The sequence below is a fragment of the Proteus vulgaris genome (genome assembly GCF_023100685.1).
Lineage (GTDB): Bacteria > Pseudomonadota > Gammaproteobacteria > Enterobacterales > Enterobacteriaceae > Proteus.
This window is the reverse complement of sequence record NZ_CP090064.1, coordinates 57672-115342: the sequence shown is the minus strand read 5'-3', so window position 1 is coordinate 115342 and position 57671 is coordinate 57672. Positions and strand designations below refer to the sequence as shown.

Genomic DNA, 57671 nt, shown 5'->3' with positions numbered 1-57671 from the left:
AATACGTTGAACAAGAGAAAGGGGAATTTGGCTAATATCAGAGCTACCAGACACATTAGCCTGATTTAAACGCACACCATCCACTAAGATCAGTACATGTCGAGATTCAGTGCCACGTACATAAATAGAACTCATCTGCCCTATTCCACCATTTTGCCCCACATCAATACCCGGCATTCTGCGTAATACATCAATCACACTATTACTCTGCCAGCGATCAATCTGTTCACGTTCAACAACGGTGATAGGTGCTAAAATAGAAGAGTTCGGCTCTTGAAAGCGGTTTGCTGTCACACTTAATGTATCGCTGTTATTAGCAAACGCACCAAAACTGCTCACCATTACACTCAAAGCCACACTCGAAGCTATACTTGAAATAAAGAAAACTTTTTTATTATTCATGAAAATCTGCATCCAACAGAATAAGTAGCAGGATGCCGCCAAAATTAAATAAAGCGCGTATTTAATTTAAGATGCGACAGGTCTTCGGCAGGTCTTCGGACTCTAGGTTAAATAAACAATTTTGTGTATTTAAGATAATGACTTCCCACCGCACTTATATGGGTGCTTTGCAGTGTCTTTTATTATCCTTGATCCTATTACCGCTGCGCGTCAGTTCTGGCTTTGCACCAGATTCCCTTTTCACTCCTATAAGGAGGCCGAACAACTATGCTACGATTTCAACTCCACTGAGTCCAGAAATTGAACATGAAGAATACTGGACATCTTCATGAGGATCTCTACAATTTCGCTCGCTTAACTTTATTACGGCCAAAAAAAGGCGAGATACCATGCAGAATTCATTACCAACGCAAACATATCAGTCTCAACTGAATGAAAAAACACAACGTCTACAAACGATGATGGCTCCTTTTAATGCGCCTGATGCAGAGGTTTTTTCATCACCAGAACAGCATTATCGTATGCGTGCGGAATTCCGTATCTGGCATGAAGAAGATTCTCTCTATCATATTATGTTTGACCAAGAGACTAAGCAGCGTATTCGTGTTGACCAATTTCCCGTAGCCAGCCAGCTTATTAATAAAATGATGGTTGCTTTGTTGGCAGAAATAAAAGATAAGCCAACACTTAGAAAGAAACTATTTCAGATTGATTATCTTTCTACGTTGAGTAATAAAATTATTGTCTCTTTGCTGTATCACAAAAAAATTGATGAAACTTGGCAACAAGAAGCGCAAGCATTACGCCAGACCTTAATTGTCCAAGGCTTTGATGTACAGTTAATCGGTCGTGCATATAAAACAAAAATTATGCTCGATAACGATTTTATTGATGAAGTGTTACCTGTCGCGGGTAAAGAGATGATTTATCGCCAAGTTGAAAATAGCTTCACGCAACCTAATGCTCAGGTCAATATTAAAATGTTGGAATGGGCATTAAAGGCAACAGAAAACGCGAAAGGTGATCTGCTTGAATTGTATTGCGGTAATGGCAACTTTTCATTAGCGCTTGCACGTAATTTTGAGCGAGTGCTGGCAACAGAAATTGCAAAGCCATCTGTTCATGCGGCGCAATACAACATAGCAATGAACCACATTGATAATGTAAAAATTATTCGTATGTCTGCGGAAGATTTTACACAAGCAATGAATGGGGTAAGAGAATTTAAACGTCTTGAAGGGATTGATTTAAAAGATTATCAATGTGAAACCATTTTTGTCGATCCACCTCGTAGTGGTTTAGATGAGAAAACTGTAGAGCTGGTTAAAACTTACCCTAGTATTTTATACATTTCTTGTAACCCAGAAACATTGTGTCAAAATTTAGAAACCCTAATAAAAACACATAAAATCAGCAAATTAGCTTTATTCGATCAATTTCCATACACCCATCATATGGAATGTGGTGTGTTATTAGAAAAAAGATAACTGCTTATTTCTCTTCTTAGAGTAAAAAATCCTTTAATAACGCGAATAAAAACAAAAACACCAGCAAGATAACTTGCTGGTGTCAAAATTTCGCTGTGTTTACAACAAAGAGATAAGTACAGACTAGTACTGTTCTGCTTGTGATGCTCTTTCAGCTTCTTCAGCCTGTAGGCGTAAGCGTTGGCGCTGTTTAAATTGACGATAAATCCACAACGCAACAATAACAATACAAACAGAAGAGAAAAAGTTTGAACCCCATTCAGGGTTAACGGTTCTGGTGTAAGCGTTATAACCGAATAAGCCTAGTAAAAAGAATGAAAAAATCAGCTTAGGCATACCATCGGTCATAGGTTGATTTAAATAACGCTGATATAAACAGTAAACTGCCAAGATTAAACTGATTAGTGGGAAAACTGACCACGTCTCAATAAATGAATTAAAAAAACTCGAATAAGTACCATGTAAAGCGACACCAATGACTGTGGCAAGTAATAGCGTGCTTTTTTCACAGCGATTTTGTTCCATCATTTGTCTCCTTTCTGATGCGTTTTTTTCTTTATTTCTGGGTTATCTTGTAGAGGTGTTTGCGTCTCTTGCTCACGTCGATACCAATAATAAGCACCTTTAGCAATCATACGCAGTTGTAAAACTAATCTTTCTTCTAATTGTTGACGCTTTTCAATATCAATATCCAGTGCTTCTGCGCCTGCACTAAATACAATAGTGACCATTGCTTCAGATTGCATTTCTGTAAAATAACGTGGCATATGACTTTCTTGCTCAAGGTAGTCTGCCAGTTCTGCAATAAAATGTTGGATCTCTCGTGCGACTGCGGCACGAAATTCTGCTGAAGTCCCAGAACGTTCACGTAATAATAATCGAAACGCATTAGGGTTATTACCAATGAATTCCATAAAAGTAGCTACTGATGTTCTGATAACACTGCCACCTTTCGCAATGCGTTGACGTGCTTGTCGCATTAATTGACGTAACATCAATCCACTTTCATCAACCATTGTCAGCCCAAGCTCATCCACATCTTTAAAATGACGATAAAATGAGGTAGGCGCAATACCAGCTTCTCTAGCCACTTCTCGTAAGCTTAAGCTAGTAAAGCTACGCTCAGCACTCAGTTGGCTAAAAGCAGCTTCAATTAAAGAGCGACGGGTTTTTTCTTTTTGTTTAGCTCTGATGCCAATATTATTACTCACAGAAATCCTGATAATCCTAATTTGGTTTATGCTCAATATATCAAACTTTGTTAAAAAAGCAGTGCGTACAATCATCTCTAAAGACACATTCTCATAAAAACTCAACAAAGTGTGACTAATGCCCTTAATGTCAATTGGGCTATTATTCATTCTAATGTTAATATAGCGTTGTCGGTTTGTATAAAACAGGTCTCTTCCTATGCAACATTCTCATTTCGATGCCATTGTTATCGGTTCAGGTCCTGGCGGTGAAGGCGCGGCCATGGGGCTTGTTAAACAAGGAAAACGCGTCGCAGTTATAGAACGTTATAACAAAGTTGGTGGTGGCTGTACGCATTGGGGTACTATTCCCTCCAAAGCCCTACGCCATGCAGTAAGTCGCATTATCGAGTTTAATCAAAACCCACTTTATAGCGACCAATCTCGTCTTATTAACTCCTCTTTTTCTCAAATACTTCGTCAAGCCAGCACCGTGATTAGTCAGCAGACTAAAATGCGTCAAGGTTTCTACGAACGCAATAACTGTACAATGTATTCGGGTGAAGCGGCATTTATTGACGAACACAGGATCAGCGTACGTTACCCTGATGGTACTTGCGATATTCTCTCTGCTGATAGCTTTATTATTGCAACGGGCTCTCGCCCTTATTGCCCACCGGATGTCGATTTCTCTCATTCTCGTATTTATAACAGTGACACTATTCTCGATTTAGAGCATGAGCCTCACCATGTCATTATTTATGGCGCAGGTGTCATTGGTTGTGAATATGCCTCTATCTTTAGAGGATTAAGAGTAAAAGTAGACTTAATCAATACTCGTGATCACCTATTGTCTTTCCTTGATCAAGAGATGTCTGATGCACTTTCTTATCACTTCTGGAATAACGGTATTGTTATTCGTCATAATGAAGAATACGAAAGCATTGAAGGTGTCGATGATGGTGTTATTGTTCACCTAAAATCAGGTAAAAAAGTCAAAGCAGATTGCCTACTCTACGCAAACGGCCGAACAGGAAATACAGACACTCTAGGCTTAGAAAACGTCGGTATTAAAACCGATAGTCGTGGACTCGTTTCTGTTAATGCCCACTACCAAACCAGTTGTAAACACATTTATGCTGTAGGTGATGTCATTGGTTATCCAAGTCTAGCTTCAGCTGCTTATGATCAAGGTCGTATTGCGGCTTTGGCAATCACAACGGGAAAATCAGAAACACACTTGATTGAAGATATTCCAACTGGGATCTACACCATTCCTGAAATTAGTTCTGTAGGTAAAACAGAGCAACAACTCACTGCAATGAAGATCCCTTATGAAGTGGGTCGTTCTCAGTTTAAACATCTGGCAAGAGCACAAATAGCAGGTATGAATGTGGGGAGTTTAAAAATTCTCTTCCACCGTGAAACCAAGCAAATTTTAGGTATTCACTGCTTCGGTGAACGTGCTGCAGAAATTATTCATATCGGCCAAGCGATTATGGAACAAAAAGGTGAAGGTAATACTATCGAATATTTCGTTAATACGACCTTCAACTATCCAACAATGGCAGAAGCCTATCGTGTTGCTGCACTTAATGGTTTAAACCGCTTATTTTAATGCGTTTTGTTTTTCTGCATAAAATGCGGTCATATGTTCACGGATTGTCTCTGCTAACTGCTCATAACGATTACGCAAAGGCGATCCGGGACGATAGACTAAGATAATAGAACGTGATGGATTTGGATCTGTACATTCTAAGTAACAAACTCCATCACGTTTTTGCTCTTGAGGTACTGATAAATCAGGTAATAGGGTTATTCCACTACCAGCAGCGACCATATTACGTAATGTCTCTAAACTCGTTGCTCTAAAATGAGTATCTTCTTTTGCGCCCGCTTGAAAGCAGAATCCTAACGCTTGATCCCGTAAACAGTGCCCATCTTCTAGCATCAATAAACGTTGTCCCGCTAAGTCGCCCATTGGCACAGACTCACGTTCATGCCACGGATGCCCTTCATAAATCGCTAATTTCATTGGCTCTTCAAATAAAGGAACTTCAATAAACGGCGCACTCTCTTTAACCATTGCTAAAATTGCACAATCAAGCTTTCCACTATCTAATTGAGCTAATAAGCTATGAGTTTGTGCTTCATGAAGGTACATCTCTAACTTAGGATAGTTTTTATGTAACTCAGGGATAATATGAGGCAACAAATAAGGACCGACAGTAGGGATCAGCCCGATATGTAAAGGCCCTGCCATACTTTCGCCTTGCAATGAAGCCATTTCTTGTAGCACTTTGACTTCACGTAGAACAGTTTTCGCTTGATCCACCAGCAACAAACCTTGTTGCGTAAACAGAACCTTACGGCTAGTTCGTTCAAGCAACATTACACCCAATTCATCTTCAAGCTTACGAATTTGACCACTTAATGTTGGCTGACTCACATGGCAAGAATCTGCCGCACGACGAAAATGTTTATGCTCAGCTAGAGCCACCAGATATTCCAAGTCACGGATATTCATTGCAGATCCCACATTTATTGCTGATAGTTAATGTCTATAGATAATATAGTAACTGATAAATTTTTCTATCAGTCGAATGTTATTCTGTCTCTCTTTTTTGATATTTTCTTAATAAATAAATCTAATTACTTCATATTCTAAAGAATTCAAGATGAGCATAGATATTATCGGCAATTCAAAATAAAAAAACAGGGCAATAAATACCCTGTTCTTATGGAATAACAGTAAGTTGTCTTAAATAAACTCTTTTTTTTATTTATCCATACTGAGTGTTTCTTTTGCTTTTTCTATCGCACAAGCGACCTGTTTTTGAGAAACGCCCCCTTTTGCAAGACGTTTATCTAAACATGATTGAAGTGATAAAATATCGTACACATCAATCATGATTTTATCGTTAAACATCTGTAATTCAGAAAGAGGAAGTTCTTCAATTGCTTTACCTTGCTCAATGGCACAAACAACCACTTCACCCACAATATGGTGCGCTTCACGAAATGGCACGCCTTTAGCAACAAGATAATCTGCCAGTTCAGTAGCATTAGCATAACCTTGTTTAGCGGCTTCTTCACAGCGAGAACGACGAATTTGAATGCCATCAAGAACTAATGTTGCCATATGCAAACAATCAGACCATGTATCAATAGCGTCAAACAGCCCTTCTTTATCCTCTTGCATATCTTTATTGTAAGCTAAAGGCAGACCTTTTAAGGTCATCATCATGCCCGTTAATGCACCTTGTACTCGTCCACATTTTCCACGGATAAGCTCAAGTGCATCTGGATTTTTCTTTTGAGGCATTAACGATGAGCCTGAGGTCACTTTGTCTGATAATTCAATAAAGCCCGCTTCACCACTATTAAAGAAAATAAGATCTTCTGCAAAACGAGATAAATGCACCATCCCAATAGATGCGCAAGATAATAGCTCCAATACATGATCACGGTCAGATACACTGTCTAGACTATTGTTAGTTGCACTCGCAAAACCTAACCATCCCGCTAATTGTTCACGATCGATATCATAAGCTGTGCCTGCTAATGCACCGCATCCCAACGGACTGATATCCAAACGTTTCAAAGCATCAGCTAAACGGCTTTCATCTCTGGCTAACATTTCATTGTAGGCCAAACACCAGTGTGCGAATGTTACTGGTTGAGCGCGTTGTAAATGGGTATAACCCGGCATCACTGCATTTTGATTTTGTTCTGCGGTAATAACTAAAGCTTTTTGTAGCTCAACAATCGCTTGGCGAAGATGAATGACCTCTTCTTTGCACCATAGTTTTAAGTCTGTTGCGACCTGATCATTACGGCTACGACCTGTATGTAATTTTTTACCTAAATCACCGACTTTGGCAATAAGCTTACTTTCAACCCAACTATGAATATCTTCTGCATCACTTTGTAAAATAGATTGTGGGTTTGCTGTTACTTCTTCTGATAATTCATTTAAAGCTTGCTCAAGTTGAGCTTGTTCATCTTGCGATAATACACCCACTGTGACTAACGCTTTAGACCAAGCTACTGAGCCAAAGATATCCTGTTGTGCCAGTCGAAAATCAAACCGCAGTGAATCATTGAATTGTTTAAACCGTTGATCAGCTTCCTGACTAAAACGTCCACCCCAGAGTGCCATAATCGCTTCCTGTATTTATTCTGTGTAATAAAAGAGAGTAAGAGTGATGCGTGTTAGCACCACTCTATTGCCTTACGTTATTTCTTGCTCAGTGCACGAATACGTGATGGCAGGGAATACAAACGGATAAAACCTTCAGCATGACTGTGATCGTAAACTTCATCTTCACCAAAGGTTGCAAATTCCTCAGAGTACAGGCTATTTTCTGATTTTTTCTGAATGGCATTCACATGGCCTTTATAAAGCTCTAAAACCACTTCGCCATTCACATCTTTTGCCAGCGATTCCGCAGCCGCTTGTAGTGAAGCACGGATTGGCGTAAACCAACGACCGTCATAGGCTACATACGACATCTCTAAACCGAGTTGTTGACGCCATTTAAACGCATCCCTATCAAGAACTAGTTGCTCAACACCACGCAGAGCAGCCATCATGATAGTGCCCCCTGGAGTTTCATAGCAGCCACGAGATTTCATTCCCACTAAACGGTTTTCAACAATATCAATACGTCCGATACCGTGCTTAACACCTAATGTATTTAATGTATCTAAACACTCAAAAGGTGATTGTGTTTTACCGTTTACAGCGACAACTTCACCCGCTTTAACTGTAACAGTGACTAATTCTGGTGTTTCTGGTGCTTTCTTAGGATCGACAGTCCATGCCCAACAATCTTCATTTGATGCATTCCATGGGCTTTCTAATACACCACCTTCCGTTGAGATATGCCATGCGTTTTCATCGCGGCTATAAATTTTCTCAAGTGTAGCCGTAGTGGGAATATTACGGACTTTCAGATAATCCAGCAGTGCTTCACGAGAACGTAAATCCCACTCTCTCCAAGGCGCGACGACTTTTAGTTGCGGAGCAAGAGCTGCATAGGTGCTTTCAAAACGAACCTGATCGTTACCTTTACCCGTTGCGCCATGAGCAACAGCATCAGCACCTAATTTTAATGCCAATTCTACCTGAGCTTTAGCAATAACTGGACGTGCCATTGAAGTACCTAATAAATAGCTACCTTCATATAAAGCACCGGTTTTTAACACAGGATAAACATAGTCTTTGATAAACTCTTCACGTAAATCAACGACGTAACACTCAGATGCTCCTGACGCTAACGCTTTCTGTTCTACGCCAACTAAATCATCACGGCTTTGCCCAACATCAGCAACAAAAGCAACAACTTCACAGTTATCGTAATGCTCTTTTAACCAAGGAATGATCGCCGAAGTATCTAATCCGCCTGAGTACGCTAGTACGATTTTCTTAATACCTTTAGTCATAGTGATAACCTTCAATTCCTAATTTGTTTAAATTCAGCCAACTATCAAATAGTGATAAGATTTATAGAGTCATTTTTAAGCTAAAATACGGGTGCCTACTGCAACACCATTAAACAGTGCGGTTAGTTTTTCAGCATGGCGCCAACTGGCAATTTCAACGGGTCTACCAAGTGTTTTAGCCGCTTCTAACGCTGCATTTACTTTCACAATCATGCCGTCAGTGATAATGCCTTGATCAATTAATGTCTGTGCTTTTTCGGCTGACATCTCTGCTATCTTTTGACCTTTACCATCTAAAATGCCACTAACATCTGAAAGCAACACTAAATCAGCACCCAATGTTTCTGCGATAGCGGTTGCAGCTTGGTCTGCATTGACATTCATCAGCTCACCTTTCTCAGTCATACCGATAGAGCTGATAATAGGTAGATAGCCTGCCCCCAGTAATAAATTAAGTAAATCTGGAGAGCCGGGAGTTGCATTTCCTACATGGCCTAACTCTTCATTAATTTGAGTGACTTTTGCTAATTGCCCATCACCCAAAGAAAGCCCCACCCCATTAAGCCCAAACTGAGTTGCCCACGATAACAAGGTTTTATTGGCACTTCCGGCCAATGCTCCTGTGATGATATCTATCTGATCAGCGGGTGTAACACGCAGGCCTTGCTTTTTCACGACAGGTAATTGCAATTTACCCATCAATTCATCCACCAAACAGCCACCACCATGTACGATGACCAAAGGGCGAGAGTGTGTTGAACGATATTGTTGTAATGCGGTGAAAAAACGTGTTAGCGCTTCTTCGTTATCAAGGAGTACACCACCCAGTTTGATAATTAATGGTTCCATGAAACTTCCCTACTCATTATTTAAATAAGTGATTCGGTTTCAGCGAAACCAAACCGAATATTCATACATTGCACCGCCTGCGCTGCGGCCCCTTTTAACAAGTTATCTTCAACACCTACTACAATCAGATGTTCGCCTTGTTGAGCAAACCCGATATCACAAAATGCAGTTCCTACCACGGCTTTTAATGCAGGTAATCCTTTGTCATAAACACGCACTAATGGCTTGTCTTGATAAGCTTCATCAAAGACTTGTCTGATTTTCTCTTGTGTCACGCCTGCTTTTAACTTACAGGTGATAGTGGCTAAGATCCCTCTGGCAAAATTGCCTAAGTGGGGGGTGAAAATCACATCAATGCCCAGATGTGTTGCAATCTCAGGTTGATGACGATGAGTAAACACACCGTAAGGTTGCAAACTCACTTCACAAAAACTGCTGGTTAAAGAGGCTTTTCTACCCGCACCACTTACACCGCTGGTGGCATTAATGACTGGCCATTGCGCGGTATCTAACAGTCCCGCTTCCACTAAGGGTTTTAATGACAACTGAGATACCGTTGGATAACAACCCGGCACAGCAATTAATTGCGCCTGACTGATAATGTCAGCATTCCATTCAGCTAATCCATACACTGCCTGTGATAACCAATCTGTATTCTTATGCTCGAATCCATAGTATTGTTGATAAAAATGCTTGTTTTGTACTCGATAGGCACCCGATAAGTCGAACACCACACAACCTTGCTCTAAAAAAATCGGGGCAATATCATGGCTGACCTCATGGGCTGTTGCTAAAAAAACGATATCAATATTTTCAGCCGCTTTAACAACATCAACCATTGGCTCTAAAGGGAGATCCACTAAGCCACGATATTGAGGATGAAGTTCAGAAAAGCGTTTTCCTGCATCTGCACTTTGAGCTGATACCATCAGTCTGCTCAAATTCACATGAGGATGCTGCTGAAGATAGGCGGCTAATTCAGCGCCAGTGTAACCACTTGCTCCTACAATCAGAGTATTTAACATGTCATTCTTACCTTGTACTATGAACACAAACCGATTAATGTATTTTTATTCAAAAAAAGTGCATGAATATTGATACTATTATGAAGAAAGGCTGTCAACAGTGAATATTAAATTACCTACATTTATTGAGATTTATCGTCAATTAATTGCAACGCCCTCTATCAGTGCTACAGATGCTAAGAACGATCAAAGCAACGAATCGCTGATTAATTTGCTTGCTAATTGGTTGGAAACATTAGGTTTTTCAATTGAAATTCAACCTGTACCTGAAACTCGAGGAAAATTTAACCTTTTAGCAACATTAGGAACAGGAAAAGGCGGGTTATTACTCTGTGGTCATACTGACACGGTGCCATTTGATGAAGGTCGTTGGACACAAGATCCTTTTACACTGACAGAAAAAGAAAATAAGTTATACGGCTTAGGCACTGCAGATATGAAAGGCTTTTTTGCTTTTATTCTTGATGCATTACGAGATGTAGATACTAACACGTTAACTCACCCTCTTTATATTCTCGCCACGGCAGATGAAGAAACCTCTATGGCAGGTGCACGTTATTTTGCCGCCAATACAACAATCCGCCCTGATTTTGCCATTATTGGCGAACCAACATCCCTAAAGCCGATTCGTGCTCATAAAGGGCATTTATCAAATGCAATACGCATTACAGGGCAATCAGGACATTCTAGCGATCCAGAAAAAGGGGTGAATGCGATTGAGCTAATGCATGAATCCATTACTCACCTTAGTACACTGCGCGATACGCTAAAAACACGCTATAACAACCCTGCATTTGTTATCCCTTATCCGACCATGAACTTTGGTTATATTAATGGTGGTGATGCAGCAAATCGGATTTGTGCTTGCTGTGAATTACATATGGATATTCGCCCATTGCCCGGGCTTACATTGCAAGATTTAGATGATTTACTACACGAAACATTAGCGCCCGTAAAAGCACGTTGGCCGGGTCGCTTAAATGTTGAAGCGCTACATGATCCTATTCCCGGTTATGAGTGCCCGACCGATCATAAAATGGTTGCAGTCATTGAAAAGTTATTAGGTGAGAAAGCACAAACAGTGAACTACTGTACTGAAGCGCCATTTATTCAAGATCTCTGTCCTACCTTAGTATTAGGCCCAGGTTCAATTGAACAAGCCCACCAGCCTGATGAATTTATTGATATGGCATTTATTGAACCAACTCGTGAATTGATGGGACAATTAATTGAAAACTTCTGTTTAACAGAAAAAACGCAATAATAAAAAACCCTATCGGCTTATGAACTGACCCCAGTTGATAGGGTTTTTATCTTCAATTAATACTCTAAATAATTCGAGTTACGGGTAGGCGATTAGCGTAACCAATTAGTTTTGGCTAGTTGAACAATTTCATCACCTCGACCATTAATAATCGCTTTCATCATATACAAGCTAAAACCTTTTGCCTGTTCAAACTTAATTTCAGGAGGCATAGAAAGCTCTTGTTTTGCAGTTACCACATCCACAATCACGGGGCCATCATGTTCAAAAGCCTCTTTCAGTGCCTTATCCAGATCTTCACCTTTTTCAACGCGAATACCTTTGATACCAGATGCATTAGCAATGGCAGCAAAATCAGGGTTATGCAAATCTGTTCCATCAGTTAAATAACCACCAGCTTTCATCTCCATCGCCACAAAACCTAATACGCTGTTATTAAAAATAATCACTTTCACTGGCAAATTCATTTGCGCTAACGAGATAAAATCGCCCATTAACATGGTGAATCCACCATCACCACACATTGCAACAACTTGGCGTTTTCTATCTAATGCTTGTGCACCAATAGCTTGAGCCATCGCATTTGCCATAGAGCCATGATTAAACGAGCCCAGCAAACGGCGTTTTCCATTCATTCCTACATAACGAGCCGCCCACACTGTTGGTGTTCCGACATCACAGGTAAAAATGGCATCATCATTTGCCAACTCACTCAATTTGCGTGCTAGATATTGTGGATGAATAAGTTCTCGTTCACTTGGTTGTGCAAGTGCATCCAAATCTTGTCGTGCTTTTGCGTAATGTTTCAACGAGGCATCAAGGTGAGAGGTATCTGTTTTCTCTTTTAAACGAGGCTGTATCGCATTTAGTGTTGCTTTAATATCACCAATCATTGCCATATCGACATGACAATGTGAACCGAGGCTGCTTGGATTAATATCGATTTGAATAATATTGGCTTTTGATGGATAAAACGCACGATAAGGAAATTGTGTTCCTAATAGCACCAGTGTATCTGCATTTTCCATCGCATGATAACCTGATGAAAAACCAATTAATCCTGTCATTCCTACACTGTACGGATTTTTCCATTCAATGTGCTCTTTGCCTCGTAATGCATGTACAACAGGTGCTTTTAAAGTTTGAGCCAATTTAATCACTTCATCGTGTGCCTGAGCGCACCCTGCACCACACATTAAAGTAATATTTTTTGCGTTATTCAGTGCATCAGATAATTTTTCGATTTCAAAACGATTAGGCATAACCAGTGGAAACTGCAACGGATACCAATTTTCATGTGCATCTTCTGGAGCCGGTTTTAGCGCAACATCTCCCGGTAAAACCACAACCGCTACCCCTTTTCTCAAAATCGCGGTTCGCATAGCGATAGCGAGAATTTGCGGGATCTGCTCTGGGTTTGAGACTAATTCACAATAATGACTGCATTCACGGAAAAGCTCTTGAGGATGAGTTTCCTGAAAGTAATTGCTACCAATTTCAGCAGAAGGAATATGCGCAGCAATGGCTAGCACAGGAACATGATTACGATGGCAATCAAAAAGTCCATTGATAAGATGTAAATTTCCCGGTCCACAAGAGCCCGCACAAACCGCCAATTCTCCATTGACTGCGGCTTCTGCGCCTGCAGCAAATGCGGCCACTTCTTCATGGCGGGTTCCCATCCACTCAATCGTTCCCATCTTTCGCAAGCTATCACTTAATCCATTGAGAGAATCGCCTGTCACGCCCCAAATACGTTTTACACCTGCATTATGGAGTACTTTAGCAATATAGGTTGCAACTGTTTGCTTACTCATGGTGATGTCTTTCCTCAGTTTTGGGTGAATTGTATCTCTGTGAGCTAAGCCTATTTCCTTGTGTTTTTTGATCTCTGTCCTTCACTTACTTACAGAGAAATTTGTTTCATTAACTCAAATATAAAGAATAACACCAATCACTATAATGTCACTGTCGTGATAAAGTTAGCATCGGTAAAAAATGTAAAAATAAAATATCACTTACAAATACATTCATTAAATTTATAATAATCGCATTAAATAAGAATATATCTCATTAATAACGTATTATTATTTACTAAATAATGGACAAAAGTTATTTATAGGATTATTTTAATAATTAAAATAATTTTTAATTATAGTTTTTTACATCACATCTTTATTAACAATTAAGCTGACTCATTTCAGCCTTACCCACTGTCTTTATTAAAAAATTTAACTTTCTTCTATTTGTTAATAAATTTATCACCATTGTATTATTTCATACTCCATGAAAAAGAGGTATGAAGTAAACATGACATTGGTCACGCTACCTTTTGCTTTTTGTCCTCTAAAATAAAGCCTGATTATTTTTCGACGGAGATTAACGGATGGACAAAAGTAGAAGTCCGATAAAGGTTTTCTTTATTAGTATTCTGGCAGTCCTTTTCTTGATTTTTATTTCACAATACGTGATTGGTAAAAAAGAAATTAAGATTGGCATTGCAGTAATACCTATTCTACCAATGCTCTTTGCTGTCATTATTGGTATGTGTATATCTGCTGGATTTACCCGTAAAAAAATTAAAGTATGGGGTAAATTATTTACAGAAAAAGAAGAAGGCTTCTGCGGTAAAATGGTGGGTTTTAGCCTACTTATTTTAGGTACGCAATATGCAGGAATGATTGTTCCTAATATTAAAATGATTTTAAGTGTCGGTGTTCCTTTATTTGTTCAGGAACTAGGAAACTTATTACCTGTATTAATTGCAGTTCCATTAGCAATTAAATTTGGATTTGGTCGTCGTGCAATTGGTGCTTGTTCATCTATTAGCCGTGAACCTTCTATTGCTGTAATTCAAGGTAAGTTCGGTACAGGCTCACAAGAATATATTGGTGTATTAGCCATCTATTTATGTGGTTCTGTTATTGGTACTTTGTGGTTTAGTGTATTAGGTAGTATTGCTCCATTAACAGGATTACACCCACTTGCACTCGCTGCAGGCTCTGGCGTGGGTTCTGGTTCAATGTTAAGTGCTGCATCAGGTGCGTTAATTAATGGTCTTGATGAAGCATTAGCACAGCAAGTATTAAGTGTTGCCGCTGCATCTAACTTATTATCATCAGCACTTGGCGCACTGTCATTAACCTATTTAGGTTTACCTCTTTCAGAAAAAATTTATAAAATTTTCACCAGAGGCAAAACTGCATGAAAAATATAATTATTGATATGAAATTTGTATTCGTTGCTATTTTACTGGCAATGTTTACTCAGACGTTAACATCAGGGATCGCTCTTTATGCAATGTGGGATAGCTTTATTGCTATGTCATTAGTGGTATTTATTTCACTCGTTGCAAAACATTATTTACCTTCATCTTTACCAACATTTGCTTATGCAACAATTATTGGGATACTTATTTGTTTACCCGAAACACCAGTAAGAGATTTCTTTATTAGTTCTATTGGTAAAGTCTCTTTCTTATCTTGTTGTGTTCCTTTATTAGCATTTGCTGGTTTATCTGTTGGTGGTCAATTAGAAGAACTTAAGAAAATGTCATGGAAAGTTATTCTTATTTTCATGATTGTTTCAACATGTTGTTTCTTTGGAGCATCAATCGTCGCGCAAATTGGATTTACTATCCAGGGAGTTATCTAATGAATAATATTTATAATGTCAGTGAAAAACTCTTTCAATTAAATGACTTTAGTAAAAAAACACGACAAGACTTGCACAAAATACCTGAGTTATCAGGTGAAGAATATAAGACATCAAAGTATTGCCGTGAATTAATGGAAAGTTTTGGTTATCAAATTAGAACTTTTGATGGATATACCGGTTTTACTGCTGACTTAATTGTTAATGCTGAATTTCCATTAATTGCCATCCGTGCTGATATGGATGGATTAGAAATGCCAGACTTAACTAATAATGAACATAGCTCAATTCACCAAGGCTGTGCGCATAACTGTGGTCACGATACTCATATGACCATGGCATTAACCAGTGCAAAATATCTTGCCGAAAATAAAGAAGAGATGAGTGCGAACGTCCGCTTTATTTTCCAAATGGCTGAAGAAGATATGCGTGTTCCTGGTGCTGAAAAAATGGTTGAAATGGGTTGCATGGAAGGCGTTGATGAAACCTACGCACTTCATAATGATGCAGCTATTGAAACTGGTTGTGTACGCTTTAATGATGGCGTGATGTCATCTTATGGCTCAGCATGGACATTAGATGTTTATGGCGTTTCTGCACATGGTTCAACACCACACAAAGGTTTAGATGCCATTCGCGAAGCGACTCGCTTAATTGATTATATGGATTATGTTGTTGCGAAAAAAACAGATCCATTTAGCCCTGCAGTCTTTGGTTGTGGCATGATCAATGGGGGAACTATCCCTAACGCATTAGCTGACCACGTTCAAGCTCGCGGTACTATCCGTTCTATGGATGAAAATACTGACCAAGTACTGAAAGCAAGTTTTGATGAAATTGTGGCTCGTAGTACAGCTGGTGGATTTAAAACCACATTAAGTTATAGCGGATACCCTGCTGTTGTGAATCATCCAACTGCGCATCAGCGTTTATTAGATGCAATGCGTAAATTCTTACCTGAAGAGAATATTGAATCGAACGGTAAGCCAATGACAGGCAGTGAAGACTTTAGCTACATGGTTAACGCGACTAAAGGCAAAGTCGGAGCCATGTTCTTCTTAGGAAGTGGTAACCAAGCGAAAGGAATTAATAATTACCTTCACGCAAATCCTTATTTTGTCGATGATGATTGTTTATTAGTTGGTGCTCAGATTTTTGTTAACATTCTGACCCGCTAATCTTTTATTATTCTGCCCAAAGCCCGTTATTGCCCCCGCACAACGGGCTTTTTTCTATTCTGATCTGATGTCTATTCTGCAACGCTATTATTGATATTTACAGAGCGTAAATCAGGTAATTCTTGGTAGACCTCTTTACTATGCCATTGGCTTTCCCACTGCTCTGGCATCTGAATAATATTTTTATCAATATGAGGAGCATAAAGAGAAATAAACTCATGCATATAATCTTTCATATGCGTATGTTTACTGACACAGATATGGGTATAACTCGGTTGTACAAGATGATCGATGTTTATACATTTTAATGCACCACTATCTTCCGTTTCATCATAAGAAGCCGTTGCAATAACACCAATACCTAAATGACGCTTAACGTAATATTTAATAATCTCTGTATCCGTTGCCGTTAATGCTACTTTGGGCTTAAGATTATTTTTATAAAATACCTTGTCTAACTTCGATCCCCGAGTAAAACCAAAAACATAAGTAATTAATGGATACTCAGCCATTTGTTCAATAGTGACTTGTTCATCATCTTGTAATTCAGCAAGAGGATGGTCATAAGGAACGAGTAAACTACGTGTCCAGCGATAACAAGGCAGAGTAATTAAATCTTCATACAAGTGCATAGACTCTGTTGCTATAGCAAAATCCACATCACCATTTTTGACCATTTCCGCTAATTGAGCTGGTGCTCCTTGATGAAAATGCAAGGAAATATTAGGGTAATAACGCCGAAAATGGTCAATAACATTGGGCAATGAATAGCGAATTTGGGTATGTGTTGTCGCAATATGCAAATCAACTTTTTTATTACGATCTTCTTCAGCCACAATGCTTTTAATACGATCAACTTGCCCGAGAATATCGCAGGCAATTTTATGCACTTCTTTACCCATTGGGCTTAATGCCAATAAATTATTATTTTTACGGACAAACAGAGACACACTGAGCTCATCTTCTAATATTTTGAGTTGTTTACTAATTGTGGGTTGAGAGGTGTAGAGTTTTTCAGCCGCATTAGTAATGTTGAAATTATTTTTTACGACTTCAACAAAGCTTTTCAGTTGATTAATGTTCATAGAGGTACCTGGGTTAATCTGCACAAATGCGCGGTTAATTATTAATTTTATAAATTTTTATTCTAAATATGAGTAATAGATAAACTATCTTTAATATCTCTATCGTGATATCTCGTCATACTATCTTGATTTAATCTTATAATAAGAATAGCGAGATCTATTCTATTATCCACACATTCACTTTAACTATTCGAAAGAATAATAAAGCAAAATAAGGTGTTATTATTTTCTACTTATCTATCAACCTTTGTATTATGCACAATACTCATACAAATGCGTTAGCCTGAATCAAAAAAATAATAAACCAGCCTAACATCATGTTATTAAAATAGAATTTTAATTTTTACTTCACGATTTTATTGCAAACACTTTCCCTTCACTTAAGCTAAATTTACAATCACTAACACCATAAATTTTACAGAAAAGCAGAATTACGTTATGATAACGATCACATTTTAATACTTAGAGGCTATGTTTTGTTATATCAAAACAACAAAGAAAACTTCCTATTATCTTATTCAATCTCATCTATACTTAATAAATATTCTCTTATCTATTAGCTTAATATCACTATTTAATTTTGGTAGAAGTAAGCTGTTTTTTAGTGAATTTTTATCACTCACTCTTCTCGCTAACAAATAGTCACTTCATTTCTTTTAATTAATTGAATAACAAGAAATTACGAATACCTTAATAAAGGTCACTTAATATGAAAATGAAGAAAAAAAGAAATAAACCACTACAAATCAATGATATAACCATTATTGATGATAGTAAGCTCAAAAAAGCCATTACTGCTGCCGCATTAGGTAATGCCATGGAATGGTTCGATTTTGGTGTTTATGGCTTCCTTGCTTACGTTTTAGGTCAAGTCTTCTTCCCTGGAGCATCACCTGGCGTACAGATGATTGCGGCTCTTGCCACTTTCTCTGTACCTTTCTTGATAAGACCATTAGGGGGTGTTGTTTTTGGAATGCTAGGGGATAAATTTGGTCGTCAGAAAGTGTTATCTGTCACCATCATTATTATGGCACTCAGTACGTTTGCCATCGGTCTTATCCCTGCATATGAAACCATCGGTATTTGGGCACCAGTCTTATTATTACTTGCCAAGCTAGCACAAGGTTTCTCTATTGGTGGTGAATATTCAGGAGCAGCAATTTTCGTTGCTGAATACTCACCAGATCGTAAACGTGGATTTATGGGAAGCTGGTTAGATTTCGGTTCCATCGCCGGCTTTGTCATGGGTGCGGGTGTTGTTGTACTTATCTCAACTATTTTGGGTGAAGCCGCATTTCATGAATGGGGATGGCGTATTCCGTTCTTCTTAGCATTACCGTTAGGTCTTATTGGCTTATATTTACGTCATGCTTTAGAAGAAACACCTGCATTCCAACAACACGTTGATGCAATGAATAGCGACGACCGAAAATCTATTCAAGATCCACCTCGTGTTTCATTACGTGAAATCGCATCAAAATATTGGAAAAGTTTAACCGTATGTGTAGGTTTAGTGATTGCCACTAATGTCACCTACTATATGTTATTAACCTATATGCCGAGTTATTTATCTCATAACCTAAATTATTCGGCAGATCACGGTGTACTGATCATCATCGCGATTATGATAGGTATGTTGTTCGTACAACCTGTAATTGGGTTATTGAGTGACAAAATTGGCCGTAAACCCTTTGTTATTGGCGGTAGTATTGGCTTATTTGTCCTTGCTTACCCTGCGTTTATGATGATTAACAGTGATGAAATCGGTTTGATTTTCTTAGGATTATTAATTCTTGCGGTTTTACTTAACTGTTTTACAGGAGTAATGGCATCCATTTTACCTGCCATATTCCCGACCCATATTCGTTATAGTGCATTAGCAATCGCATTTAATATCTCAGTATTAATTGCGGGTGCAACACCAACAGCAGCTGCATGGTTAGTTGAAGCGACCGGTGATTTGTATATGCCTGCTTATTATCTGATGATTGTTGCCGTTGTCGGTTTGATCACAGGGATTAAAATGATCGAAACTGCCAACAAACCGTTACGTGGAGCAACACCGGCAGCATCTGATAAATCAGAAGCTAAAGAAATTTTATCAGAGCACTATGATAGTATTGAACACCGTGTTGAAGATATCGAAGCGGAAATTGAAGCATTGCAGAAAAAACGCCAAGCCCTTATCGATCAACATCCTAAGTTAGATTAAGAGAGGTTACATGCACCCGTCCCCTGTTCATTTAGTTTGGTTTCGTAATGATTTAAGAGTGATGGATAACAAAGCACTCTTTAATGCTTGCCAAGATAAACACGCACAGGTGCATGCCCTTTTCACTATTACGCCTGAACAATGGAAAGCCCATCATATGGCTTTGTCATGTCAGGCGTTTATTCATGATGCATTACTTAATCTTTCGATATCGCTGGCAAAACTTAATATTCCACTAACATTAGTGATTAGCGACACTTATTCAAATGCCGCCAATGAAGTCACACACTATTGTCAACAACATCAAGTTACCGCGCTTTTTTTCAATCACCAATATGCCCTTAATGAGCAACGCCGTGATAAAAAAGTCACGGAATTACTAGAGAACAAGACAACCGTTTATGCCTATCATGACAATGTGTTTATTCCACCGGGTAATGTAGTCACCCAACAAGGAGAGATGTATAAGGTTTTTACTCCCTTTAGAAATGCGTTCTTGCGGCTCTTTTTTTCACAAGATAACGCTTCGTTACCTATTCCAGAGATCAGAACACATCAAAAAGCAGTATCACCTTTAAAAGCCCCGTTGTTTTCACTTGAAAATATAAGCTCACCCCCTTTTATCGCCACTGAAGAAGAAGCACTTAAACGCTTAAAACAATTCTGTTATGAAAGCGCCCCACATTATGCAAAATGGCGAGACATTCCTGCAGTAGATGGCACAAGTCGATTATCCCCTTATCTTTCGATTGGATTATTGTCTATTCGCCAATGTTTTAATCGCCTATACCAAACAGAGCCTGATTTTTTAGAAAACAGTGCATCAGGTGCTTTTGTGTGGTTTAACGAATTGGTTTGGCGAGAGTTTTATCAACACTTAATTGTGGCTAATCCCCATTTATGCAAACACATTGCCTTTCAGCTTTGGACAGAAAAAATTAATTGGCGCAATGATAAAGAGGAATTTAATGCTTGGGCACAGGGTTTAACCGGATTTCCTATTATTGATGCTGCCATGAGACAACTTAATCAGACAGGTTGGATGCATAACCGTTTACGTATGCTCACAGCAAGTTTTCTTATCAAAGATTTGTTAATTGATTGGCGTTGGGGTGAACGTTATTTTATGTCACGACTTATTGATGGCGATTTCGCATCAAATAATGGTGGTTGGCAATGGGCCGCGTCCACAGGAACCGATGCAGTACCTTATTTTCGAATATTCAATCCCACAACCCAAGGCCGTAAGTTTGATCCCGATGGCGAATTTATCCGTCATTGGCTTCCTGAGCTAGCCAATGTGCCTAGTCGGTATATTCACACACCTCATGAGTGGGCAGCAAAAACTAATAATCCTCTTGATTATCCATTACCGATAGTTGATCACGCCAAAGCACGAATAAGAGTGATTGAGTCTTATGAAGAGGCAAAAAAAGGGTAAGATAGTAAAACTTTATTTATTGATAACTGGCTCAATCTTGTGAAAACACCCCAAATTTCTGTCATCGTTCCTATGTTTAATGAAGCGTCTCGTATTACGAGATTATTGGATAGTGTGATCACTCAAACTTTCACCGATATTGAAGTCATTATTATTAATGATGGTTCGACAGATAATAGTGCTGAAATCGCAACGTCTTATTGTCAAAAAGATGCACGTGTAAAGATTCATCATCAAACTAATCAGGGATTATCTAGCGCAAGAAATACAGGTTTAAAATATGCCCAAGGCGAATGGATAGTTTTTTTTGATAGTGATGATTTTATTAAACCTGAATTACTTGCACATTGGTATCAACTAGCCGTTACGCAACACGTTGATGTTTTAATTGGCAATGGCGAACGATTCAATCCAAGTGATCTTAAAAAGCACCAAAGACCAATCCATCAACGACAACCTTATCAAAAAGTCATCAAAGGCAGTGAGTGGATCATTTATGCCGTCACTCAACATCAATGGCCACATTTCGTTTGGTTGCAATTAATCCGGCATGACTTAATAAAAAAATACCAACTTCGATTTATTAAGGGGCTTTATCATGAAGATATTCTGTGGACAACACAATTAGCACTTGTTGCAGAGCGAATAGGTTTTGATAACCAACCTCTCTATTATTACTGTGCTAATCCTGACTCTATTACACGTAAACCCAATCCACAAAAAGAAGCTAAGCGAACACAAAGTTATTTGCAGATAATCTTACAACTATTAAAAGAAGCCGATAAACAATCTGATCTGTTATTAGCAAAAGCACTCCGCCAACAGGCCATTCGTGAGTTAGGCAGTTTTTTTATTCTTTTTCGTAAATGTTGTGATGCAAAAAATCAAAAAATAATCGCAAAACAATTTTCTAGTTGCTCTTTATTTTCCTCTCTCAATAAAGGAGTAACTGATTGGCATCAACGCTGGTTTATTTTTCGTGTTAACTGCATTTTATTTATCACATCTTTAAAATAAATAAGCATAAAAAAAACAGCGCCTAATTGAGCGCTGTTTTTAATTTTTAACTCGTGAAGTACTAACCAGTATTTCGCATACCTGCCGCAATACCAGCGATTGTAACCATTAGCGCTTGTTCAATTCGAGGATCAGACTCGCTATGAGTACGAGAGCGTTGCAATAATTCAGCCTGAAGTACGTTTAATGGATCGGTATACACATTACGTAGTGCAATAGATTCCGCAACCCATGGTAAATCAGCCATTAAGTGCTCATCTTTTGAAATTGCCAAGACACTCTTTATATCATCGGAAAGTTGTTGGCGTAATTTCGCTCCTAATGGCCATAAACGCTCTTCAACTAAACGTTGATCATAATATTCCGCTAACCATAAATCCGCTTTGGCATACACCATTTCCAACATAGCAATACGTGTATTGAAGAACGGCCAGTTTTCACACATATCGTCTAATACCGCTTGTTTTCCGCTATCAATTTCATGCTGTAATGCAGCACCAGCACCTAGCCAAGCAGGTAACATTAAGCGATTTTGTGTCCATGCGAAGATCCACGGGATAGCACGCAAAGTTTCAACACCACCCGTTGGGCGACGTTTGGCAGGACGTGAACCAAGCGGTAATTTTCCTAATTCCCCTTCAGGGGTTGCCGCCCTAAAGTAAGGTACAAAATCTTCTTGTCCTCGAACATAGTCACGATACATTGCACAAGAAACATCAGACAATGAATCCATCACTTCAATCCAAGGAGCTTTAGGCTCTGGAGGTGGCAATAAATTTGCTTCTAAAATCGCACCAGCATAGTGAGCAAGGCTGCTGATTGTCACTTGTGGCAAACCAAACTTAAAGCGGATCATTTCACCTTGCTCAGTTACACGTAGGCCACCTTTCAGGCTTCCCGGTGGTTGAGAAAGTAATGCCGCATGAGCTGGCGCACCGCCACGACCAATAGTACCACCCCGTCCATGGAATAACGTTAATGTCACGCCTGATTTTTCACAGAGTTTGATCAACGAATCTTGAGCTCGATATTGTGCCCATGACGCAGCCATCACACCGGCATCTTTTGCAGAGTCTGAATAGCCAATCATCACCATTTGCTTGTCATCAATTAAATCGCGATACCATGGAATATCAAACAAACGCGTCATCACGCTTTCAGCGTTATTTAAGTCTTCAAGTGTTTCAAATAACGGCGCAACAGGTAAGCGAATATCCGCACCCGCTTCTTTTAATAAAAGTTTTACTGCTAATACATCAGAAGGCACTTTTGCCATTGAGATGACATAAGAAGCGATAGAATCTTTTGGTGATTGTGCAATAACACGGCAAGTCTCAAAGACTTCTTGTGTTGGGGCGCTAGGTTGCCAATTTGTAGGAATAAGCGGGCGCTTAGAGTTTAATTCTTCCAATAAGAATGTTTGTTTTTGCTCTTCCGACCAAGCTGCATAATCCCCCAACTCTAAATATTGTGTTAATTCAGAGAGCGCTTCTGTGTGATTGGTACTTTCTTGACGAATATCCAGTTTAACCAGTTGTAAGCCAAAACAACGGATACGACGTAATGTATCTAATAGTTGCCCATTAGCAATAATACGCATACCGCACTGAGTCAGCGATTGATAACACGCATATAGCGGTTCCCAAAGCTCTGCATTATCAATTAATAACTCTTCAGGTGGCAGAGATTGTTGGCCTTTAATGCGTTGTTCTAAATAATCGCGGGTCACTTGTAAGCGAGTACGTAACTGTTTAGCAATTTCACGATAAGGCTCTGCAACTTCAGCACCACCCGCCAATTCACGTAGTTCAGGTGTACTTTCTGTCATCGAAAGTTCTGAAACAAGGACTTGGATATCATTTAAGAATAAATCAGCGGCTTTCCAACGGCTTAATAGTAAAGCGTGGCGTGTGATCTCAGCTGTCACATTTGGGTTACCATCACGATCTCCCCCCATCCATGATGTAAAACGAATAGGTGAGGCTTCTACGGGTAAGTTGTAGTCTATCGATTCTTTAAGTTGTTCATTAAATTCACGTAGGAAAGCGGGAACCCCTTCCCATAAGCTATTTTCAACAACAGCAAAACCCCATTTTGCTTCATCAATTGGCGTTGGGCGAATTTTTCTAATTTCATCTGTGTGCCATGATTGAGCAACTAACTGGCGTAAGCGACGCATAATATTCGTGCGTTCATAATCGGCTAAATCATCATGATCGAGTTGAGATAAACAAGTATTAACTTCAACCAGCTTATGGATCAGTGTACGACGTGCAATTTCGGTTGGATGCGCCGTTAATACCAGCTCAATAGAGATTTGTTCTACGGCTTCTTTTAATTGTGCATCCGTAAAATTCTTATCTTTCAGTCGAGAGATTAATTTTGCCAATGCCACCGGATTACTCGCAGCTTCACCATGAGGTGAAATGCTATGGTATTGTTCGGCTACATTCGTCAGGTTCAAGAATTGATTGAATGCTCTAGCAACAGGTAATAATTCATCATTAGAGAGATTCTGTAACGTGAGTAGTAGCTTTTGTCGCTGCACTTCATTACCTGCTCGTGATGATTTAGATAGTTTTCGAATAGACTCAACCTTATCTAAAATTTCTTCACCAAGTGCTTCTTTTATCGTATCTCCAAGTAGCTTGCCAAGCATACTGACATTGCTACGCATAGCAGAATATTGTTGATTCATGAGACTCCTGACCTTGTCTTTGTGGCGGTAACAACATGCATCTTCCTATCAGAAAAGTCATGTCCTCCCAGTTGTGTAATTAACTTTCATTTCTAATGTGACTTTATTTTGATTTTTGTGATAAGCCACACTGCTTTTTTTACTTAGCCTACTATTCATATCAGAAAATAATCGTTTTGGGGGATTTTTCTGAAATTTAATTACGACTTTAGTCTTATAAGAATGGCTAATATTCGTGTTGTTTTAGCTCAATTTTGCCAAGAATAAGGACATTTTTTCGTTTCTTATCCACTAAGAAGAGTTTTTTACTAGAAAGGAGGGAATACGTGAAAATTTATCTGGCGAAAAATTTAGATGATTTTTTTTAATATTGATAATTTGTCTGGTCTATTTTTACTTTTTAGCCTACTTCTCTGATGTGTTATAACCAATAGCGCTATCTCATACCTTATTTTTCTTATCTTTTTTTACTCACTCTGTCAGATTAAGATTTTTATTATCAAACAGGTTTAACGCTTTATTTTGTTTTTTCTTTACATTTATTATCACTCAAACAAACCCAATTTTGTTTAAAAAATCAAATTCAACATCCATAACATTAAAAATGCTCAAATCGCACTATTACTATTTTGGTTATCAGACAGGGGAAGCCAATGAAAAATGAATTAATTAATGCACTTTCTATTATTAAATCTAAAAAATGGGTCGATTTAACACACAGTTTTGATAAAGATTCGCCTCACTTTTTTATGTTTGATCCCGCGCAGTTTAAAACCCTTTTTGATTATCAAGATGGCTTTTTTGCACAGCAATTTACATTTCCAGGTCAATACGGTACGCATATTGATGCACCTTGCCATTTTGTTCCTAATACTCGCTATCTGCATGAATTAGAACTGAAAGAATTGGTACTCCCATTGATTGTTATTGACCAATCAGAGCGTGCAAAAATTGACGCTAATTTCTCATTTTCAAAAAATGATATTCTTGAATTTGAAAAACAGCACGGTGAAATTGAAGCGGGTACTTTTGTCGCATTACGTACTGATTGGAGCAAGCGCTGGCCTTCACAAGAGGCAATGGATAACAAAGATGCTGAAGGAAAAAATCAAATTCCGGGTTGGGGGATTGATGCTCTCAAATTCTTATTTGAAGAGCGAAAAATAAAAGCCATTGGTCATGAAACATTTGATACAGATCCAGCAAAAGAATTCCATAAAAACAATGCGTTATTAGGTGAGTATTACGTATTGGAACAGGATACTTATCAAATTGAATTAATGACTAATTTAGATCAACTTCCCACTCGTGGGGCTGTTATTTTTAACATTGTAGCCAAACCCAATAATGCTAGTGGTTTCCCTGTACGTTCTTTTGCTATCTTGCCTTGAAAACGAATAAAGCGCTGAAAATTCAGCGCTTTAAATTAAGAATAACGAATTGTTCTTTCAGTAAATTAAATTGTCTGTTGTAAAACACGTGGTAAATCGAATTGTACTCTTAATAACGTTCAAATACGTTGTAACTGTACTTCAACTTCCACTCAAGACGCTTAAATTTCACATCATGAGCTACTGGCAATAGTTCTCTTTAGCTTGATGGTTCACCTCCGTCATTTCATTTCTTAGTGGGACAATCTGTCTTACTACTTTTGACATCAATCGCTCCTTTGTGACTAGAGATGCTTCAAGTATAGCCAAAGAATTTAAAAAAATTGAGTGATATGACACAAAAATGATAAAAAGTTATCAGCATAAAATAACCTACTGATAACCTTTATAAAAAAGAAATAATTAAATTATAGTAATTGAGAAAGACGGTTTAAATCTGATTGAATTGCGCCAGCGGTCACATCTCTTCCTGCTCCCGGCCCTCTTATGACCAGTGGATTATCACGATACCAACGACTTTCAATCGCAAACAAATTATCTCCGGGTAACAATGAGGCCAGTGGATGATCTTTTCTCACTGCTTCCACACCCACTTTGGCTTTTCCATTGGCATCAAAACGCGCGATATACCGCAATACCATATCCATTTCATTTGCTGCTGCTAATCGCTGTGCCATCTGCTCATTGATCAACGCACTGTTATCAAAGAATTCTTCTAGAGAACCCGTCTCAGCTTGTACAGGCACTAAAGATTCAACTCGTACTTGCTCTGGCTCGATGTCATAACCTGCTTCACGAGCAAGAATAACCAACTTACGCATGACATCTTGTCCTGATAAATCAATTCGCGGATCTGGCTCTGTTAACCCTTGTTGCCATGCTTGTTCTACCAATTCACTAAACGGCACAGAGCCATCAAATTGTAAGAATAACCACGATAATGTACCTGAGAAAATACCACTAATTGATAAAATGGAATCGCCACTTTCACGTAAATCGCGCACTGTATGGTTAATCGGTAAACCAGCGCCTACAGTGGCATTATATAACCAGTGACGGCCAGTTTTAGAGAAAGCGTCTCGTGTGGTGCGATAGCGCAAACTTGATGCAGAGCCTGCAATTTTATTAGCGCTAATAACATGAAAACCATAGCTGGCAAAATCTTCATAAGATGCAGCAAGGGACTCATTCGCCGTAATATCAACAACCACTAAATCATCATAAGGGTGTGCTCTCATCCAAAGATAAAGTGATTCTTCAGTATGTTCTGTGGCTTCTTCATCAAAAAAAGCCAAGGCACGACTAGGATCAATGCCTTGATAATCAAGTAAACTACGACGACTATCAACGACACCCGCAAGAATAAATTCAAAATCACTGCGTGCGGATAACGGCTCTTGTTCACGAGCAAAAAGCTCTAACCAACGAGAACCAATATTTCCTTTACCAAACAGCACTAAGCCAATTTGTTTTTCAGCTCTAAATAATGTTTGGTGTAAACCTTGTAATAGATGCTCAGTATAATTGCGCAATACAGCGACTAAACTGATGTTATCTTCAGCATGCCAAATAAATTCAACTGGTTGATCTTTAAGTTGCTGATAAAAACGATGGCAATGCAGTGGATTTTTACACACACCTGCACCAACTAACGCCACTAAAGAGAACCCTTCACGCAAATGTAATTTACCCGGCAAAACTGCGTCTTGTAATACATCTAAAGCACTGTTAGCCACTTCACTGGTATAACAAAGTTGTAAAAGTTGGCTGTCTTTATCCACGCCAGTTGCTAAAGGACGAATTTGCGCACGCTTAAGTAATTCATCAACTTCTTTTGCTACTTGCTCAAAGTTTTGATGGGATGAGAGTTGTAGCTCAATTAAACAAACATCGTCGTGGCTTGTGACTATCTTCGCACCAGTTCCTGATGCTAAGACACGCTCTATGCGTGTAGAACCCTGCTCTGGTTGATAACTACAACGAAGTTGCAAATCAATGTTACTACCTGATACGGGTTGCAATGTACGTGTATGTAAAACTGGGGCGGCTAAACGCGCCAATTCACTGGCTTCATCTAAACGTAATAGAGGTAATAAGCAAGCATCTTTAACTTTACGTGGATCAGCGCTATATACCCCCGCAACATCACTCCAAATTGTCACTTTTCCAACATCAGCTAACGCACCGACTTGCGTCGCTGAATAGTCACTGCCATTACGCCCCAATAAAACCGTTTCACCTTGTTGGTTACGACTAATAAAACCAGTGACTACAAAACGGCTTTCAGGATGCTTGGCTAATAGTGATTGCAATAATGGCCGAGATAACGTTTCGTTCACTTGAGGCTGTGCGGCTCTTTCAGCACACAAAAATTCACGGGCGTCTAACCAAACACTCGATAAACCTTGTTCAGTCAGTAATTTTGCCATTAATTTCGCAGACCAAATTTCACCATGACCGACAACTTCGGCATAAGTTGCATCTGTAATAGGTTTATCAAGCAAATAACTCAAACGTTCGAGATCAGCAATAAAGGCTTGAGAGAGAAGTTCCGCATTCTCTTTTGAAAGAAGTCCTTCAATTAATGATAATTGGTAACGTCGTAATGTTTGCTGAACCTGATGCGCTGAAATGCGATCACTTTGACTCAGTTTGAGCCAGCTAATTAGCTGATTAGTTGTTGATCCTGCTGCTGAAACCACCATAAGATCATTAGGTTGGCTATAGTTTGTCATGATATTCACGACACGTTGATAACATTTTATATCTGCAAGACTGCTACCACCGAATTTATGTAACTGGCGGCAAATCGGTTCCGCCTGTTGTTTAATTGCCACTACGCTCATGATCCATGGTTACCTTTTAGTTGCTGCATCAAACGCACTTTGCAAATCGTTAATTAAATCCTGACTATCTTCAATACCTACAGAGATCCGAAGCAATGAGGGACTGATCCCCGCTATTTTTTTCGCCTCATCTGACATACCTGCATGTGTCATCGTGGCAGGGTGACAAATTAAGGTTTCTACCCCACCTAAAGATTCTGCCAGTGTAAAGAGTGTTAATTGAGATAAAAAGAGTTTAATCACCGCCAATCCTCCTTTTAACTCAAAACTTAACATCGCACCGAAACCTTGCTGCTGTTTTTTTGCTATTTGATGGCCTGCATGATTTTCCAGTGCGGGGTAATATATTTTCTCGACTAAAGGTTGTGTCTGTAAAAATGCCACTAATGCCTGTGCATTTTCTTGTTGAAGTCGAATTCGTGGCACGAGGGTTCTTATACCTCGTAATAATAAATAGCTATCAAACGCGCCAGATGTCACACCGATATTATTTGCCCACCAGCTTAACTCCTCAAGCAATTTCTGACTCTGACAGATAACAACACCTGCCACAATATCAGAATGCCCATTAAGATATTTTGTACAGGAATGCACAACGATATCTGCGCCTAATGTTAGCGGCTTTTGCAAAACAGGGCTCATAAAGGTGTTATCCGCCACCACTAAAGCCCCTTGTTGATGAGCCAACTCACTGATCTTTCGAATATCCGTTATTCTCAGTAATGGGTTGCTAGGTGTCTCAATAAAAACAATTTTAGGCTTGTGAGCCAAAGCTTGTTGTAATGCAACATCATCATTTTGATCAACAAAAATGACACGATAAGCTCCACGTTCTTGTTGACTATTAAACAGGCGATAACTCCCCCCATAACAGTCATGAGGTGCAACAATGACATCACCTGGTTTAAGAAAAACTGTGCAAATTAAATGAATAGCTGACATTCCACTACTTGTGACAACTGCGCCTACGCCACCTTCTAGTTCTGCTAGTGCTTTTTGCACCATATCGCGTGTTGGATTACCTCGGCGAGAATAATCATGGTCACGAGGTTGATTAAATTCTAAAAAATTATAGGTACTAGAAAGATAGATAGGCGGTACTACACAACCAAATTGTGAGTCTTCATTTAGCCCATTATGGATAGCAATTGTTGCTGTTTTCTTCGTCATACAGGCACCTTGTCACAGCGATAAGTGGGAAAGTCGACAACAGCATATCCAATTAGACACCAAGACGTCAATACATCTAGACATCTAAACTCCTTTACGGATAGATTAAGTAATGAAATAATAGCCAAATTAAGGATATCACCAGTGACTATTACTTTTTCTCTCACCTTCAGTCAGAACAGTCGGTGGTTTTAGAAAAGTCATGATAAACTGGTATCGCCCATCAGAATGTGGGTTAACCCTATTCTGACTTCAACTAAATGATATTAATAAAGGTAATCCATGGCTGAATGGAACGGTGAATATATCAGCCCTTACGCTGAGCATGGCAAAAAGAGTGAGCAAGTTAAGAAAATCACGGTTTCAATTCCGTTGAAAGTGTTGAAAATTTTAACCGATGAACGCACTCGCCGTCAGGTTAATAACCTAAAACATGCAACCAATAGTGAATTATTGTGTGAAGCATTTTTGCACGCATTTACCGGACAGCCTCTCCCAAATGATGAAGACTTACGTAAAGAACGTAACGATGAAATCCCTGAAGAGGCAAAAGAAATAATGCGCCAGCGCGGGGTTGATCCCGATACTTGGGAGTATTAATCAGCGTCGATTTATTGACTTATTGCTTGATTAACACGAACAAAAAAGCCCAAAGCAAAAACTTTGGGCTTTTTTTCAATTCCAAACTGTCCGCAAGATATTAGGCTTTGCTGATATCTTGTGACAACAAATATCTTATTTGCTGCCTGGGATTTTGAAGCGTTTGTTGAACAGATCAACACGACCACCGGTTGCAACATCACGTTGTTTACCAGTATAGAATGGGTGGCATTTGTCACAAACGTCCAGATTCAGGTTATGACCTGCAGTGGAGTTGATTTTCATAACGTTACCGCAAGAACAAGATGCAGTAATTTCTTCGTATTTAGGATGGATATCTTTTTGCATGGAAAACCTCTACTAAGGCCGTGTCGCCATTCAGCCCACAGCCGAACACCACACGTCGTGTTGATTGAAATTAAGTGTTTGGTAATTTATCTACCAAAGGGGGCGGATCATACAGAATATCCACTAAACGCGCAATGAAATCTGCACACTTTTTGTGATATTCTTAACGTCATCTTTTCGCTAAAACTCTCGGAAACCCTGATATGACTATAGTTCAGGTAATTTTACCTGTACCACTGTTCTCCTCTTTTGATTATCTGTTACCAGAAGGGATCGATGCGCCTGTTGTAGGTAGCCGGGTGATCGTGCCTTTTGGTAATAAACGCCGCTCTCTTGGTATTGTCAAAGGACTCAGTACACACAGTGAGTTTCCTATCGAAAAGCTAAAGCCTATTGATGAGATCCTTGATAGTGAAACACTCTTTCCAGGTGTTTTATGGGATATGTTAAATTGGGCATCGGCTTATTATCACTATCCTTTAGGGGAAGTGCTTTTTCATGCCATGCCTATTTTATTACGACAAGGTAAACCCGCTGAATTTACTCCATTATGGCAATGGTATGCCACAGAAGAGGGAGCTAATCTCGACCTTAACAGTTTAAAAGGGGCGAAAAAACAACAACAGGCCTTAGCTGCGCTTCGCCGTACACCTTTATATCGCCATCAGCTTGATGAATTCGATATCACCACTGCAATACTCAATAACCTAAAAAAGAAAGAGTTTGCAGACTTACGCCCAATACAACCCGCCCCCATACATTGGCACAATGACTTTTCAGTGCAAGGTGAACGCTTTAAATTAAATACGGAACAAGCTATAGCGGTTGGTGCCATTACAGCTCAAGCTGATCAATTCTCACCTTGGTTGTTATTAGGGATCACCGGTTCAGGCAAAACAGAAGTTTACTTAAGTGTATTAGAAAAAATTCTCGCACAAGGTAAACAAGCACTAGTACTGGTACCTGAAATTGGCTTAACACCTCAAACAATTCGTCGTTTTAAGGCTCGCTTTAATGCCCCAGTGGATGTTTTGCATTCCGGATTAAATGATACTGAGCGCTTAGCCGTTTGGTTACGAGCCAAACGTGGTGATAATGCGATTATTATTGGCACGCGTTCAGCACTTCTTACCCCTTTTCAACATCTTGGTATTATTATTATCGATGAGGAGCACGACAGCTCTTATAAACAACAAGATGGCTGGCGTTACCATGCTCGGGATTTAGCGGTATTTCGTGCAAAACAAGAAAATATTCCTATCGTGATGGGAACAGCAACGCCATCAATTGAAACCAGTTTTAATGTTGAACAGAAAAAATATCAGCAATTAACACTCACCCAACGAGCAGGCAATGCGAAGCCCGCAACCGAACACTTAATTGATTTAAAAGGGCAACCACTCACAACAGGGCTGTCTCCTATTCTTATTAAAGCGATAAAAGAGCATCTAAATGCAGGAAACCAAGCCATGCTCTTTTTAAATCGTCGTGGATTTTCACCCGCATTGTTATGCCATGAGTGTGGATGGATAGCAGAATGCCCTCGCTGTGATCACTATTACACGCTACATCAAAAGCATGGCATGTTGCGTTGCCATCAATGTGATAGTCAACGACGAATTCCAGCGCAATGCCCACAATGCGGTTCAACGAATTTAATGCCTGTAGGGTTGGGAACAGAGCAACTTGAACAAGGGATTGGTGAGTTATTTCCTGATACGCCTGTAACACGAATTGATAAAGATACCACCAGCCGTAAAGGGGCTTTAGAGCAACAACTTGATGATATTTACCAAGGTGGCTCTCGCATTCTTATTGGTACACAAATGCTAGCCAAAGGGCATCATTTTCCCGATGTGACTTTAGTGGCTTTACTGGATGTTGATGGCGCTCTGTTCTCCAGTGATTTCCGTGCAGCCGAACGCTTTGCCCAGCTTTATACACAAGTATCAGGCCGTGCAGGCCGAGCAGGTAAGCAAGGCGCGGTATATTTACAAACTCACCAACCTGACCACCCTCTTTTATTAACGCTATTAGAAAAAGGCTATGATGCTTTTACCAAAGAAGCCTTACAAGAGCGACAAGCCACCTTCTTACCGCCTTACTCCAGCCATATAATGATCCGTTCAGAAGATCATAATAACCAACGTGCACCTCAATTTTTACGGCAACTCAAACAGTTTTTTGAACAACATCCAATGCGAGATCCCCATTTATGGGTTATGGGGCCGGTTCCTGCTATTCAAGCTAAACGTGGAGGGAACTATCGTTGGCAATTATTGCTACAACATCCTTCGCGGGGTTATTTACAAAAACTAATGTCCGTCACTTATCCTCAAATTGTGGCTTTACCTGAGAGTAAGAAAGTGAAATGGAATATTGATGTTGACCCAACAGATTGTTAATCGTCTTTTTATGTCTATTTGAATATATTTCAGTCAAATTTATGTTGAGAATAAAATTCTGATTAAATACTAGTTACAGTCCAAGACTATTTATCAATTTTGCGAACTAACTCATAAAAACGATTGGTATCACACTTTTTATGCAAACTAGGTAACAGTATCTATTTAAAAAGCGGGTAGAATAACAATTTAGAATATTTCTCGAATTAAAACCGTCGATAAAATCTTTTTTTGAGTACCGGCGGTTTTTTTGCAAATAAAAAAGCAATCGTTTAACTAAACCATCCAAAAGGGAGGTATGGGGTTTGCAACAGAATAATAAAGATAATACGCAAGCAACAATGAAAGATGTTGCCCTTGCAGCCGGCGTGTCCACAGCAACCGTGTCACGTACTTTAATGAATCCGGAAAAAGTATCCTCACAAACCCGTCAGAAAGTTGAACAGGCTGTTCTTGACGTGGGCTATTACCCACATAACCTGTCAAAAAATCTTAAGCGCAATGAGTCAAAAACGATCCTTGTGATCGTCCCTAACATCAGTGATCCTTTTTTTACTGATGTTGTGTGTGGCATTGAAGAAACTGCGGCACAACATGGTTATCTCGTTCTTATTGGTGATTGTAAACATCAGCAAAAACACGAAAATGCATTTATTAACCTCATTATCACCAAACAAATTGATGGTATGTTACTGCTTGGTTCACACATTCCTTTTGATGTTTCCAAAGAAGAGCAGAAAAACCTACCTCCAATGATCATGGCAAATGAGTTTGCACCTGAACTTGAGCTACCTACTGTTCATATTGATAATCTCACTGCCTCTTTTAGAGCAACACACTATTTACAGCAAATGGGTCATAAGCGTATTGCTTGTATTACAGGCCCAGAAGATATGCCTTTATGTCGTTATCGCTTACAAGGCTATATTCAAGCTATGCGTAGAACAGGTGTTCCTTTACGTGAAGACTATATTATTCGTGGTGATTTTACCCATGAAAGCGGTGCAGAAAGTCTGAAAAAACTGATTTCTTTACCTGAACCACCGACTGCCGTGTTCTGCCATAGTGATATTATGGCGATTGGCGTTATGTGGCAGGCGAAAAAATTAGGGTTAGAACTCCCAAAAGATCTTTCTGTTATTGGTTTTGATAATCTTGATATCACACGTTACAGCGAACCTGCACTAACAACGATGGAACAACCCCGTTATGAAATTGGACGTCAATCTATGTTGTTATTACTTGATCAATTACAAGGTAGACCTGTCGCACCGGGTTCTCGTTTATTAGATTGTGAGCTAATTATAAGAGATAGTGTCTGTCAGCTTAAAAGCTAGGCAAAACACACTATGTTAAGTAACATATCGTTCGTGATACCTATTCCTTTAATTATCAGCGAATCGAACTGTGGCACAACGAGACTATGTGGGACGAGGGCAGACATCTGCTCGTCGTAAAAAAACAACGAAAAGTAAAAGTAAAAAGGCTGCTAAAGGGCTGCCTTTAACAACACTTATCGCGGCAATCGCAATTGTGGCGCTGTTTATCGGCGGCCTCTATTTTATTACGCATAATAAAAAAGAAGTCGTAGAAACAGCACCAGCAATCACTGGGCAGCATCCAGCAAATAGTTTACCGCCTAAACCGCAAGAGCGTTGGCAGTACATTAAAGAACTGGAAAATCGTCAGGTGGGTACACCTTTATTGCCCGAATCTCCCTCTTCAGGTAGCCAGATTAATCCGAAAGCAACACTTTCACCTGAACAGCTGAGATTTTTACAACAAATTGAAGCAGATAAACGTCAACCTGCTGTTCAGTTACCCGAAGTCCCTTACAATGGGGAAGTTCCACGCTCGCAAGTGATAGTAACACCACCAGCAACACCCCAGCCTTCTGTTGTTCAACAACCAACACAGACTCAACCAGAGCAAGCACCTGCACCGGCTGTTGTTACACCGCCTAAACCTGCTGTTACTGAAGCAAACTTTTTAGTGCAATGTGGCTCATTTAAAAATACAGAGCAAGCCGAATCAGTAAGAGCAACTTTGGCTTTTTCTGGTGTTGAAAGCCGAGTAACAAAAGGCAATGATGGCTGGATACGCGTATTATCAGGCCCTTACAGTAAAGAACAAGCCAATTCAGTAAGTAGACAAGCCGCCGGTGCTGGCGTATCAGGTTGTATTCTTCGCTCTTCTGGGGGTTGAAAAATAAATTTTCTCCCCCACCTATAATTCTAATTCACATAACGGGCAGTGCTGTATTTCAAATATAAGCACTTCCCGTCTCATTTTTATTGATTAAACCAGGGGCTGACTCATGACTACAATCGTAAGTGTTCGCCGTAAGGGCCAAGTTGTAATCGGTGGTGATGGACAGGCGACGATGGGTAATACCGTCATGAAAGGCAATGTTCGCAAAGTACGCCGTCTTTATAACGACAAAGTCATTGCGGGATTTGCTGGCGGCACTGCTGATGCTTTTACTCTTTTTGAACTGTTTGAACGCAAATTAGAACTTCACCAAGGGCATTTAACCAAAGCTGCGGTAGAGCTAGCAAAAGATTGGCGTACAGACAGAATGCTGCGCAAATTAGAAGCACTACTTGCTGTTGCAGATGAAAACACATCACTTATCATCACAGGTAATGGTGATGTTGTTCAACCAGAAAACGATTTAATTGCAATCGGTTCTGGTGGCCCTTATGCACAAGCAGCGGCAAGAGCCATGCTAGAAAATACTGAGCTTTCTGCACGCGAGATCGCTGAAAAAGCGCTGAGCATCGCTGGAGATATCTGTATTTACACTAACCATAATGTCAACTTTGAAGAACTCTCTTCAAAAGAGTAAGGATTTGAGAGCATGTCTGAAATGACTCCTCGCGAAATAGCCAGCGAACTTGATAGATTTATTATTGGTCAAGATAAAGCGAAACGTGCTGTGGCAATTGCCCTACGTAACCGCTGGCGTCGCATGCAGCTCGACGAAGCGCTGCGCCATGAAGTAACACCTAAAAATATTCTGATGATTGGCCCTACTGGTGTGGGTAAAACTGAAATTGCACGTCGTTTAGCAAAATTAGCCAATGCACCTTTCATCAAAGTAGAAGCAACTAAATTCACAGAAGTGGGTTATGTAGGTAAAGAAGTTGATTCTATTATCCGTGACTTAACCGACTCTGCGGTCAAAATGGTGCGTAGCCAAGCGATTGATAAAAATCGTTTCCGTGCTGAGGAAATGGCTGAGGAACGCATTCTTGATGCACTTATTCCACCTGCAAAAAATAACTGGGGTGTCACAGAGCAAACCTCTGAACCTTCGGCCGCTCGTCAATCTTTCCGTAAAAAATTACGTGAAGGTCAATTAGACGATAAAGAGATTGAAATTGAATTATCTGCAACACCAATGGGTGTTGAAATCATGGCTCCTCCAGGAATGGAAGAGATGACAAATCAATTACAATCTATGTTCCAAAATTTAGCTGGGCAAAAACAAAAAGCGCGTAAGATGAAAATCAAAGATGCGTTTAAGCTGATTGTTGAAGAAGAAGCCGCTAAATTAGTTAATCCTGAAGAGCTTAAACAACAAGCTATTGATGCAGTAGAACAACACGGTATTGTCTTTATTGATGAAGTAGACAAAATCTGTAAACGTGGCGGTCAAAGTTCTGGCCCTGACGTTTCTCGTGAAGGTGTACAACGTGACCTCTTACCACTGGTTGAAGGTTGTACAGTTTCAACAAAACACGGTATGGTAAAAACAGACCATATTCTGTTTATTGCGTCAGGTGCTTTCCAAGTTTCCAGTCCTTCTGATTTAATTCCTGAGTTGCAAGGACGTCTGCCAATTCGCGTTGAACTTCAAGCGCTGACAGCAGAAGATTTTGAGCGTATTCTTACAGAGCCTAATGCATCGTTAACAAAACAGTATGAAGCTTTAATGGCAACCGAAGGGGTTTCTATTAGCTTTACTGAAGACGGTATTCGCAAAATTGCTGAATCAGCGTGGCGTGTAAATGAAACGACCGAAAATATCGGTGCTCGTCGTTTACATACTGTTTTAGAACGTTTAATGGAAGAAATTTCCTACGATGCAAGCGAACGACAAGGTCAATCTATATTGATTGATGCAGAATATGTGAAACAGCATCTGGATGAGCTTGTAGCAGATGAAGATCTGAGTCGATTTATTTTATAATCAACTTGTGCGATCCTTATCAGCAATATTTACGTGGGAGGCTTGCCTCCCATTCTTATTTTTATAATAACAACGAACATGAGTATCGAATTTCAGCATGAGCTCTCTAAATTCCACTAGCCGGACTCAAGCCTGGCTTGAAAGTTTACGACCCAAAACACTGCCTTTAGGGTTAATTGCCATTGTGACTGGCTCCGCATTAGCGTATTGGATGGGGCATTTTGAGCTACCTATTGCACTGCTTGCTATTTTGACAGCTGGCACATTACAAATTCTATCAAACCTTGCTAATGACTACGGTGATGCTGTAAAAGGTACCGATACAGAAGAGCGTTTAGGGCCACTTCGTGGAATGCAAAAAGGCGTAATAACGCCAGCTCAAATGAAAAAAGCCTTAATATTAAATGTCATCATCTCTTGTATTTCAGGTATTGCACTGATTATTGTTGCATGTAAAAAACCTGAAGATGCCATTGGCTTTTTAGTGATGGGATTACTCGCTATTGTCGCAGCCATTACCTATACCGTAGGCCGACGCCCTTATGGCTATATGGGATTAGGTGATATTTCTGTCTTAATATTCTTTGGTTGGTTAAGCGTAATCGGAACTTATTACTTACAATCTAACACCTTCGATATTGTCACCCTACTTCCGGCCACGGCCTGTGGTTTACTGTCTGTCGCCGTTCTAAATATTAATAATATGCGCGATTTAGAAAGTGATATTCAAGCGGGCAAGAATACATTAGCCGTTCGCTTAGGCCCTGCTGGCTCACGAACTTACCATACGTGTGTCATTTTTCTCTCTATTGCTTGCTTAATTATCTTCACGCTTCTGTATATGCACCGCTGGACAGCATGGCTATTCTTACTCGCAACACCGATGCTTTTATTGCATATTAAACGTGTTAATGCCGATCATTCAGGTGAAGCAATGCGCCCTTTACTTGAACATATGGTAAAAGCAGCACTACTCACTAACGTACTCTTCTCTTTAGGTTTAGTTTTAGAATAATTTAGCTCGATTGTTGATTTGACTCACTGAATTTTCAGTGAGTCTTTTGCCAACTACCCCCGTTAAGGGATATACTGGCTTTTCCTGTGGCAACCTGACGTAATCTCCTATGAAATATGATACTTCTGAACTCTGTGATATCTATCAAGAAGATATCAATGTCGTAGAACCGCTTTTCTCAAACTTTGGTGGTCAAAGTGCCTTTAGTGGGCAAATCATCACCGTGAAATGTTTTGAAGATAATGGCCTGCTTTATGACTTACTAGAAGAAAATGGCAAAGGCCGTATTCTTTTAGTTGATGGCGGTGGCTCTGTACGCAAAGCCTTAATTGATGCTGAATTGGCACAACTTGCCGTATCGAATGAATGGGAAGGCATTGTCGTTTATGGCGCAGTACGTCAAGTTGATACATTGTCAGAACTTGATTTAGGTATTCAAGCCATGGCTGCGATACCAGCGGGTTGCCCGAGTGAAGGTATTGGTGAAAGTGATATCCGCGTCAACTTTGGCGGTGTTACGTTCTTCTCTGGTGATTATCTTTATGCCGATAATACCGGGATCATCTTATCAGAAGAGCCTTTGGGCTTAGATGAAGATTTAATAGAAGAATAATTTTACTTTTATCTGCTTTCTTATGATTTAAGACACAAAAGCCACCGTCTGGTGGCTTTTGTTTTTAGGCTTTAGAGACAAAATAAAGACAATTTAAAGACAATTACTGTACGTCTTCCATTTTGCCTAACAGCGCGCGTAAACGCTCTTGCCAGCTTGATTGCTCTTGTTTTAGCTCTTCGTTTTCACGAACAAGGGCTTCGTGTGATCCTTTCGCTTCTTGAACTTCTTGGTTCAGCGCATCATTTTTTTCTTTTAACTCTTCAATTTCCATCTGTAATAACGTGATGGTATCAATAGCTTGTTGTACTTTTGATTCTAACTTTTCGAAAACTTCAAATGACATACTGTAATCCCCCATATAATCGATACTTCCGATTGTAAGTAGCCTATCAACAACTGTCTAGCATCTTCCGTGGAATTACATTCTTTTTTCAATTTATCAAAAACACTGGTCAGATCACATTACAAATGTCGATCAAGTCACTAATTAAGAGCGTTTTCACTCATTTTCTTGATGAGACACACAAATTTCAATTTCGCTTATTCTCGTTTACGCTCATTAACGATAAATTCACAGTTATCTTTTCAATTCGAAAAGAATACTAACAATAAATAACCTCTTTCAGGATAGAATATATGAGCCAGACGAAAACCTCTCTTATGGGTCAATGCATTTCTGAATTTATCGGAACTGCGTTGCTAGTCTTCTTCGGCCTTGGTTGTGTTGCTGCAGTACGTATTGCAGGAGCAGAGCTAGGACTATGGGAGATAAGTATTATCTGGGGGCTGGGTGTTGCCTTAGCCGTTTATCTTACCGCGGGCACATCTGGTGCTCACTTGAACCCGGCAGTTACCGTTGCGTTTTGGTTATTCGCTTGCTTTGAACGCAGAAAAGTTATCCCTTATATTATTGCACAAATGTTAGGTGGCTTCTTTGCCGCAGCCATTGTGTACTTTATGTACTACAGTGTTTTTCTCGACTACGAACAAGTTAATGGCATTGTCAGAGGCTCACAAGAAAGTCTCTTCACTGCCGGTGTATTCTCTACTTATCCCGCAGCTCAAATTTCCGTTGCACATGCCTTTGTTGTCGAAGTTATTATTGCCGTTATCCTTGTTGGCTTAATTTTAGCCTTAACTGATGATGGTAACGGTGTACCTAAAGGCCCATTAGCGCCTTTACTGATTGGTATCTTAATTGCCGTTATCGGTGGTGCATTTGGTCCACTAACAGGATTCGCCTTAAACCCTGCCCGTGACTTTGGTCCAAAACTGGTTGCGTACTTTGCTGGCTGGGGTGATATTGCACTGACTGGTGGACGTGATATTCCTTATTTCTTAGTTCCAATGATTGCTCCATTTATCGGTGGTATCTTGGGTGCATTGGCTTACCGTAAATTAATTGGCCGTCACTTACCTTGCGATACCTGCAAAATTGAAGACGATAAATAATACTTAGAGCAAGATTGTTGATTATCAGAACAGGTTACTAACATGACAACAGAAACAAATACATCGAATACCGAAAAAAAATACATTGTTGCACTTGATCAGGGTACAACCAGCTCACGTGCCGTAGTTATTGATCATGATGCAAATATCGTCAGTATTTCACAACGCGAATTCACTCAAATTTATCCTAAGCCAGGCTGGGTTGAACACGATCCAATGGAAATTTGGGCAACACAAAGTGCAACCCTAGTTGAAGTATTAGCAAAAGCAGATATTCCATCTGATCATGTAGCTGGTATTGGTATCACAAACCAACGTGAAACCACCATTGTGTGGGATAAAGAAACGGGTAAACCTGTTTATAACGCCATTGTATGGCAATGCCGTCGTACTGCCGATTTCTGTACCCGCTTAAAAGATAAAGAAGGTGTTGAAGAATATATTCGTCAAAACACCGGTTTAATGGTTGACCCATATTTCTCTGGTACAAAATTAAAATGGATCCTCGACAACGTCGAAGGTGTTCGTGAAAAAGCAGAAAATGGCGAATTGTTATTCGGTACTGTCGATACTTGGTTAGTTTGGAAAATGACACAAGGTCGCGTTCACGTTACCGATTTCACTAACGCTTCACGTACCATGTTATTTAACATCCACTCTTTAGATTGGGATCAGAAAATCCTCGATCTGCTGGATATTCCTCGCAATATGTTACCAAAAGTTGTGCCATCTTCCGAAGTTTATGGCCAAACAAACATTGGTGGTAAAGGTGGTACACGTATTCCTATCGCGGGTATGGCGGGTGACCAACAAGCTGCACTTTATGGTCAACTTTGCGTACAAAGTGGTATGGCGAAAAATACCTATGGTACAGGCTGTTTCTTACTGATGAATACAGGTACAGAAGCCGTTCGCTCTAATCATGGTTTGTTAACAACTATCTGCTGTGGCCCTCGTGGTGAAGTGAACTATGCCTTAGAAGGTGCTGTATTCGTTGGTGGTGCGTCCATTCAATGGTTACGTGATGAATTAAAACTCATTGATGAAGCAACCGACTCTGAATACTTCGCAACTAAGGTAAACGATACGAATGGTGTCTATGTTGTTCCTGCCTTTACCGGCTTAGGCGCACCATATTGGGATCCGTATGCCCGCGGTGCTATCTTTGGTTTAACCCGTGGCGCTAACCGTAATCATATTATTCGTGCAACCTTAGAATCTATCGCTTACCAAACACGTGATGTACTTGATGCAATGCAAGCCGATTCAGGTGCGCGTTTACAATCATTGCGTGTTGATGGTGGTGCTGTTGCCAATAACTTCTTAATGCAATTCCAGTCCGATATTTTAGGCACTCGTGTTGAACGCCCTGTTGTCCGTGAAAGTACCGCACTAGGTGCCGCATTCCTTGCGGGTCTTGCTATTGGCTTCTGGAACGATTTAGAAGAAGTTAAAAATAAAGCGGCAATTGATAAAGAATTCCGCCCTGGTATTGAAACCACTGAGCGTAACTACCGTTATAACGGTTGGAAAAAAGCGGTTGCTCGTGCACAAGAGTGGGAAGATCGCGCTTAATTAATACAACGAGTTGAGAGAGAAGTAGCCTAGGCTACAAAACCAAAATGCCGAGAAATTCTATTCTCGGCATTTTTTATTTAATTGACTACACCAATAGTCTAAATAGTATGTTCTTCATGGCTAAAACGGTGAGCCAAAGGAAGCCAACAAAGCATAATAGCCACTGACATAGCGAACATAATCATACCTAAACTAAATTGATTATGTTGTGGTAATAAGGCTGAAAACCATGTTGCAACACCTGATCCCACATTTTGTAATCCACCCACCAGTGCCCCCGCAGAGCCTGCTAAATATGGAAATGGCTCCATTGCACCCGTTGTTGCTAATGGGAATAGCATACCTGCACCAAAGAAAAATAGTGCGGCAGGTACCAGAAGAGTCCAAATATTAATGATATTTAGCCAACCGGGGATCCACATTAAAATACCAGCTGATAAACAACAAAAAACAGAGTGCCACATCAGTTGTACAAAGGTTTTACCTTCACGACCAGCATACCAAGCCCCAAAGAACGCAGCAGGGATCGGTAAAATAAATAATATACTGATAGTAATACTATTTAAGCCTAATACTCCGCCCATTAAGACACCGCTTGATGCCTCAAAAACTGCAATACCTGATAATGCACAAATTAGCATAATCAAAAATGCACTGAAGGTACTATTGGAAAGCAGTAAGTAAAATGATGACAGCATTTTACGTTTCTCAACTTGTACTGGCCGAGTTTCTGGCATCCAACGATACATACAGAAAAGAACACTACTTCCCAATAATAATAAGAAGATATAACACGCATGCCAGCCAAAGAAGTGAGCCACAACACCACCAATCATCGGCGCTAATAATGGGCTAACTAAAACCCCCATGTTTAACAAACTATTAGCGTAACGTAATGCCGTACCTGTATATAAATCACGAGGTTGAGTACGCGTCATGACTCCTGCCACACCTGTTCCCATCCCTTGTAAGGTACTTGCAATAACCAGTGTGGTTAAATTTTGTGAAAAAATCGCTACCAGTGTTGATAAACAAAAAATCGTCATTCCGACTAAAATAACGGGGCGACGCCCTACTTTGTCGGAGATAGGCCCATAAATGAGCTGTGAAAAACCATAAGAAAAAAGATAAGCGCCCATTACTTGCTGTACAGCACCTGTCGGCTCACCAAAGTAAACCGCCATTTCGGCAATGACTGGAACATAGATGGTTTGTGTCATTTGACCCACAGCAACCAGTGCAATTATCAATAATAATAGATTTGCATGCTCTAACTTTCTCATTTCTTTTCTTTGCTCAGGAATTTCAAATAAATTAACGGACAGGCGTACACGACAGAGAATTTATAAAAATAAACTCTGCAAAATATACACCTTTTAAGAATGAGACTAAGTTAACAAATTTGTAGAAATTTGCGAGATAGTCAGCAATTTTTGTACATCGACTAATGTCAGAGAAAAACACCATAGTTGTCAATATAAATGTACATATTGTGTCATTCATTGACAAAAATTCAGATAAATAACATCACCACATCATCTTGATAAATAAAAAATCGCTTCCTATTTAGAATGAATAAGCGACATAAACGCATTTATCGTAAGGAGATAACCTCTATGGCAAATTGGGTGAATGGAAAAGTTATCCAAGTTAATCGCTGGACTGACACGTTAATAAGTCTTGTTGTAAATGCCCCTGTTGATAAATTTACAGCGGGGCAATTTGCAAAATTAGCATTAGATATTGATGGCGAACGAGTGCAACGTGCCTATTCTTATGTGAATGCGCCGAATGATCCTAACTTAGAATTTTATCTGGTGACTGTACCCGAAGGAAAATTAAGCCCTAAATTAAGTGCTCTAGAAATAGGGGATGAATTACTTGTCACCGAGCAAGCCAGTGGCTTTTTTGTATTAGAAGAAATTCCTAGTGCCAATACACTTTGGATGCTTTCTACAGGGACAGCCATAGGGCCTTTTTTATCGATTTTACAATTAGGCCAAGATCTGGATAGATTTGAAAATATCGTTCTTGTTCACGCGGTTCGATATACTAATGACTTAAGTTATCTCCCATTAATGGAAAAACTTGTTGAGCGTTACCAAGGAAAATTACGTATTCAAACTATTGTTAGCCGTGAAAATCATATTAGCTCATTAACAGGTCGTATTCCTGCGTTAATTGAAAGTGGTGCCTTAGAAAAAACGGTGGGCTTAACCATTTCTCCAGAAGAGAGCCATATTATGTTATGTGGCAATCCACAAATGGTAAGAGATACCCAACAACTATTAAAAGAACAACGAGAAATGCGTAAACACTTACGCCGCAAACCAGGACATATTACCAGCGAACAATATTGGTAATATGAAAAGAAAAATAAGGGCAATTTTCTCTTTTTGCCCTTATCTGATTTATTTTAATAAAAAGGATTAACGCCAGCGACGATAATCTACTTGCTCAGTGTGTTTACCAAAGTAATTTTCACTTTGATTGCCAATAAAAACACCACAATCAAGCAACATAATCATCCCGATAAAGGAAGGTAGAAAACGCCCTATCGCCCACTGCCAAAAAGGTTCTAAACTACTTGTATCAGCCAACCCCAACATCACAGCGAGTAAAAGTAATAAAAGCCATATTCCTCTTTTATTTCTATCATGGAGTCTTTTAGTGAAAATCGCACACAAGGGATACAGAATAAAGAAGATCAATATCCACGTTACAATGGCAGGTAATGGATAAATCATGTCATTGATAATAAAAAGGCCTGAAAAAAGAGCGAAACAAACACCTAAACCTGCCCAGAAATCACGACGTCCAATTCGTCCTTTGAATGAAAATGCCCAATGTTGTAAGGTCATAAATTCTCAATAATTTACTTAATGTGTGAATTACACTGTCCATTTAGTATCAAATAATACAGACTAGCCAATAACAGCACTGACAAACGGAGGACAGATGATAAAAGAAAGTACACTTTCTACGTTATACCTGATAATCATAAGCATTGCTCTTTGTTTGCCAACTACTGTTTTTGCAACAGGGATATCTGTCGCACAAAAACAGCCCACTAAAGATGATATTGCCTATCTTAAACAGGATGCACCCGTTTTTGAGATAACTATTCCGGAGCTACGAACAAAATTCAACCAACAAAATCCGTTACTATCGCTTAATGAATATAAAATTATCACTAATCACGATATTGCTATTCCGCTTGTCAGAGCCGCAACTCGTATTACACCTTATATTTACTCTTCAGCGATATTAGAACGTGGCAGTGAAAAAATTAAAAGTCTGCAACTGACGCTTATCCATACATCAGACTCACCTGAATTAGAAAAAATGAACCGTGAGATCACCACACAATACATTGTGACTTTGATCGCTCAATTTGACCCTTCAATAACGCCTACACAAATTCAAGAAGTTCTCGATTTGTTTGCATTTAAAAACCAAACTCCGGCTTATGTAAGCCATAATGTTGGTGCGATCCGCTATATTATTGCGCATGAAGGTGAACAATTAACGACCTTTGCAATTGAACCGATTAAGCTTTCTTTAAACAGCAAGATCGTTTCAGCTATTCCGTGATAAAAAACAAAGCTATTCTATTCATTGTTCTCTATACTGTTGTGTATCAACAGAATTCATGTTTATTAGCAAACTAAATTTAAACCACTCGGTTGGAGGAAAAGTTATGCGCCATCCATTAGTCATGGGTAACTGGAAACTCAACGGCAGCATTCATATGGTTCATGAATTAATTGCTGCACTACGTAAAGAAGTTAGCGGTGTTGCAGGTTGTGATGTTGCTATCGCACCACCCGCAGTTTACCTATGCCAAGCACGCCATGAAATTGGTGGAAGCCGTATTGCATTAGGTGCTCAAGATACAGGTGTTAACCTATCTGGTGCTTTTACTGGTGAAACTTCAGCAGAAATGCTGAAAAACGTTGATGTTAAATACGTTATCATTGGTCACTCTGAGCGTCGTACTTATCATAAAGAATCTGACGAGTTTATCGCTCAAAAATTCGGCGTGTTAAAAGAGTTAGGTTTAACGCCTGTATTATGTATTGGCGAAACCGAAGCAGAAAACGAAGCGGGTAAAACACAAGAAGTCTGTGCTCGCCAAATCGATGCTGTTTTAAATGCACATGGTGCAGCTGCATTTAAAGATGCGGTTATTGCTTATGAACCAATCTGGGCTATCGGTACTGGCAAATCTGCAACTCCAGCACAAGCACAAGCTGTCCATAAATTTATTCGTGATCATATCGCGAAAAAAGATGCCGCTATCGCTGAACAAGTTATCATCCAATACGGTGGCTCTGTGAACGATAAAAATGCAGCTGAACTGTTTGGTCAACCAGACATTGATGGCGCATTAGTCGGTGGTGCTTCACTGAAAGCTGATGCATTTGCCGTCATCGTGAAAGCAGCAGCACAAGCTAAAGCGAAAAAATAATTTTTATCTTTCTGGCTTACGCCTTTAATGGATAAAAAATAAAGAAAATCACCTTGCTGAATATAAAACCAGAAGGTGATTTTTTTGTTTTTGCTTTATGACACATCAACGACGACTTATTTCATCAAATACACCACTTGTCGCAAAATGTATTTTCTGTGCTGATTGCCAATCACCAAAAACCTCATCAATCGTAAATAGTTCGAGTTTTGGGAAACTGTTTTGGTATTTCTCAGCGAGCACTTTATCTCTAGGACGGTAATAGTTTTTTGCTGCAATCTCTTGTCCCTGTGGTGAGTAAAGATAATCTAAGTACGCGGTGGCAATTTCTCGTGTTCCTCGTTTATCGACAATTTTATCCACTACAGATACCGTAGGCTCTGCCAGAATAGAAACCGAAGGTGTAACAATTTCAAACTTATCAGCACCTAATTCATTAATTGCTAATAATGCCTCGTTTTCCCATGCAATCAATACATCACCAATACCTCGCTCAACAAATGTATTGGTTGCGCCTCGCGCTCCTGAGTCTAACACTTCAACTTGCTGATAAAGTGCTTTCACAAATGCTTTTGCTTTTTCGTTATCTTGATGATTAGCTTTTAACCCATATCCCCAAGCAGCAAGATAGTTCCATCTTGCACCACCTGAAGTTTTAGGGTTAGGTGTAATAATGGAAACACCTGGTTTTATCAGTGAATCCCAATCTGTTATCTGCTTAGGATTTCCTTTTCTCACCAGAAAAACAATCGTTGAAGTGTAAGGCGCAGAGTTATCGGGTAGTCGTGTTATCCATTGCTTATCGATACTTCCTCTTTGTGCGATCGCATCAATATCATAGGCAAGAGCTAATGTCACAACATCTGCCTCAATACCATTGATAACTGATGTCGCCTGCTTTCCTGATCCACCATGTGATTGGCGGATAGTGATCCTATCTCCCGTTTTCTGCTGCCAATACTGACTAAATGCTTGGTTATACTGTTGATAAAGTTCCCTTGTCGGATCATAAGAGACATTTAATAACTGAATATCTTTAGCCCATAAGCTATTAGAAAAAAGTAATGCGACTAAAGTCGTTGATAATAAACCCCATTGTTTAAACATATCTCTCCATCCCCTATTGTTAAATATTTAACTAGGCTGACAGAAAGTTTTATAACGATGAAATAACAAAAAGCCGATTGATATACACAACAGGAATATAACTATCTATACAAGGGATGTTAGGCAGTATTGATGGAGAATAAGATTATTAAATGAAATGTTTTCACTCGAGAAGCTACTCTGACACGCAGACAACATGTATCAGAGTAGTTCACGAATAAGGATAGTACTCAGAAAGGCTAGGGTATTACGATAACACTATTGATTAATAGAGTTTTTTCGCTGTTTCATACCAGTCAGCTTTAAAGACACGTTTCATATTCATGACCGCATCAATAATGTCATGGTGAACCAGTTTTTCATTTTGAATACCAACACAACGACCGCCATAACCTTCTAATAGCAGTTGTACAGAATAAGCCCCCATACGTGAGGCTAAAATACGATCGTAAGCAACAGGAGAGCCACCACGTTGAATATGACCTAACACTGTTGCACGTGTTTCATGTTTAGTTTCAGCTTCAATAAAACGAGCTAATTCATGTACATCACAAACGTGTTCTGTGATTGCGACGATTGCGTGGCGTTTACCACGTTCAATACCGGCTTTGATTTCCGCCAGCAGTTCATCGCGATCAAACGGTAATTCTGCCTCAGGCAAAACAACAAATTCACATCCACCTGCGATTGCCGCAGATAGAGTTAAGTCGCCACAATAACGGCCCATTACTTCTACGATAGAGATACGTTTGTGAGACGTTGAGGTATCACGTAAACGGTCAATTGCTTCAACTGCTGTTTCTAACGCCGTGAAATAACCAATGGTGTAGTCAGTACCTGCTACGTCATTATCGATTGTGCCTGGTAAACCGATGCAAGGAAAACCCGCTTCCGTTAATTTTTTCGCACCTAAATAAGAACCGTCACCACCAATAACAACTAAAGCATCAAGCTCATTTTGTTTCATGTTTTCAATGGCAACAGCACGCACATTGTCTTCACGGAATTCAGGGAAACGAGCAGAACCAAGGAATGTACCACCACGGTTTATCATGTCTGACACGCTAAAACGGTCGAGTTTTTTCATGCGATTTTCGTATAGCCCCATATAGCCATCCATAATCCCATAAACCTCTAAACCTTCACTTAGTGCGGCACGAACAACGCCACGGATCGCGGCATTCATTCCGGGTGCATCACCACCACTTGTTAAAACCCCAATTCTTTTGATCCCATTGACCATGATTACCTCTGATTCTTATTCGATGTAATTATTGCAAAATTGTTGGAATAACTTTTTATTTCAATATCGGCTTATCTGGTGTTATTTTCCGATATCGCAAATGCTGAATTGATTCAACAATACCATTGTACGCATATTTTTTACCAGTTCATCATTATCGTACATTTTTTTTCATAAACTTGATGCGCATTAAACTAATCAGACAGCCTGTTTAAAGTTTAGACTAGTCTATCTCAAATGTGTTTCACTAATAAGTTAACACTTTTTATACAGACACTTTACTGCCTTTTTGCATTCACCTCAAAAAAACGCTATTTATGCTAAAAAATAGCATCGGCATATTTTGATAAATATTCAGTTTTTCTCTGGTACAGCATTCTATCTGACGTTTATCTCTCGATTTCGTAATGACATCCATTCAAAGAAAAAAATTATCTAAGGTACATTTGTGACCCACAACAAAGTTCTCTGGGTGATTTACCGCTTTTCAACCTAGACTGATACAGTAGAACTCACACTTAATAGGAGGTTTTATGTTTGATTTAACGGGTAAAATCGCTTTGGTTTCAGGTGGCGCAAAAGGCATTGGTAAAGGTATTGTCATCGCCCTAAAAAATAGTGGTGCTAAGGTGATTATTGCAGATATTGATGATGTTGCTGGCAATAAAACAAAACAAGAATTAAATGTTGAGTTTATGCACCTTGATGTCACTCATCAATCCGCCTGTGAAAAAGTGGTTGATGATGTCGTAAAAGAGTATGGCAAACTTGATATTCTTTGTTCCAATACTGGCATTTTCCCTCAAGCAACTATTAAAGAGATGACTGAAGCTGATTGGGATAAAATGCATACAGTTAACCTTAAAGGTATGTTCTTTTTAGTGAAGGCAGCACTTCGTGTCATGGAAAAACAAAAACAAGGTCGTGTGATTATCACGTCATCCATTACGGGAGCAATCACAGGCTATCCTGGTTGGAGCCACTACGGCGCAAGTAAAGCAGGACAACTTGGCTTTATGCGTAGTGCAGCATTAGAATATGCGCGTCATGGTATTACCATTAATGCTGTGATGCCGGGAAATATCCTCACTGAAGGCTTGCAAGCCCAAGGCGAAGCGTATTTAAATCAAATGAAGGCTTCTATCCCAACACATACTTTAGGTGAGCCAGAAGATATCGGCTACGCCGCCGCCTTCTTTGCCTCAAATGAAGCAAAATATATTACAGGCCAGACAATTATCGTCGATGGCGGACAAATTTTACCTGAATCTCCAGAGGCGTTGTTGTAAAAATCTCATAAACCAAGGAAATAATTTGATTTCCTTGGTTTTCCTCACCCTAAAAAAAAACTATAATGCCAAAAATAATACAGCCATAATTAATCAATAATTATTGATCCAGAATTGACATCATGAAAAAACTCTTAAAAAACAACATTATTCAATGTTTAATTTTGCTTATTTTTGTTTTATTAATACATATCTCTCTAGGCTATAAACTCCGTTTTTTTTATGTTCTTACTTTTACTGCATTTCTTTTATGCTTATCAGGACGTTTTAAAAAAATCTATTCTATTAGTATAATGTTGCTATCAATAATAGGTGCTATTTATACACCTATTGGCTTAAAGTATGGCTCTCCTAACATTAATTCTGTTATTTCATTTTTTTATACAAATACAAATGAAACTCTCGAATTTATTCATACCCTTTCACCAATAAATCTAATATTTAGTTTTTTAATTATTTTACTTGGCCTTCTCAGTCTAAAAGTGAGTATTGTTTTTAAAAATAAAACCTCTCTTTTCATTACTTTTATTTTTATAATGACGAGTATTAGTTGGCCCATAAAAGACCTGATAAATAATGGTACTTATAACTTTGAAGCCAAATTACCAATACTCCGTTTTTTTAGTGATATAAAAAAACATTATGAGAGTGTAAATATAGAAAATAAGTGGATCAATACAGAGCTTAATAAGAAAGATAATTGGCAACCTATTAATAATACGCAATATAATAATTATATCTTAGTTATTGGAGAGAGTGTTAGACGAGACTTTATGCAAAGTTATGGTTTTTCTATAAAAAACACACCATTTCTAGAAAAAAGCCCTGTTATTCAATTTAATAATTATATTTCAGCAGCACCATCAACATTGTTTTCATTACCACCTTCATTAACATTAAAAAATAAGAATACTAATAATATTGAATTACAGAACAATATTATCACACTCGCAAAAAAAGCAGGATTAGATACATATTGGTTTTCAAATCAAGGCTCTATGATTGGTTCTGATTCAATTATTTCTACAATAGGAAAGAGAGCTGATACCTATCACTTCTTGAGTAAAGGTGATTATCATAATAATGGTTTAACAACTGATAATGATTTACTTCCCGATATTAAAAAAGCACTCATTAATAAAGGTGAGAAAAATAGGCTTATTGTTGTTCATCTAATAGGCTCTCACTCACAAGCTTGTGCTAGAACACAAGGTGAATATGATGAGTTTTTCCAATCAGTTGAATTATCTTGTTATGTTCAAAGCATAAAAAATACAGATAAATTATTAGAGAACATTGTAGACATATCAAATAGCACAGGAAAATCATGGTCCTTACTTTATTTTTCTGACCATGGATTATCTTATGAAAATAAAGGAGAAAGTTATGCCAAGCTTACCCATGATGATAAGTTTAAGCAAAACTTTGAGATCCCTTTATTTATCCTATCAAGCGATAGTAAAGAAAAAAATTATATTACAGAAAAAAGAAATGGTCGGTATTTTATGTCACTTTTTTCGGAGTGGACGGGTATCACTGACTCAAAAATCCCTAACCATTGCCATATGATTTCTAATGATATTTGTGATGATCAAGATACAGTCATTAATTTTCAAAAAGAGCATATTGACTATAATTTATTACCTGATGATAAGATAAATTATGCTCTTGAAGAGAAATAACAAACAAACGGACAAAAAAAAGCCCCTCTCCAGAGGGGCTGCAAAAGACAGGGATGGTGTCTATGGCAAGGAAAAAACTTCGTTGTTGCTACTTACTCTCTAACTAGGTACTGCTGCACTACACTCTTACTTACTTCGTTACTGATTTTGTTGACCTTGTTGGTCAAAATCTGACATTTGCTGTTGGTAATTCTTTTCCAACTGCGCTTTCTGTTCTGGGGTTAATAACTGATACATCTGATTATGGACTTTCGCCATTTCAACATGGCGCTCAATTGCTTGTTTATCCATATCTTGCATTTGTGCTCTTACTGCTGCTTCATCAAATTGAGGTGCAGTAACTAATTTATGCATATTCTCATGACGTTGACGGTAGTTTCCGTTATATCTGTCTTGATGATGCTGGCGCATTAAATCGCGCATTTGGGTACGTTGTTGCTCAGTTAATGTGATTCCGTTAAACATATGAGATCCGCCATAATTGCGATCCATCATATGTCCACCGTTATTCATCATATGGCCACGTTGTCCGCGGTGACCTCTATAATCACGGTCGCCATGCATACCATAGCCATAACCGCAGTGATAATTACCATTATATTGTTGCTCAGTAGGCGGATTGGTATTTGCTGTTTCAGCTAATACCACTGTCGGAGCTGCTAAAAACATTGATGCTAATGCAACTACTGCTACTTTACGCATTGCTCTTACTCCTAAACTCGGTGATTAATACCGACCTAATTAATGCTACCTAAATATGTGTAATTCTTTGCTATGTGGATTACTATACCGTTGCGGCTGCAAACTAGCGTCAGAGCGTGTAAAAGAACGTAAAGTCATAGATTCGCGCTATTTATTATCGTATTTTTCTCTTGGAGGAATTGACGAATGCATAAAATCTTATTAGTGGATGACGATCGCGAATTAACATCGCTATTGAAAGAATTGCTTGAAATGGAAGGCTTTAATGTTGTAATCGCCTCTGATGGCGAACAAGCACTTAAACTTTTGGATGCTTCTATCGACTTGTTATTACTGGATATTATGATGCCACGTAAAAACGGGATTGAGACACTCAAAGAGTTACGCCAAAATTTCCAGACCCCTGTCATCATGTTAACGGCAAGAGGCAGTGATCTTGACCGAGTACTTGGCTTAGAGCTTGGTGCTGATGACTATTTACCAAAACCTTTTAATGATAGAGAGCTAGTTGCTCGTATCAGAGCTATTTTACGTCGTTCTAACTGGAGCGAACAAAAACAGACTGATAGCAATACATCTCCAACACTACAGGTTGATAAACTACAACTTAACCCAGGCCGACAAGAAGCGAGTTTTGATGACGAACCGCTAGAGTTAACAGGAACTGAGTTTACTTTGCTTTATCTACTTGCTCAGCATTTGGGGCAAGTCGTATCACGCGAACATCTAAGTCAAGAAGTGCTTGGTAAGCGCTTAACACCTTTTGATAGAGCGATTGATATGCATATTTCCAATTTACGCCGTAAATTACCAGAAAGAACAGATGGACAACCGTGGTTCAAAACGTTACGTGGCCGTGGTTATCTGATGGTTTCAATAACTTGATAAATATTCTTTATGATAAATAGTCTGTCAGCGCGTATTTTTGCAATATTCTGGCTGACGCTAGCATTAGTTCTGGTGCTAGTTATGATGGTTCCAAAGCTGGACTCGCGCCAGCTTACCCCTCTTTTAGAGAGTGAGTACCGTCAAGGTGTTATGCTAGAACAACATATCGAAGCGGAATTAGCTCAAGATCCCGCTAACGATCTCCTTTGGTGGCGTCGATTAATTCGCGCTATTGATAAATGGGCTCCACCTGGTCAGCGTTTAATTATCGTGACCAGTGAAGGACGCATTATCGGTGCTCAACGTAATGAGATGCAGGTTGTCAGAAACTTTATTGGTCAATCTGATAACGCCGATCACCCTAAAAAGAAAAAATATGGCCGTTCTGAGATGTTAGGGCCATTTTCAGTAAGAGATGGTGAAGATCATTACCAGCTTTATCTTGTTCGTCCATCAAGTAGCCCTCAATCTGACTTTATCAACTTATTATTTGATAAACCGTTATTGCTACTCATATTTACCATGCTTATCAGCACACCGTTATTAGTGTGGCTTTCTTGGAGCCTAGCAAAACCGGCAAGACAACTTAAAAATGCGGCTGATGATGTTGCGAAAGGTAATTTACGCCCTCACCCTGAACTAGAAACAGGCCCTCAAGAATTTTTGGCAGCAGGTACCAGCTTTAATCAGATGATAAGTGCTCTTGAACGCATGGTTGAGGCACAACAACGGTTAATTTCTGATATTTCTCACGAACTACGAACACCATTAACACGCTTACAATTAGCGAGTGCATTATTACGTCGTCGTAGTGGAGAAAGTAAAGAGCTAGAGCGTATAGAAACTGAAACTCAGCGTCTTGATGGCATGATTAATGATTTACTCGTTCTTTCACGCAATCAGTATAAAAACGAGTTATTACGCGAAACGGTAAAAGCCAACGAATTGTGGGATGACATTTTAGATAATGCCAAATTTGAGGCTGAACAGAGTAATAAAACCCTACAAGTCACAACACCTCCGGGAGCATGGCCTATTTACTGCAATCCATATTCTCTGGCTAGTGCATTTGAAAACATTGTTCGTAATGCCTTACGTTATTCAAATTCTCGCATTGAGGTTGCCTTTACTGAACAAAACCAAGGTATCACGATTATTGTTGATGATGATGGCCCGGGTGTTAGCCCAGAAGATAGAGAGCATATCTTCCGACCATTCTATCGCACTGATGAAGCAAGAGATCGTGAATCAGGTGGTACAGGCTTGGGATTAGCTATTGTAGAAACAGCCGTAAGTCAGCACCGTGGTCATGTTAAAGCTGATGACAGCCCATTAGGTGGGTTGAGGGTTGAGATTTGGTTGCCAAAAACAAAGTAAAATCTATCTAAATGTGATTTTTAGCCTTAAAATACGATTTTGCTAAATTATATTTTATTACCTTTATGAATAAATACCTGAAAATTTTAAGAAATAAATTACGTTATAAATATTGTGATACTTTTCCAGAATTAGTAACTAAATCAATATATAAAGAACGAATGAGGAAAACTCTAAATTTAGATTTTCCACAAACATTTAATGAGAAATTACAGCACCTAAAGTTAAATTTATATAAAAATAACCCATTAGTCACAAAATGTGCAGATAAATACGCTGCTCGAGAATATGTTAAAGATTGTGGTTGCGAAGAAATACTTAATGAAATCCATCAAGTATGGGATCAACCTGACGATATTAACTTCTCTGAGTTGCCTAATAAATTTGTACTAAAATGCAATCATGGTGCAGGTTATAATATCATTTGCAGAGATAAAGATAAGATATCCCCAGATAACATTAGACAAACATTAACAACTTGGCTAAATGAAGACTATTGGCGATTAGCTGTTGAATTTGTTTATAAGGATATCTCTAAAAAAATAATTTGTGAAAAATTCATAGAAACAAAAAATAATGAACTTCCATATGATTACAAATTATTCTGTTTTCATGGTGAACCTTTGTTTGTCATGATCTGCACTGAAAGAGAATCACAACACCCTAAATTCTATTTTGTTAACAAAGAATGGGAATTATTACCTTATGGTATTGATTATAAAAATAGTGAAGTATCTACTGTTTTAGATAAACCTCAAAACTATCAAAAACTCTTTGAATATGCTGAAAAACTATCCAAACCATTTCCTTTTGTTAGAGTCGATTTATACCTAAATAGTGGTGTAATTCATTTTGGAGAATTAACCTTTATTCCGTCAGCAGGTATGGATAAAGAATTAAATAATGAAGAAAACAAAAATGTTGATCTAATATTTGGAAATTACCTAAAACTAAACTAAGGGCGAACCCTTAGTTTAGAGCCTTAATCATTTTCCTATTCATTAAGTAAATAAGCCTTGCTTTGACTTTCATATAAGGATAAAAAAGGCTTTTTTTCTCACAACGCCGAAATAATGATACTTTTTTTCGCACAATAGCAACTTCAAGGTTTTTGTAAAAATAAGGGCGGAGTTCTTTATTTTTAGTTTTAATCTTATCCAAAACTGCATTACATTTTTTTATATTATCTAAACTTAGATTTTCAGTTGAAAAGTTCAAGTTATATAATACATCCTCATCTACCTCAATATTAAACATATCTAACGCATTAATTTGTGCTTTTATAGCAAATGAGGTTTGTGTACTAAAGTAGTTTTTTCTATTTCTTTTTGGATGAATTCTATATTTTAATAACGCTTCTTCTAGATTGGAAAAAATATTTTCCTGATTTAGCTTTAATAAATTTATCCATAACCCATAATCTTGAGCATATTTATAATCTTCTGGATACATAATTTTATTTTTTTTAATAAAATCAGATCTAAACATAACTGTTGGATGATAAAAATTAGTTCCAAAAATTAATCCAGCAGCTATTGCATTATGCTTTATTGGAAGAATCATGAATTTGTTGTCGTATTCATAGATTTCCATTGATGTACCACAGACCATAATATTTTTATGGTTTTCCATGAACTCAAACTGCTTTTGAAGGCGAGTTGGATATGAGTAATCATCAGCATCCATTCGAGCAATATAGTCACCAGAAGCAAGTAAAAAACCTCTATTCAAAGATTTAGCTAACCCGATATTAGATACATTAGTATACACTTTTACTCGACTATCTTTTTCTTCATATCCTTTTAAAATATCAATAGACAAATCGGTAGAACCATCATTAATGATGATAAATTCAAAATCTTTAAAAGTCTGATTTAAAATAGAATCTATAGCTTCATTCAAATGTATTGAATCATTATACACTGACATCAACACGCTGATTTTATGGGTGTTTTTCATTTTACACTTAAAGTTTCTTACTCTTATAAACGATTACTATAAAGGAAGGAATGAGATTAGTGAATACCGCCGTGATTAGAATTCTGAAGAAGTTCTTGCAGTAGCATGAGAATAACACACTAAAGTAAATAATAACCGATAACATGGATCACGAACAGAAACTTAACCATTGGAAACAAACAAATAGAGTAATTAAATTGTTGTATCAAAACATCCTACCACCTATTGATGAATAGGTGGCATATTCTTTTCATTAACGTTTGTTGATGTAATTCAGAATGATCTGGCTGAATCGACCGCTATTCCAGTATTTATATATCCTCAATCAATGCTAAAATACCCAGCTATTACTTGACCGTCTGGTTTGAAGAGTCTACTCTCAGTGCG

At 38.8% G+C, this 57671-nt stretch carries 49 protein-coding genes and 1 riboswitch (1 of these 50 only partly in view); of the genes, 28 read left to right on the top strand and 21 right to left on the bottom strand.

Going from position 1 to position 57671, the window contains the following annotated elements; all coding sequences use genetic code 11:
- Nucleotides 1-402 carry the 5' end (the start) of a TonB-dependent vitamin B12 receptor BtuB gene (btuB, locus tag LW139_RS00525; RefSeq protein ID WP_166539349.1) on the bottom strand. It extends 1467 nt beyond the left edge of the window, so 402 of the gene's 1869 nt are visible here — the first part of the coding sequence; the start codon lies at nucleotides 400-402; the stop codon falls past the left edge of the window.
- A gap of 69 nt (nucleotides 403-471) precedes the next feature.
- A riboswitch (cobalamin riboswitch) is annotated at nucleotides 472-679 on the bottom strand.
- A 112-nt stretch (nucleotides 680-791) separates the two neighbouring features.
- On the opposite strand from btuB, the gene trmA reads away from it, so the two are divergent.
- Nucleotides 792-1889: a tRNA (uridine(54)-C5)-methyltransferase TrmA gene (gene trmA / locus LW139_RS00520; protein ID WP_166539348.1), complete on the top strand. Its 1098-nt coding sequence runs from the start codon at nucleotides 792-794 to the stop codon at nucleotides 1887-1889.
- Between the two features lie 123 nt (nucleotides 1890-2012).
- Here the strand turns inward: trmA and LW139_RS00515 are convergent, their stop codons facing one another.
- On the bottom strand, nucleotides 2013-2414 hold the full coding sequence (locus LW139_RS00515) for a YijD family membrane protein (protein ID WP_036933245.1): 402 nt from the start codon (nucleotides 2412-2414) through the stop codon (nucleotides 2013-2015).
- Nucleotides 2414-3100: an HTH-type transcriptional repressor FabR gene (fabR, locus tag LW139_RS00510; protein WP_072070605.1), complete on the bottom strand. Its 687-nt coding sequence runs from the start codon at nucleotides 3098-3100 to the stop codon at nucleotides 2414-2416. The genes LW139_RS00515 and fabR overlap by 1 nt, the downstream gene beginning before the upstream one ends.
- Nucleotides 3101-3299: 199 nt before the next feature.
- On the opposite strand from fabR, the gene sthA reads away from it, so the two are divergent.
- Nucleotides 3300-4697, top strand: a complete 1398-nt coding sequence (gene sthA, locus LW139_RS00505) for a Si-specific NAD(P)(+) transhydrogenase (protein WP_247850498.1) — start codon at nucleotides 3300-3302, stop codon at nucleotides 4695-4697.
- On the opposite strand, the gene oxyR is transcribed toward sthA, so the two are convergent.
- The 5 genes from oxyR to argC form a co-directional block, all read right to left on the bottom strand.
- Nucleotides 4689-5606, bottom strand: coding sequence for a DNA-binding transcriptional regulator OxyR (oxyR, locus tag LW139_RS00500; RefSeq protein ID WP_075672972.1), 918 nt, complete (start codon nucleotides 5604-5606; stop codon nucleotides 4689-4691). The two genes, sthA and oxyR, sit on opposite strands and share 9 nt — an antisense overlap.
- 252 nt (nucleotides 5607-5858) lie before the next feature.
- Nucleotides 5859-7241, bottom strand: coding sequence for an argininosuccinate lyase (gene argH / locus LW139_RS00495; protein ID WP_166539346.1), 1383 nt, complete (start codon nucleotides 7239-7241; stop codon nucleotides 5859-5861).
- 77 nt (nucleotides 7242-7318) lie between these two features.
- Entirely contained in the window at nucleotides 7319-8527 is a 1209-nt protein-coding gene (locus tag LW139_RS00490; protein WP_210813703.1) for an argininosuccinate synthase, read from the bottom strand.
- Between the two features lie 75 nt (nucleotides 8528-8602).
- Nucleotides 8603-9376, bottom strand: a complete 774-nt coding sequence (gene argB / locus LW139_RS00485; protein WP_109409927.1) for an acetylglutamate kinase — start codon at nucleotides 9374-9376, stop codon at nucleotides 8603-8605.
- A gap of 20 nt (nucleotides 9377-9396) precedes the next feature.
- Nucleotides 9397-10401 carry an N-acetyl-gamma-glutamyl-phosphate reductase gene (argC, locus tag LW139_RS00480; RefSeq protein WP_109409926.1) on the bottom strand — a complete coding sequence of 335 codons (1005 nt, stop codon included), beginning with the start codon at nucleotides 10399-10401 and terminating at the stop codon, nucleotides 9397-9399.
- A 100-nt stretch (nucleotides 10402-10501) separates the two neighbouring features.
- Between argC and argE the strand changes: the two genes are divergently transcribed.
- Nucleotides 10502-11665 (top strand): acetylornithine deacetylase, encoded by a 1164-nt coding sequence (argE, locus tag LW139_RS00475; RefSeq protein ID WP_166539344.1) that lies wholly within the window; start codon nucleotides 10502-10504, stop codon nucleotides 11663-11665.
- A 92-nt stretch (nucleotides 11666-11757) separates the two neighbouring features.
- Here the strand turns inward: argE and poxB are convergent, their stop codons facing one another.
- Nucleotides 11758-13482 carry a ubiquinone-dependent pyruvate dehydrogenase gene (poxB, locus tag LW139_RS00470; protein ID WP_166539343.1) on the bottom strand — a complete coding sequence of 575 codons (1725 nt, stop codon included), beginning with the start codon at nucleotides 13480-13482 and terminating at the stop codon, nucleotides 11758-11760.
- Between the two features lie 569 nt (nucleotides 13483-14051).
- Between poxB and LW139_RS00465 the strand changes: the two genes are divergently transcribed.
- The 3 genes from LW139_RS00465 to LW139_RS00455 are packed head-to-tail and all read left to right on the top strand — an operon-like array spanning nucleotide 14052 to nucleotide 16497.
- Nucleotides 14052-14873, top strand: a complete 822-nt coding sequence (locus LW139_RS00465; RefSeq protein ID WP_166539342.1) for a DUF3100 domain-containing protein — start codon at nucleotides 14052-14054, stop codon at nucleotides 14871-14873.
- Nucleotides 14870-15319 (top strand): hypothetical protein, encoded by a 450-nt coding sequence (locus LW139_RS00460; RefSeq protein WP_006534124.1) that lies wholly within the window; start codon nucleotides 14870-14872, stop codon nucleotides 15317-15319. The genes LW139_RS00465 and LW139_RS00460 overlap by 4 nt, the downstream gene beginning before the upstream one ends.
- Nucleotides 15319-16497, top strand: a complete 1179-nt coding sequence (locus tag LW139_RS00455) for a M20 metallopeptidase family protein (RefSeq protein WP_109409922.1) — start codon at nucleotides 15319-15321, stop codon at nucleotides 16495-16497. Before LW139_RS00460 ends, LW139_RS00455 begins: the two co-directional genes overlap by 1 nt.
- Before the next feature lie 71 nt (nucleotides 16498-16568).
- Here LW139_RS00455 and LW139_RS00450 read toward each other — a convergent pair whose 3' ends face one another.
- Nucleotides 16569-17582, bottom strand: coding sequence for a LysR substrate-binding domain-containing protein (locus tag LW139_RS00450; protein ID WP_072070616.1), 1014 nt, complete (start codon nucleotides 17580-17582; stop codon nucleotides 16569-16571).
- Nucleotides 17583-18291: 709 nt separating this feature from the next.
- On the opposite strand from LW139_RS00450, the gene proP reads away from it, so the two are divergent.
- The 3 genes from proP to LW139_RS00435 are packed head-to-tail and all read left to right on the top strand — an operon-like array spanning nucleotide 18292 to nucleotide 22252.
- Nucleotides 18292-19794, top strand: a complete 1503-nt coding sequence (gene proP / locus LW139_RS00445) for a glycine betaine/L-proline transporter ProP (protein ID WP_072070617.1) — start codon at nucleotides 18292-18294, stop codon at nucleotides 19792-19794.
- Nucleotides 19795-19804: 10 nt separating this feature from the next.
- A complete protein-coding gene (gene phrB / locus LW139_RS00440; protein ID WP_247850497.1) occupies nucleotides 19805-21235 on the top strand; it encodes a deoxyribodipyrimidine photo-lyase in 1431 nt (476 codons plus the stop codon).
- A gap of 39 nt (nucleotides 21236-21274) precedes the next feature.
- Complete coding sequence (locus LW139_RS00435; RefSeq protein WP_247850496.1) at nucleotides 21275-22252, top strand: glycosyltransferase; 978 nt, start codon at nucleotides 21275-21277, stop codon at nucleotides 22250-22252.
- A 61-nt stretch (nucleotides 22253-22313) separates the two neighbouring features.
- Here LW139_RS00435 and ppc read toward each other — a convergent pair whose 3' ends face one another.
- Nucleotides 22314-24950 (bottom strand): phosphoenolpyruvate carboxylase, encoded by a 2637-nt coding sequence (gene ppc, locus LW139_RS00430; RefSeq protein ID WP_166539339.1) that lies wholly within the window; start codon nucleotides 24948-24950, stop codon nucleotides 22314-22316.
- A 653-nt stretch (nucleotides 24951-25603) separates the two neighbouring features.
- Here ppc and LW139_RS00425 point away from each other — a divergent pair.
- A complete protein-coding gene (locus LW139_RS00425) occupies nucleotides 25604-26341 on the top strand; it encodes a cyclase family protein (RefSeq protein WP_210813129.1) in 738 nt (245 codons plus the stop codon).
- A 407-nt stretch (nucleotides 26342-26748) separates the two neighbouring features.
- On the opposite strand, the gene LW139_RS00420 is transcribed toward LW139_RS00425, so the two are convergent.
- Together LW139_RS00420 and metB are read right to left on the bottom strand one after the other, a co-directional pair.
- Entirely contained in the window at nucleotides 26749-29187 is a 2439-nt protein-coding gene (locus tag LW139_RS00420) for a bifunctional aspartate kinase/homoserine dehydrogenase II (protein ID WP_247850495.1), read from the bottom strand.
- 9 nt (nucleotides 29188-29196) lie between these two features.
- Nucleotides 29197-30357, bottom strand: a complete 1161-nt coding sequence (gene metB / locus LW139_RS00415) for a cystathionine gamma-synthase (RefSeq protein WP_166539337.1) — start codon at nucleotides 30355-30357, stop codon at nucleotides 29197-29199.
- Nucleotides 30358-30639: 282 nt separating this feature from the next.
- Between metB and metJ the strand changes: the two genes are divergently transcribed.
- Nucleotides 30640-30957 (top strand): met regulon transcriptional regulator MetJ, encoded by a 318-nt coding sequence (metJ, locus tag LW139_RS00410; RefSeq protein ID WP_006534139.1) that lies wholly within the window; start codon nucleotides 30640-30642, stop codon nucleotides 30955-30957.
- 135 nt (nucleotides 30958-31092) lie between these two features.
- Here the strand turns inward: metJ and rpmE are convergent, their stop codons facing one another.
- Nucleotides 31093-31305 carry a 50S ribosomal protein L31 gene (gene rpmE, locus LW139_RS00405; protein WP_006534140.1) on the bottom strand — a complete coding sequence of 71 codons (213 nt, stop codon included), beginning with the start codon at nucleotides 31303-31305 and terminating at the stop codon, nucleotides 31093-31095.
- A 203-nt stretch (nucleotides 31306-31508) separates the two neighbouring features.
- Here rpmE and priA point away from each other — a divergent pair, with 203 nt between their 5' ends.
- The 7 genes from priA to rraA all read left to right on the top strand — a co-directional run bounded on the left by priA (nucleotide 31509) and on the right by rraA (nucleotide 39533).
- Entirely contained in the window at nucleotides 31509-33710 is a 2202-nt protein-coding gene (priA, locus tag LW139_RS00400) for a primosomal protein N' (RefSeq protein ID WP_247850494.1), read from the top strand.
- 341 nt (nucleotides 33711-34051) lie between these two features.
- Nucleotides 34052-35047 (top strand): DNA-binding transcriptional regulator CytR, encoded by a 996-nt coding sequence (gene cytR, locus LW139_RS00395; RefSeq protein WP_052038541.1) that lies wholly within the window; start codon nucleotides 34052-34054, stop codon nucleotides 35045-35047.
- A gap of 70 nt (nucleotides 35048-35117) precedes the next feature.
- Nucleotides 35118-35915, top strand: coding sequence for a cell division protein FtsN (gene ftsN / locus LW139_RS00390; protein ID WP_109409912.1), 798 nt, complete (start codon nucleotides 35118-35120; stop codon nucleotides 35913-35915).
- 112 nt (nucleotides 35916-36027) lie between these two features.
- On the top strand, nucleotides 36028-36558 hold the full coding sequence (gene hslV / locus LW139_RS00385) for an ATP-dependent protease subunit HslV (protein WP_006534149.1): 531 nt from the start codon (nucleotides 36028-36030) through the stop codon (nucleotides 36556-36558).
- Nucleotides 36559-36570: 12 nt separating this feature from the next.
- Nucleotides 36571-37905 (top strand): HslU--HslV peptidase ATPase subunit, encoded by a 1335-nt coding sequence (gene hslU / locus LW139_RS00380; RefSeq protein WP_109409911.1) that lies wholly within the window; start codon nucleotides 36571-36573, stop codon nucleotides 37903-37905.
- A 97-nt stretch (nucleotides 37906-38002) separates the two neighbouring features.
- Nucleotides 38003-38920 carry a 1,4-dihydroxy-2-naphthoate polyprenyltransferase gene (locus tag LW139_RS00375; RefSeq protein WP_109409910.1) on the top strand — a complete coding sequence of 306 codons (918 nt, stop codon included), beginning with the start codon at nucleotides 38003-38005 and terminating at the stop codon, nucleotides 38918-38920.
- 109 nt (nucleotides 38921-39029) lie between these two features.
- Nucleotides 39030-39533: a ribonuclease E activity regulator RraA gene (rraA, locus tag LW139_RS00370; protein ID WP_166539335.1), complete on the top strand. Its 504-nt coding sequence runs from the start codon at nucleotides 39030-39032 to the stop codon at nucleotides 39531-39533.
- 103 nt (nucleotides 39534-39636) lie between these two features.
- Here rraA and zapB read toward each other — a convergent pair whose 3' ends face one another.
- Nucleotides 39637-39879, bottom strand: a complete 243-nt coding sequence (zapB, locus tag LW139_RS00365) for a cell division protein ZapB (protein WP_166539334.1) — start codon at nucleotides 39877-39879, stop codon at nucleotides 39637-39639.
- A gap of 293 nt (nucleotides 39880-40172) precedes the next feature.
- On the opposite strand from zapB, the gene LW139_RS00360 reads away from it, so the two are divergent.
- Entirely contained in the window at nucleotides 40173-40988 is an 816-nt protein-coding gene (locus tag LW139_RS00360) for an MIP/aquaporin family protein (protein WP_109409908.1), read from the top strand.
- 42 nt (nucleotides 40989-41030) lie between these two features.
- Nucleotides 41031-42563, top strand: coding sequence for a glycerol kinase GlpK (gene glpK, locus LW139_RS00355; RefSeq protein WP_210813128.1), 1533 nt, complete (start codon nucleotides 41031-41033; stop codon nucleotides 42561-42563).
- A gap of 101 nt (nucleotides 42564-42664) precedes the next feature.
- Here the strand turns inward: glpK and emrD are convergent, their stop codons facing one another.
- On the bottom strand, nucleotides 42665-43849 hold the full coding sequence (gene emrD, locus LW139_RS00350; RefSeq protein ID WP_227336274.1) for a multidrug efflux MFS transporter EmrD: 1185 nt from the start codon (nucleotides 43847-43849) through the stop codon (nucleotides 42665-42667).
- A 333-nt stretch (nucleotides 43850-44182) separates the two neighbouring features.
- Here emrD and fpr point away from each other — a divergent pair, with 333 nt between their 5' ends.
- The gene (fpr, locus tag LW139_RS00345) at nucleotides 44183-44929 is read left to right on the top strand and encodes a ferredoxin--NADP(+) reductase (protein ID WP_247850493.1); all 747 of its coding nucleotides are present in this window, start codon (nucleotides 44183-44185) and stop codon (nucleotides 44927-44929) included.
- 66 nt (nucleotides 44930-44995) lie between these two features.
- Here fpr and LW139_RS00340 read toward each other — a convergent pair whose 3' ends face one another.
- A complete protein-coding gene (locus LW139_RS00340; protein ID WP_166539331.1) occupies nucleotides 44996-45427 on the bottom strand; it encodes a DUF805 domain-containing protein in 432 nt (143 codons plus the stop codon).
- A gap of 97 nt (nucleotides 45428-45524) precedes the next feature.
- On the opposite strand from LW139_RS00340, the gene LW139_RS00335 reads away from it, so the two are divergent.
- Nucleotides 45525-46160 carry a DUF1454 family protein gene (locus LW139_RS00335; RefSeq protein WP_166539330.1) on the top strand — a complete coding sequence of 212 codons (636 nt, stop codon included), beginning with the start codon at nucleotides 45525-45527 and terminating at the stop codon, nucleotides 46158-46160.
- A gap of 106 nt (nucleotides 46161-46266) precedes the next feature.
- The gene (gene tpiA / locus LW139_RS00330; RefSeq protein WP_069366847.1) at nucleotides 46267-47037 is read left to right on the top strand and encodes a triose-phosphate isomerase; all 771 of its coding nucleotides are present in this window, start codon (nucleotides 46267-46269) and stop codon (nucleotides 47035-47037) included.
- Nucleotides 47038-47142: 105 nt separating this feature from the next.
- On the opposite strand, the gene LW139_RS00325 is transcribed toward tpiA, so the two are convergent.
- Nucleotides 47143-48144 carry a sulfate ABC transporter substrate-binding protein gene (locus LW139_RS00325; RefSeq protein WP_247850492.1) on the bottom strand — a complete coding sequence of 334 codons (1002 nt, stop codon included), beginning with the start codon at nucleotides 48142-48144 and terminating at the stop codon, nucleotides 47143-47145.
- Between the two features lie 265 nt (nucleotides 48145-48409).
- Entirely contained in the window at nucleotides 48410-49387 is a 978-nt protein-coding gene (gene pfkA, locus LW139_RS00320; protein ID WP_166539328.1) for a 6-phosphofructokinase, read from the bottom strand.
- Nucleotides 49388-49920: 533 nt separating this feature from the next.
- Between pfkA and fabG the strand changes: the two genes are divergently transcribed.
- Both fabG and LW139_RS00310 read left to right on the top strand, forming a co-directional pair.
- Entirely contained in the window at nucleotides 49921-50676 is a 756-nt protein-coding gene (gene fabG, locus LW139_RS00315; RefSeq protein ID WP_006534171.1) for a 3-oxoacyl-ACP reductase FabG, read from the top strand.
- Between the two features lie 122 nt (nucleotides 50677-50798).
- Complete coding sequence (locus LW139_RS00310; RefSeq protein WP_247850491.1) at nucleotides 50799-52358, top strand: phosphoethanolamine transferase; 1560 nt, start codon at nucleotides 50799-50801, stop codon at nucleotides 52356-52358.
- A 138-nt stretch (nucleotides 52359-52496) separates the two neighbouring features.
- Here the strand turns inward: LW139_RS00310 and cpxP are convergent, their stop codons facing one another.
- Nucleotides 52497-53060 (bottom strand): cell-envelope stress modulator CpxP, encoded by a 564-nt coding sequence (gene cpxP / locus LW139_RS00305; RefSeq protein WP_109409898.1) that lies wholly within the window; start codon nucleotides 53058-53060, stop codon nucleotides 52497-52499.
- A 186-nt stretch (nucleotides 53061-53246) separates the two neighbouring features.
- Between cpxP and cpxR the strand changes: the two genes are divergently transcribed.
- The 3 genes from cpxR (at nucleotide 53247) to LW139_RS00290 (ending at nucleotide 56284) form a co-directional block, all read left to right on the top strand.
- Entirely contained in the window at nucleotides 53247-53945 is a 699-nt protein-coding gene (cpxR, locus tag LW139_RS00300) for an envelope stress response regulator transcription factor CpxR (protein ID WP_109409897.1), read from the top strand.
- 12 nt (nucleotides 53946-53957) lie between these two features.
- Nucleotides 53958-55325, top strand: a complete 1368-nt coding sequence (gene cpxA / locus LW139_RS00295) for an envelope stress sensor histidine kinase CpxA (RefSeq protein ID WP_247850490.1) — start codon at nucleotides 53958-53960, stop codon at nucleotides 55323-55325.
- Nucleotides 55326-55390: 65 nt separating this feature from the next.
- Nucleotides 55391-56284, top strand: a complete 894-nt coding sequence (locus tag LW139_RS00290) for an ATP-grasp fold amidoligase family protein (RefSeq protein WP_166539324.1) — start codon at nucleotides 55391-55393, stop codon at nucleotides 56282-56284.
- A gap of 10 nt (nucleotides 56285-56294) precedes the next feature.
- Here LW139_RS00290 and LW139_RS00285 read toward each other — a convergent pair whose 3' ends face one another.
- Nucleotides 56295-57284, bottom strand: coding sequence for a glycosyltransferase family 2 protein (locus tag LW139_RS00285; RefSeq protein WP_247850489.1), 990 nt, complete (start codon nucleotides 57282-57284; stop codon nucleotides 56295-56297).
- Between the last annotated feature and the right edge of the window lie 387 nt (nucleotides 57285-57671).

Excerpts from the sequence above, each read along its gene's own strand:
- fabG (WP_006534171.1), top strand. The coding sequence starts at position 49,921 with ATGTTTGATTTAACGGGTAAAATCGCTTTGGTTTCAGGTGGCGCAAAA.
- oxyR (WP_075672972.1), bottom strand. The coding sequence starts at position 5,606 with ATGAATATCCGTGACTTGGAATATCTGGTGGCTCTAGCTGAGCATAAA.
- cytR (WP_052038541.1), top strand. The coding sequence starts at position 34,052 with ATGAAAGATGTTGCCCTTGCAGCCGGCGTGTCCACAGCAACCGTGTCA.
- LW139_RS00310 (WP_247850491.1), top strand. The coding sequence starts at position 50,799 with ATGAAAAAACTCTTAAAAAACAACATTATTCAATGTTTAATTTTGCTT.
- argC (WP_109409926.1), bottom strand. The coding sequence starts at position 10,401 with ATGTTAAATACTCTGATTGTAGGAGCAAGTGGTTACACTGGCGCTGAA.
- emrD (WP_227336274.1), bottom strand. The coding sequence starts at position 43,849 with ATGAGAAAGTTAGAGCATGCAAATCTATTATTATTGATAATTGCACTG.
- LW139_RS00465 (WP_166539342.1), top strand. The coding sequence starts at position 14,052 with ATGGACAAAAGTAGAAGTCCGATAAAGGTTTTCTTTATTAGTATTCTG.
- metB (WP_166539337.1), bottom strand. The coding sequence starts at position 30,357 with ATGACGAAGAAAACAGCAACAATTGCTATCCATAATGGGCTAAATGAA.
- LW139_RS00335 (WP_166539330.1), top strand. The coding sequence starts at position 45,525 with ATGATAAAAGAAAGTACACTTTCTACGTTATACCTGATAATCATAAGC.
- argB (WP_109409927.1), bottom strand. The coding sequence starts at position 9,376 with ATGGAACCATTAATTATCAAACTGGGTGGTGTACTCCTTGATAACGAA.
- zapB (WP_166539334.1), bottom strand. The coding sequence starts at position 39,879 with ATGTCATTTGAAGTTTTCGAAAAGTTAGAATCAAAAGTACAACAAGCT.
- glpK (WP_210813128.1), top strand. The coding sequence starts at position 41,031 with ATGACAACAGAAACAAATACATCGAATACCGAAAAAAAATACATTGTT.
- LW139_RS00455 (WP_109409922.1), top strand. The coding sequence starts at position 15,319 with ATGAATAATATTTATAATGTCAGTGAAAAACTCTTTCAATTAAATGAC.
- argH (WP_166539346.1), bottom strand. The coding sequence starts at position 7,241 with ATGGCACTCTGGGGTGGACGTTTTAGTCAGGAAGCTGATCAACGGTTT.
- LW139_RS00515 (WP_036933245.1), bottom strand. The coding sequence starts at position 2,414 with ATGGAACAAAATCGCTGTGAAAAAAGCACGCTATTACTTGCCACAGTC.
- hslU (WP_109409911.1), top strand. The coding sequence starts at position 36,571 with ATGTCTGAAATGACTCCTCGCGAAATAGCCAGCGAACTTGATAGATTT.
- rpmE (WP_006534140.1), bottom strand. The coding sequence starts at position 31,305 with ATGCAAAAAGATATCCATCCTAAATACGAAGAAATTACTGCATCTTGT.
- ppc (WP_166539339.1), bottom strand. The coding sequence starts at position 24,950 with ATGAATCAACAATATTCTGCTATGCGTAGCAATGTCAGTATGCTTGGC.
- sthA (WP_247850498.1), top strand. The coding sequence starts at position 3,300 with ATGCAACATTCTCATTTCGATGCCATTGTTATCGGTTCAGGTCCTGGC.
- LW139_RS00360 (WP_109409908.1), top strand. The coding sequence starts at position 40,173 with ATGAGCCAGACGAAAACCTCTCTTATGGGTCAATGCATTTCTGAATTT.
- proP (WP_072070617.1), top strand. The coding sequence starts at position 18,292 with ATGAAAATGAAGAAAAAAAGAAATAAACCACTACAAATCAATGATATA.
- pfkA (WP_166539328.1), bottom strand. The coding sequence starts at position 49,387 with ATGGTCAATGGGATCAAAAGAATTGGGGTTTTAACAAGTGGTGGTGAT.
- metJ (WP_006534139.1), top strand. The coding sequence starts at position 30,640 with ATGGCTGAATGGAACGGTGAATATATCAGCCCTTACGCTGAGCATGGC.
- LW139_RS00425 (WP_210813129.1), top strand. The coding sequence starts at position 25,604 with ATGAAAAATGAATTAATTAATGCACTTTCTATTATTAAATCTAAAAAA.
- LW139_RS00290 (WP_166539324.1), top strand. The coding sequence starts at position 55,391 with ATGAATAAATACCTGAAAATTTTAAGAAATAAATTACGTTATAAATAT.
- LW139_RS00375 (WP_109409910.1), top strand. The coding sequence starts at position 38,003 with ATGAGCTCTCTAAATTCCACTAGCCGGACTCAAGCCTGGCTTGAAAGT.
- LW139_RS00285 (WP_247850489.1), bottom strand. The coding sequence starts at position 57,284 with ATGAAAAACACCCATAAAATCAGCGTGTTGATGTCAGTGTATAATGAT.
- fpr (WP_247850493.1), top strand. The coding sequence starts at position 44,183 with ATGGCAAATTGGGTGAATGGAAAAGTTATCCAAGTTAATCGCTGGACT.
- LW139_RS00340 (WP_166539331.1), bottom strand. The coding sequence starts at position 45,427 with ATGACCTTACAACATTGGGCATTTTCATTCAAAGGACGAATTGGACGT.
- trmA (WP_166539348.1), top strand. The coding sequence starts at position 792 with ATGCAGAATTCATTACCAACGCAAACATATCAGTCTCAACTGAATGAA.
- LW139_RS00450 (WP_072070616.1), bottom strand. The coding sequence starts at position 17,582 with ATGAACATTAATCAACTGAAAAGCTTTGTTGAAGTCGTAAAAAATAAT.
- hslV (WP_006534149.1), top strand. The coding sequence starts at position 36,028 with ATGACTACAATCGTAAGTGTTCGCCGTAAGGGCCAAGTTGTAATCGGT.
- cpxP (WP_109409898.1), bottom strand. The coding sequence starts at position 53,060 with ATGCGTAAAGTAGCAGTAGTTGCATTAGCATCAATGTTTTTAGCAGCT.
- phrB (WP_247850497.1), top strand. The coding sequence starts at position 19,805 with ATGCACCCGTCCCCTGTTCATTTAGTTTGGTTTCGTAATGATTTAAGA.
- rraA (WP_166539335.1), top strand. The coding sequence starts at position 39,030 with ATGAAATATGATACTTCTGAACTCTGTGATATCTATCAAGAAGATATC.
- LW139_RS00325 (WP_247850492.1), bottom strand. The coding sequence starts at position 48,144 with ATGTTTAAACAATGGGGTTTATTATCAACGACTTTAGTCGCATTACTT.
- tpiA (WP_069366847.1), top strand. The coding sequence starts at position 46,267 with ATGCGCCATCCATTAGTCATGGGTAACTGGAAACTCAACGGCAGCATT.
- LW139_RS00490 (WP_210813703.1), bottom strand. The coding sequence starts at position 8,527 with ATGACTAAAGGTATTAAGAAAATCGTACTAGCGTACTCAGGCGGATTA.
- LW139_RS00460 (WP_006534124.1), top strand. The coding sequence starts at position 14,870 with ATGAAAAATATAATTATTGATATGAAATTTGTATTCGTTGCTATTTTA.
- poxB (WP_166539343.1), bottom strand. The coding sequence starts at position 13,482 with ATGAGTAAGCAAACAGTTGCAACCTATATTGCTAAAGTACTCCATAAT.
- LW139_RS00420 (WP_247850495.1), bottom strand. The coding sequence starts at position 29,187 with ATGAGCGTAGTGGCAATTAAACAACAGGCGGAACCGATTTGCCGCCAG.
- cpxR (WP_109409897.1), top strand. The coding sequence starts at position 53,247 with ATGCATAAAATCTTATTAGTGGATGACGATCGCGAATTAACATCGCTA.
- priA (WP_247850494.1), top strand. The coding sequence starts at position 31,509 with ATGACTATAGTTCAGGTAATTTTACCTGTACCACTGTTCTCCTCTTTT.
- cpxA (WP_247850490.1), top strand. The coding sequence starts at position 53,958 with ATGATAAATAGTCTGTCAGCGCGTATTTTTGCAATATTCTGGCTGACG.